This window comes from Amycolatopsis sp. NPDC033938 (assembly GCF_055575975.1).
Window position 1 is genome coordinate 169,337 of sequence record NZ_JBVIRO010000010.1, and the last position, 51,965, is coordinate 221,301.

Sequence of the window (51,965 nt, forward strand, 5' to 3'; positions counted from 1 at the left end):
CGCTCTGCATGACGTGCGGCACCAAGATGCGGCCCGCCGGCTCGTGCTATGCCTGTGAAGGGTGCGGAGCGACCTCCGGCTGCAGCTGACCTTTGATGCCTGCTTCGGCGGACGACCCACGTCGTTCGCCGAAGCAGGCGTCGGCGAATCCGGTTGTGCGGTGGCCCGTCCGCTGCTGAACTGGTCTCGTGTTCGATGTCCGCTGGGAACGGCCGCTGCACCAAGCCGGTTCGCCGTCCGCGATGGCGGTCACCGGGCAGCACCTCGTCGTGCACGAGCGGAGCACGAGACTGGTCGGTCTGGATCCTGTCGAAGGATCGGTGCGCTGGGACGTCCCGGTCGGGACATGGCCGCGTGCCGTCGTGATCGGCGAACCGTATTGTCTGGTGATCCCGCAGAACACCGGCGGGCTTCTCTGCCTGGACGTCGAAACGGGCGAAGAGGTTTGGCAAGCGGAGCCGGGCTCGTTCGCCGGTCATGTCGTGGTGGACGAAGAACTCGTGCTGGTCGGCGGTTGGCGCGGCTATACGCCAGTGTCCGCAGTGGACCTCCGCACCGGTGTTGCGCGTTGGCGCGCGGGAAGGCTCGGCAGCACAGTCTTGCCTGCCGTGACCGAGGCCGGTTTCCTGCTCGGTGAGCCGGGCGGCGACTCCGTATCGCTGATCGATCGAGGTGACGGCCGGGAGCTGGCCACGTGGTCCTTGCCCGAGCCCTTGGTCGGCCCCGACACCGGGCCCGCCTTTCGCGCGGAGGGCGGCGGCTTCCTCATGCGATGCGGCGAACGACTGGTCGTACGCATCGTCCCGGCCGAGGCGAAAGCCGAGACCGTGTTCCGTGCCGAACGCGATCTCGCGCCCAGAGCGGTGGACCTGTGCGGTGGCTTGCTCTGGTTGGCCGAGCGGCGTGGTGGCTACACGGTGGTCGACCCGTCGGACGGCGCCGAACGGTGGAGGATCCGGCACGACCGGCGGTTCGTCGCCTCGGTCGCGTCCGTGGAGGGAGGGTTCGCGATCGCCGACGAAGGCGGATCGTTGTTCCGGATCGACTTGGCCGGACTGGTGAGCGAGCGCGTCCGGATCACTCAGCGGATCGCAGCTCTTCGCGAGCAAGCGCCTTCGAGGCTTGTTCTGCTCGCGAAGGGGTCTTTGCTCGCTATCGGCGACAGGAGGCCCGGTGACCACTGACCGTGGAATCGCCGACCCGTTCGGCACGCTCAAGCAGGCGCTGTGGATTTGCGGCGGCCAGTGGGCGGGGAAGTCCACCGTCTCCCGGTCGCTGGCGCGTCGCCACGGCATCACGGTTTACCACTACGACTTCCACGACGCCCGAGCCCATCAAGATCGCCGCGTGGCTCACCGCGTCCGCGAGGGCCTGCCCGCGGCGGATCCCGATCCGGACACCATCTGGGTCGACCCCGCACCCGAACAGATGGCCGCCGACACGATCGCCGGTTTCCCGACGCGGTTCGAGTGGGCGCTGGACGATCTGCGCGCGCTGGTCTCCGGGCGCCCGATCCTCGCCGAGGGCTGGGGGCTGCGCCCGGAACTGGTCGCGCCCCTGCTGGATTCACCGCGGCGGATGCTCGTGATGGTGCCCACCGACGACTTCCGCGAGCATCAGCTTCGGGTCCTGCCCAGGGCCGGCGCGGTGACACACGGGGTCAGCGATCCCGAACGCGCTCAACGCAACCGGATCGCGCGAGACCGTCTCGTCGCCGAAGACGCCGTCCGTACCGCGCAGGGACTCGGCATCCGGGTGCTCTGGATCGACGGCTCGAAGGACGCCGAGGCGATCGCCGACGTCGTCGCCGACCACTTCGGTCCCTACCTGGTCTGAGCGAGATCGAGGACGAAGGTCGCCACCGCCAGCGCGAGGAAACCGGCGGGGAAGGCGATGTTGTAGAGCACCCGGGCACGCACGTGGGTGAGGACGGCGCCGAGGTAGAACAGCACGAGCCCGGCCGCGGCGGCGGTCCCGACGAAGGGCACGCCGAGGAGGCCCAGCAGCAGCCCCACGGCTCCCGCCGCCTTCAGCGAGGCCAGGGACGGGATCCAGGATCGAGGGACGTTCACCTCGGCGGAGTTCTTGAGGACGAAGGGAGCATGGGCGAAGTCGGCGGCGGCGATTCCGGCGTTGACCGCGATCGTCACGATGGCCACGGTGAGGTAGGCGGAGAACATGCTCTCTGGACGAGACCCGCGCCCGGGACGTGACAATGCCTTGACTGACCCACGGGCGGCAGGTATCCGACTTGACGAATGTGCGAAAATCGCACCACACTGGTCCGGTGGAATGGACCGAGGTGGGCGAGCGCGTCCGGGAGAGTCGGCTGGCGGCCGGCATGTCGCAGGCCGGTCTGGCGAGCGCTGTCGGTCTGGAGCGCACGAAGATCGCCAAGATCGAGTCCGGCGGGCGCCAGATCGACGCGCTCGAGCTGGCGAAGCTGGCCGCCGCGCTACAGGTGCCCATGGGACACTTTCTCCGCGAGCGCCCACCGGTTCTGTCGCGGCGAACCAGCCTGGTCGACGACACGGACAGCGCGGTCTCCCGGGATTCGTACCGGCTGGAGGCCAAGCTGGTGGCCTGGCTGGACGACGTCCGGCAGATGATCGCGCTCGATCTCCTCGAACCTGGCAAGGCTTCGTTGTACGACCGCACGGTCTCGGACCCGGCGGGGGCACGCGAGGCGGCCCTGTGGCTGAGGGAGCGGCACGGCTTGGGACAAGAGCCGATTCGAACGTTGATGGCGGTGTGCGAACGAGCAGGTCAGTACGTCCTGGTGTCGGATCTTCCCGGAGATGGTGCTTCGCTGATCGACGGAGACTTCGGCGTATCGGTTGTCAGCAGGCTCGCCGATCCGGGCAGGCGCCGGGCGACAGCGGCTCACGAACTGGGCCACTTCGTGTTGGGGGACGAGTATTCGACGGATCTCGGCGTATCGACCTCTCGTGAAGATCGAGAGCGGGTCATCGACGCGTTCGCCGCTGAATTCCTGCTTCCGTCCTCCGTGCTCGAACGGGTGGCGAGGGATGATCTGCGCGGTGAACTGATCAAGCTGTCGGCGGTGTTCCGCACTTCGTGGTCGCTTACCGTTCGCCAGGCGGGGCAGGTCGGTCTGCTCGACGGAGACCGGCTGACGAAATGGTTCTCCGACGCGCCGACGAGGGCGGAGCTCAGAGATGCCGTCGGCTGGGTCCCGCAGCCTGATCTGGAGGGGGTGCGGGTACCTCCCGGGTACGCCCACGCTGTGATGGAGGCCTTACGGCAGCACTTCGTCACGCCCACGCGAGCCGTCGAGCTCATGCATGGCGAAGTCGGGATCGAAGATCTTCCCGGGATCGAGACGGGCGCCGGCTCGTGACCGGTCAACGTTCTCTGGTCCTCGACGCGATGTGCCTGAATCATTTCGCACGCGCGGACCGGTTGGATGTTCTGCGCGATCTGCTCATCGCTGACGAATGCCGTACCACCTACGTGGTCATCGAGGAGCTGCGTCTCGGCGCCTCGACGCACCCGGCTCTGCGGGACGCGTTGGAGCTCGAATGGGTCAAAGTGCGTCGACTGGACACGATCCGGGAACTCGAATATTTCGTGAAGTGGTCCGAAAGGATCGGCGCGGGAGAACGGGACCGGGGCGAGGCCAGTGTTTTCGCCGTCGCGGAGCTGGAGTGTGGCACGGCGATAACCGATGACCAGGCCGCGATCCGGGTGGCCAGGCGGTATGGCCTGGAGGTGCACGGGACGGTCTGGCTCCTTGCCAGGGCCTGTCGGAACGGGAAACTGACCGAGGTGGCCGCCGGTAATCTCATCGACTCCGTCCGCGACACGGGTATGCGTTTGCCCTGTACCGGCGCCGAGTTCGGTGAATGGGCTCGTGCTCGCGGCCTGCTGTGATCCCGGGGTTCAACCGTGACGGGCCTCAGGAACGCCAGCGCTCGAGCACCGTGTCGATGGTCGAGCGGATGCGGTCACGGGCGGCCTGCCGTTCCACGCCCGCCATGAGGAGGTCGTCGTAGTCGGTGTCGAGGTGCCGGATCGAGGCGACGACGGCGAGGAACACCGCCCGCTCGGCCAGTTCGCGTCCGGCGGCGGACCGGCCGACCCGGCCACTGCCGCGCTGACCGGCGTGTTCGGCGATGGCACGCGCCCGCTCCGGCGGGCAGCCGGGGAACATCTCGGTGATCGCGGTGAAGAACCGGGCGGTGAACTCGACGTCCTCCTGGGCGCGCCGCTCGCGATCACGCACGCGACGTCGTTCCCGGACGTCCTCGTCGGCGAAGCACTGTTCTTCGGCGCTGCGAAGTGCCTCTTCTTCGACCAGGATTCCTTGCCGCTCCTGGCGTTTCCGTGACCGGTTGAAGCGCGTGACCACGGCGGAAAGGCGGCTCGCCTTCTTGGCCCGACGGGTCAGGGTCGCGTCACCGGAAGGCAGGAAGACCAGGTGGCCGAAATCGGCGCAGTCGAGGCAATGCGGCACCTCTTTCTCCAGGTACAGCAGATCGCCGGTACCGCCGCATTCGGCACAGGTCCAGTCCTTGATCGCGACCCAGACGAAGAGGTCGGGGGCTTTCTGTTGCCGCGCGACGACTTGCGCCCGTTTGGCGTCGGACAGTCCCGGCATGATCCAGTGCGTCCGGAACAGCGGTTCGAGGTCGGCCAGATCACCCGAAGTCGCGCTCAGGGTGGCCCGGTCACGCGTCGCCGCGACGTGCTCGATCTCGGAGCCTTCGAGGCCCTTGGCCGCGGCCCAGCTCTGGAGCGCTCCGAGGGCGAAGCTCAGCTTTTCCTTGTTCACCGGCAGCGCCGTCGACAGGTCGGGGATCCTGCTCTGCTGCCAGGCCCTGATGACGTTGTCCGACAGCCAGCCGATCCCGGCCAGGACGTCGAGCGCGGTCACCGATTTCCGCGTGGACAACAGCTTCTCCGCCGTCTCCACGACGCGCTGTTCCAGCTTCGCCGCACCTTGCATCGCCGGGAATCCTAGCGATCACGACGGTTCGGCCCGCGCCCGGTAGGCCCGGATCTTGGCCCGGTTGCCGCACCGCTCCATCGAGCACCAGCGGCGGTTGCCTGAGCGTGAGGTGTCGAAAAAGAGCAGGTAGCAGTCGTCCGCGGCACACTCGCGGACGCGGCCGGACCGCCGGCCCGAGACGAGTTCGACGGCGTCGCGGGCGACGGCGCCGAGGAGTTGCTCGCCGGTGATGGGCGGTGCCCAGGCGAGCCGCCGGGTTTCCGGATCGATCACCGGCCGCGGGCTCGCCCCGGTCGCGTCATTCAGCGAAGCCAGCGCCTCGGCTGACGGCGGCGCGCCGTGTGCGAGAGCGGGAACGACCTGGTAGAGCGCGTCTCGAAGCTCCTTGAGCGCGGTGAGTTCGGCGGGCCGGATCCGGACGTCGGTCAGGGGCGCGGTCAGCGCGAGCCGGGAGCCGGTGAACCACTCGGCGAGGTCGGCGGGCGTGTGCGCGATCTCGTACCGCTGGTACGGGCCGGGGCCGCCGGTCAGCATGAGTTCGAGGCTGAGGCTGCCCGGATCGAACCGGTACCGCTCACCCTGTGCGCTCACGAGCAGTCTTGTACCCGGGGTCATGTAACCACTATAGTCGGTTTCGGAAACCAGTTAAGACGGTTACAGGCGGAGGCGGCGTGGTCGGGAAGACGAAGGACGCGGGCTGGGAGATCGGCGTGTCCAAGACGGTGGCGTATCCGCTGGAGCACGTCTGGGACTACCTCTCGGGTCCGGGGCTCGCGGACTGGCTGGGTGAAGTGCGGCTGGAACCGGAGAAGGGCGCGCCGTACGAGACGGCCGAGGGCACTGTCGGCGAGGTTCGCGGCTACCGCGAACGCGAGAAGATCCGTCTCACCTGGCGGCCGAAGGATTGGGACCACGAGAGCACGGTCCAGGTCGGGCTCCGTCCGGCCGGTCCTGGCAAGACCGTCGTGGTCTTCCATCAGGAGCGGCTCGCCGGGCCGGAGGAGCGTGTGGCGCAACGTGAGCATTGGCAGGCCGTGATGAAGGTCGTCGTCGACGGCCTCGGCGGCTGATCAGGACAACGCCCGCCGCGCCTGCTCCTTCAGTGCCTCGGTGATCCGTTCGGGGCTCAGGCCGAGTTCGCCGGTCTGATAGAGGAACACCTCGGGGGCGAGCGGCGCCAGCAGGATGTCGGCGAGCGCGTCCGGATCCTTCGTGCCCGCCTGCTCGGCGAGGAAACGGACGTGGGTGCGCCACAGCCGGTACGGGCCGGTGGTGAACCGTGAATGCCCGACCTCGGTGCCGAGCACGAGATGGGCGTGCCGGTCGAGCAAACCGGTCATCGCCGCGTAGAACGCGGCCAGCCGTTCGGCGGGTGGCGCGCCGGGTCCCAGCGGGGGAGGGCCGGTGAGCAGTCGCTCCTGTAGCTCCCGCTCGTGTTCGTCCAGTAGGGCGACGGCGATCGCCGAGCGGTCGGGGTAGCGGCGGTACAGCGTGGCGCGGCCGACGCCGGCCGCCTTGGCGATGTCTTCCATGGTGACGTCCGCGGCCGGACGCGCGGCGAAGAGTTCCTCGGCGGCCTTCAGGATCTTCGCGCGGTTGCGGGCGGCATCGGCTCGTTCCCGTCCTGGACCGTTCGCGAGCAGATCTTCTGTCGGCATGTCCGCAGCCTAGGGAATATCCGGACGCGTCGTCCACTTGTACCCGTCGAAGCAAGTGGACGCCGTGTCCACTTCCTGGTCCGGGAGGCCCGATGAGCCACCTTCTCCACCTCGACTCCAGCGCCCGCCGTACGTCCTTCTCCCGCGAGCTGAGCGCTCGCTTCGCCGAGGTCTGGCGCGCCGCGCACCCTGGCGCGGGCTACACCTACCGCGATCTGGCGGCCGAACCGGTGCCACCGATCGGACAGGCGTGGACCGAGATCTGTGACGCCCTCCTCGCCGGCGAGATCACCGATCCGGCCGGTTACGCGTCGGTGGTGAAGACGGCCGGGCAGCGTGAGGCCTGGGCGATCATCGAGCCGCTGCTGGCCGAACTGCTCGCCGCCGACGTCGTGCTGATCGGGGCGCCGATGTACAACTTCTCGATCCCGGCGACGCTCAAGCTGTGGATCGACCAGGTGACGTTCCCGAAGATGTCCTTGGCGGGCAAGGCTTTCGTGGTCGCGGGCGCGCGTGGGGGCACTTACCTGCCGGGAACGCCGCGCGAGCCGGTCGACCATCACGAACGCTATCTGCGTGACTTCTTCGCCGGGCACTACGACGTCCACGACGTCACGTTCCTGCATTCCGAGCTGACGAACGCCCTTGTCGACCCGCGGTTGAGCCCGCGTGATCCTGACCGGATCGCGTCGCGGGAACAGGCGCTGCTGGGCGCCGAAAAGCTGGCCTCGGCCGGAAGGGAAGCCTGATGGGCTGGGGAATCCTGCTGCTGGCCGGAGTCGTCGAGGTCGCCTGGTCGCAGAGCATCAAGCCGACGGAGAACTTCACCCGTCTGTGGCCGACCGTGCTGTGTTTCGTGCTCGGTGTCGCCGCGGTCTACCTGCTGTCGAAGGCGATGGATTCGGTCCCGGTGGGGACCGCGTACGCCGTGTTCACCGGGATCGGCGCGGTGGGCGCGATCGTGTTCGGCGTCGTGGTCCACAAGGACCCGCTCAGCTTCGGGCGGTTCGCCGCGATGGGGCTGATCGTGGGCGGGGTCGTGCTGGCGAGGGTGACGGCGTGACCCCGGGAAGGGGACTTCCGCCGCGGAAGTCCCCTTCCCGGCGGGTCAGGAGGCGAGTTTCTCCCACAGGAATTCGAGCACCAGCGCCCATTTGAACGCCAGTTGCTCGTTGTCGGCCGCCGCGCCGTGCCCGCCTTCGATGTTCTCGTGGTAGCGCACGTCGTGCCCCTGCTCCAGCATCCGAGCGACCATCTTGCGCGCGTGCGCGGGATGTACCCGGTCGTCCCTGGTTGAGGTGACGAACAGGACCGGCGGATACACGCGTCCACTGTGGACGTTCTGGTACGGCGAGTACTTCCCGATGTAGTCCCATTCGGCGGGGTCGTCGGGGTCGCCGTACTCGGCCATCCAGGACGCGCCCGCGAGGAGCTTGTGGTACCGCTTCATGTCCAGCAGCGGTACCTGGCTCACGATCGCGCCGAACAGGTGCGGGTACCGCGTCAGCATGACACCCATCAGCAACCCGCCGTTGCTGCCGCCCTGGATCCCGAGACGGCCAGGTTCGCTGATGCCGCGCTCCACGAGGTCGGCGGCGACGGCCGAGAAGTCCTCGTAGACCTTGTAGCGCTTGGCCTTGGTGACCGAGGTGTGCCAGGTGGGCCCGTATTCGCCGCCGCCGCGGATGTTCGCGACGACGTAGGTCCCGCCGCGCGAGAGCCAGCCGCGGCCGATCACGCCGCTGTAGCCGGGCGTCAGTGAGACCTCGAAGCCGCCGTAGCCGGTCAGCAGCGTCGGCCCGCCTTCCGCGCCGGAGGGACGTACGACGAAGTACGGGATCTTCGTGCCGTCCTCCGACGTCGCGAAGTACTGCGAGACCGTCATGCCTTCGCTGTCGAAGAACGCGGGAGCGCGTTTGAGGACTTCGACGTCGCCGCCGACGTGCCCGTAGCTCAGCGTCGACGGCTGGGTGTAGCCGCTGGAGTCGAGCAGGTACTCGTCGCTGACGTCGGGGTCGGTGCCGATGATCTGGGCCGTGCCCAGCTCCGGCGCGCCGGCGAGCGGCTGGGAGCTCCAGTTCTCCGAGGGCGTGAGTACGCGCAGTTCCGTCCGGACGTCGGACAGCGTCGAGAGCAACAGGTGGTTGTGTGTCCACACCCAGTACTCCAGTGACGTATGCGCGTCGGGGGTGAAGAGCGTCGTGAAGTCGCGCTCGCCGGCCATGAAGGCATCGAACCCGGAGGCGAGCAAGGTCCCGGACGGGTACGTGGTGCCGTCGACGGTCCAGTCCGAGCGAAGCCGGATCAGCAGCCATTCGCGGTGTGAGGACGTCTGAGCGTCTTCGGGGACCTCGATCCGTTCGAGACCGCCGGGCGTCCGGAGATACCTTTCGGTGCGGTAGAAGTCGATCGACCGGTAGACGAAGTCGCGTTCGTATCCCTCGGTCGGGTCGTGGTGGGCGGAGACCGAGACGTCGTCCGGCTTGCCCTCGAAGACCACTGTCGCCTCTTCGAGCGGGGTGCCGCGCCGCCATTCCTTCGCCAGCCTCGGATAGCCCGAGCTGGTCAGCGTCCCCGCGCCGAAATCGGTGCCGATGTAGACCCGGTCGCGGTCGATCCAGCCGATCCGGGTCTTGGCTTCGGGTACGAAGAACCCGTCTTCGACGAACCGGCGTTCGTCGAGGTCGAACTCGCGGACCACGGTCGCGTCGGCGCCGCCGCGTGACAGTTCGACCAGCGCGCGCTGATAACCCGGCCGGAGGACGGCCGCGCCCTGCCACACCCAGTTCTCGCCGTCGGCCTCGGCCAGCGCGTCGACGTCGAGCAGGAGCTCCCACTCAGGCGCGTCGAGCCGGTACTGCTCGAGGGTGGTGCGGCGCCACAGCCCGCGGGGGTTGGCCGAGTCCTGCCAGAAGTTGTAGAGATACTCGCCGCGACGCCGGACGTACGGGATCCGGTCGTCGGCGTCGAGGACCTGGCGGACCTCGTCACGGATCCCGGCGAACCGCTCGCCGCCCGCCAGTTCCGCCAGAGCTTCGGCGTTGCGGGCTCGCACCCAGTCCAGCGCTTCTCCGCCGGTCACGTCTTCCAGCCACAGGTACGGGTCCTCGTCACTCATGCTGACAGTCTCGCCGGGCTCTCCGTCCTGGCGCCACCAGGTGTGGCATTCCGTATGCTGATGGCTCGCACGCTTGGGGGAGACCATGACCGGCACCGACGAGGTACCCAGACCGTTCGCGCCGTCCCCGCCTCGCCCCGAAAGCCCCCGCAAAACGGGTTCCGCCGTGGTCGGGCTGCTCATCGTCGCCGTCCTGACCGCGGCGGGGATGGCGATGGCGAGCGGACCGCGGAAGATCGACGGCCAGGCCCTCCCGGCCGCCGACGGGCTCACCTCGGAAGTGGCCAAGGCGCCCGCCGGGAAGGCGAAACCCGCGCCCAAGGAGGTGCGGGAACTGGAGACGAACCCGCTGCTGGCCGAAGGGGTCACGCTCGGCGCGGTCACCTGCCGCCTCCCGGCGATCAGTCGTGACCCCGCCAAACTGGAGATGTACTACAAGACTTTCGCCTCCTGTCTCGCCGAAGCCTGGAAACCGGCTTTGGACCAGGCGAACGAGCCGACGCTGACGGCGACCGTCCAGGTGACGCTGCCCAAGACCAGCGCCTGCGGGAAGGCGCCGAGCGAGACCGAGGCCGTCGCCTACTACTGCGGCGGCGACACCACGATCTACGCGCCGACCGAATGGATGCTCGGCGACGCCGGTCTCGAACGGTCGCGTCACCTCGCGACGATGGCCCACGAGTACGGGCACCACGTCCAGCGGTCGAGCGGGATCCTGACGGCGGCCGCGGAGAAGATGTCCTCCCCGGAGGAGGACAGTCCGGCGGACAAGGAACTGGTCCGACGCATCGAACTGCAGGCCAACTGCTTCGGCGCGCTCGCCCTCGCGGCCGCCTCCGGGCGCGGGTCGATCGGCACCTCACTGGCCAACGCGGCGCTCGCTGACTACGGCCGCACCGACGACAGCGACACCCACGGCAGCCGCCGCAACCAGCTGAAGTGGGCGAAGGCCGGGTTCTCCGCGAAGGCGACCTCGGCGTGCAACACCTGGGCGGCGCCGGCGGCCGACGTCAAATGACCGATGACGTGATGGCCGAGATCCACACCGGCCTCCAGCTGCACATCTCCGGGGACCGGGCCGGTGCGCGCGAGAGGTTCGCCGCGTTGTGGGAGCGGATCGGCGAGGACGGCGACCCGCTGCACCGCTGCGCGCTCGCGCACTACATGGCCGACGTCTGCGACGACCCGGCCGACGAGCTCGCCTGGGATCTCCGCGCGCTCGCGGCCGCGGATTCGCTGACCGACGAACGCGCACAGGAGTACCACGCGACCCTGGCCGTGCGCGGGTTCTATCCGTCGCTGCACCTGAACCTCGCCGAGGACTACCGCAAACTCGGTGATCACGAGGCCGCGAAGGCCCAGTGGGAGCTGGGCCGGGGCACCCTCGGCGCGCTCGGCGACGACCCCTACGGCACCGGGATCATCCAGGCGTACGACGCGCTCGCGACCAGGCTGGGCATCGAACCGGACTCTCCGGACTTTCGCCCATGGCTGCCAGGCCATAACCTGGAGTGACTCAGGTCACCCAGCCGGGAGGAGCGCGTATGCGGATTTCCGATCTGTTGCGGAACAAGGGGGCGGCCGTCGCGACCGTCTCGCCGGAGACGAACGTCACCGAGCTGCTCGAGAGACTCGCGGAGCACAACGTCGGGGCCCTGGTGGTCGTCGACGCCGAAGGCGGGATCGTCGGGATCGTCTCCGAACGGGACGTGGTGCGACGGCTCAACGAACGCGGGCCCCAGCTGCTCGACGGATCGGTGGCCGCGATCATGACCAAGATGGTCGCCAGCTGCACCCCCGAGGACTCGGTGGACCAGCTGTCGGTGCTGATGACCGAACGCCGCATCCGGCACGTCCCGGTCCTGGTCGACGGCAGGCTCGCGGGGATCGTGAGCATCGGCGACGTCGTGAAGACGCGGATGGAACAGCTGGAGAAGAGCCAGGAACAGCTCGAGGCCTACATCTCGCAGGGCTGATTCCGCTCCGGCGAGTGCCATGAAAGGTCCTTTCCTTGCAAATTTTGCAAGGAAAGGACCTTTCATGGCATCGCGAGGGCCTACTCCCGCCACCCCGACAGCTCGACTCCCTTCGCGACGTCCACCCGGTACCCGAGCGTCACGACGGCGTCCGCGCCCGGAGCGAGCGTCAGCCGCCAGGTGAACTCGCCCAGCTCGGACCGCTCCACCGGCTCCGGCACCGCGCGGACTTCCCGGACCGTGATCGCCTCGTCGCGGGAGACCGGCGCCTGATCCAGCACGGTCACGACCGCTTCGCGCGGGCTGTGGTTGGTGATCGTCGTGGTGTAGGAAGCCTCGCGCTTACGCACGCCGGAGAGCGTCGCCTTGCTCGCCGAGCGGTGCGTGAGCTCCCGGTCGACCCGGATCCGGTCGTCCACGCCGAGGGCGAGTTCGAGTTCCTCGCCCGGCGCCCAGACCTCCAGCCGCGTGGTGCCGACGAACTCCGTCTCGTGGAAGACCGACGCCTTCCCCGGCCGCAGCGTGTGCTCGGAGGTGTTGACCACGGTCGCCCGCAGGTAAGCCTCCGGCGAGATCGAGGGGGCGGTGACGTAGCCCAGTTTCGCCGTCAGGTCCAGCTGCGCCAGCGTCGTCCGGTGGCCCTGCGCGCCCGAAGGCACCGCCACCGGGCGGCCGGGACGGTAGGTGACCGCGGTGGTGCCTTCTTCGGCGGTGGCGGTCCGCATCGCCATCGGGGGCCCGGCGGGCGCGGCCAGGGCCACCGACTCCGGGATCCCGCCGCCCGCGGGCGACGCGCTGCCGTACGCGGCACGCGCCATCGGCGGCTGGACCGGGCGTACGCGGTCGAGGAACCACGGCGCGAGTTCCGGCACCTCCACCGTGTTCGCCGGGCGCGCAGTGGAGAGGGCGAGCTCGCATTCCGGCCAGTCTTCGCCGGTGTGCTGGGTGATCCGCCCGTACCAGGTCACCGTGACGTCCTCGCCGCGGACACGGACGTCGTATCCCGGTTCCCAGCTCGCGTTCGCGACCACATAGGACAGTTCGAGCCCGATCTCCGCGCCGTCCTCCCCGCTCTCCAGTTCGACCGTGACCGTCGCGCTGTCCACTTCGGACACGCCCTGCTTCGCCTGGATCTCGCGGTCCAGCGCGCCGAGGTCGTCGCGGAGCCGGGCGAGCCGGACGCCGAGTTCGCGCCGTTTCCCGAGCGCGTCGGCAAGTTGCGTGCCGAGCGCGTCGGTGACTTCGGCGACCCGGGGCGGTTCCGCCGTGCCCGCCGCGAGCGCCTTCGCGAAACTCTTGCCGCTGCGCGTCGCCACCCCGGTCAGCAGATCGACCTTCGCGGTCTCCGCGGCGACGGCGTCCGCGACCGCGTCGACCTCGGCTTGGGCGGTCTCCCGGCGCTCGGTCAGCGCGCGCAGGGAGGCGTCCGCGGGCGCGGGATGGCGTTCGACGGCGACGTCGACCCCGGCGATGACCGCCGGACCGGAACCGGTGACCCGGACCGAATCGGCGTCGAGGTTCCACGGCAGGCCCGCGAAGGCGAAACGCGTTTCCCCGTCGAGGCGCGCCGACGCCCGCCTGGTGATCCGGGCGTGGTGCGGGTAGACGGTGACGGCGACGATCGGGGCTTCCACGGTGCTCGGCATGCCCCCGACGTTAGTCTCTTGACACCTGTTCGGGTGGCCGGAAACCTCAGCTGGGTCCTGCCCGCCATGCCCGTTTTGGGGGTCACGTGAGAGTCGCCAGGCTCGCTGCCTTGTTCACCGCCGTCCTGGTCCTTCCAGCGACGGCTTTGCCGGCCCAGGCCGATACGCCACCGGCGCCGGTCTTCAAGGACGGTCAGGCGCAGCCGGTCTTCGACCCGGCCGATGTCATCCGGGAGAACGTCTGGGTCACCGCGCCCGTCGACAGCGACGGCGACGGCAAGGACGACCTCGTGCACGCGGAGGTGGTGCGGCCGCGCGCGACGCAGCAGGGGATGAAGGTCCCGGTCGTCTACCAGGCCAGCCCGTACTACGCGGGCGGCAACGACGTCGCGAACCACGACGTCGACGTCGAGCTGTACGTGCCCGGCGCGAAGCGTGCCCCCGCGGGGCCGCGGATCGCGACCAAGACCGTCGGCCCGAACGCGGTGCCGATCAGCTGGCGCTACCAGGACTACTTCACCGCCCGCGGGTTCGCGGTGGTGTACGGCGAATCGCTCGGCAGCGGCCAGTCCACCGGCTGCCCGAGCACCGGCGACGTCAACGAGACCATCGGCGCGAAGTCCATTGTGGACTGGCTGAACGGCAGGACGACGGCGCGGGACGCGGCGGGCAAGGCCGCGGTCGCGGACTGGAGCACCGGCAAGACCGGCATGATGGGCGTCTCCTACAACGGGACGCTGCCGAACGCGGTGGCCAGCACCGGCGTCGAAGGGCTGGAGACGATCGTCCCGATCGCGGCGATCTCCAGCTGGTACGACTACTACCGCAACGACGGCGCCGTCGTCGCGGCTGGCGGTTTCCAGGGTGAGGACGCGGACGTGCTCGCCGACTACGTCTACACGCGACAGGATCGTGCCGTCTGCCGCCCGCTGATCGACAGCATCGCCGTCGACCAGGACCGGGTGACCGGCGACTACAGCCGCTTCTGGGACGTGCGCAACTACCGCAACGACGTGAACAAGGTGCGCGCTTCGGTGCTCGTGGTGCACGGTCTCGGCGACTGGAACGTCAAGACCGACCAGGGCACGCGGTGGTACGAAATGCTCAAGGCGCGCGGCGTCGAGCACAAGATCTGGCTGCACCAGTCCGGGCACGCCGACCCGTACAGCCTCCGCCGCGACGTCTGGCTCGCCACGCTGAACAAGTGGATGTCGCACTACCTCTACGACGTGGACAACGGCATCGAGCGCGAGCCGAAGGCCACCATCCAGCGCGAGGACAAGTCGTGGGTGGACGAGCCAGAGTGGCCGCTGCCCGGCACCCAGGACGTGAAGCTCTACCCGTGGCCAGGTGGTTCCTCGAAGGGCTCGCTCGACACGCGTAATCCCGTTCCTGGCAAGCCCGCCGTCGAAAAGCTGGCCGACGACGCGAGCAAGACCATCGAACAGCTCGCCGACGCGACGTCGTCGGGCAACCGGCTGCTGTACTCGACCTCCGCGGCGAAGCAGCCCGTACGCCTCGCCGGTACCGCGAAGGCCGGCTTGTCGGTGTCCTTCGACAAGCCCGCCGCGAACGTGACGGCGGTGCTCGTCGACCGTGCCCCGGACGGTACGGCCAAGGTGATCAGCCGCGGCTGGACCGATCCGCAGAACCGCCGCGACCCCGCCCGTACCGATCCGATCACCCCCGGCGAGAGCTACCGCGTCGAGGTCGAACTGGTCGCGAAGGACTATCTGCTCGCGGCCGGGCACAAGATCGAGTTCCTGCTGGCCTCCAGTGATCACGACTACACGCTCCGGCCGAAGCCCGGGGCGGGGATCGCGCTCGAACTGAACCGGACCACCGTGGTGCTGCCGGTGGCGGGCGGGAAGCCCGCGCTGCGCGCCGCCTTCGGCTGAGCCCCGGGGCTGGTACCGATTTGGCGCGTGAAGGCCCCCTTCCCTCTGCTCAGCCGAGGGAAGGGGGCCTTCACGCGCAGAGTGTGGCGCGGCAAAACTCGCCCCAGTACCTGTACCTGGGCGCAAGGAAGGGGGGCATCGAGTACTTCGCCGCGAGCCAGGCCCAGGCCACCGTGGCCGATCGGATCCCGAGAGCGGAAAACACCCACCCGGCCGCGGTCTTGTATGGAAAATGTATTTCCTCCGTCTTTGCTTCGACGTGTCCGGCTTCCCCAGCTGATGGAGGTCTCCATGTCCAGGTTGCGCCGCCTCGCGGTACTCGCCGCGGCCACCGTCATCCCCGCGCTCGGCCTGACCATGGCCGGGACGACGCAGGCGTCGGCCGCCCCGAATTTCCAGGTCCCGTTCAAATGCGGTGTGACGGTCACCGCCGCGACGTTCAGCGGGCACAGCCCGGCGAACTCGGTCGACTTCCAGAAGTCGGGGATCACCGGGATGCCGGTGCTGGCGTCGGCGGGCGGCACCGTCACCCGGGTCGCCGACGAAGGCAGCACGAGCTACGGGCGCTGGGTCGAGGTCGACCACGGCGGCGGCTGGCGTACCCGTTACGCCCACCTGTCGACCCAGTCCGTCTCGGTCGGCCAGGCCGTCAGCCTCGGCAAGCAGCTCGGCACGGCAGGCGCGACCGGCGGGGTGACCGGGCCGCACCTGCACTTCGAAGAGCGGCTCAACGGGGTGGCGCAGAAGGCGACGCTGAACGGGGTCGCGGTGCCGTACTACGGCCACACCGACTTCACCAGCAAGAACTCGTGCGGCGGCAACCCGTACGAGGCCACGGAGGTGTGCGGCAGCGGTTTCTCGGTGGTCGACTCGCAGGGGCTCGCGAACAATTCGGGCACGGCGTACCTGCTCTACAACGCCTCGACCAAGGCCAACTGCGTGACCACGCTGAAGGCGGTTTCGCTCGGCACCGCCTCGCCGGTGTCGGCGTTCCTCGAAGTCCAGGGTTCGGCCCGCGTGACCGACTCCGGCAGCTTCACCTACTACGCCGGGCCGGTGAAGAAGACGGCAGACTCGACCTGCGTGAAGTGGGGCGGCTCGGTCGGGTCGAACGCCTACGAGAGCCCGTTCGAGCACTGCGGCTGACCCCGCGGGGCCGGGCACTGTAGACCACCCCACCGACAGGATCGGCGTTCCGGCGCCCGGCCCCGGGGGCGGTTGTCCACAACGGTCCCGGTTGTCCACAGATCTGCCATGCCCCCACCCGGCGGCCCCATTCCCGCCGCAAGGTGGGGGCATGACCACAACCACCCCGACCGGCAGGACCAAGGTCGATCTGAAGGATCCGGCGGACCTGCTCGCCGCGATCCCGTACATCCTCGGATTCCATCCCGAGGACTCCGTCGTCGTCTTCGGGCAGCGAGGGCCGGACCGCAAGCGGCAGGGCCTCACCCTGCGCGTGGACCTCCCACCGCCCGGCCTGGAGAAAGACCAGGCGCTCGATCTCGCGGCCCGGCTGGCCGCGACCGCGCATACCGGCGCCACCGTGGCCGTCATCGGCGGTGGCACCCTGAACCCGGCCGGACGGCCTCCGCGCCGCCGCTTCGTCCGGCGCCTGGAATCCTCGCTCGCCGAGTTCGGCATCCCCTTGCTGCACCCGCTGTGGGTGCCGCGGATCGCCGCGGGCGTGCCATGGGGGTGCTACCGCGATACGACCTGCGGTGGCGTCCTGCCCGACCCTCGCGAGTCGGTGATCGCCGCGGTCGTCACCAGCGACGGCCACATCACCCGCGAGAGCCGGGAAGAACTGGAGCACCTTTTCGACGCCGGACCGCCGGAAACACTCGCCCGGCGCGCCGACCTCCTGAACAGGCTGGCCGATCCGCCCTGGGCGGGCGAGCCCGTCGTCGAGGCGGGGCTCGCCGAGGTGAACGCCGCGCTCGCCCGCGTCGCACGCGGCGACGGGACGATCACCGACGATCAGGCCGTCCGGCTGGCTTGGGCGCTTTCGCTCGTCGAGGTGCGGAGTGCCTGCCTGCTCACCGCCGCTCCCGCGGATTCGCCACTGGCGAGGGCCGCGGAAGATCTCTGGCTCCGCCTGGCCAGGGAGTTACCCGAACCGGAATCCGCCGAGGCACTCTGCCTGAAGGCGCACGCCGCCTACGCCCGCGGTGACCTGACCGTCGCCGGGATGGCGCTGGCCAGGGCCTGCGAAGTCGATCCGGAACACCGGCTGGCCAGGCTGCTGACAGTCGCTTTGGACTCGATGCTGGCCCCGTCCGAAGTGGCCGGGATCGTTCTGCGGCAGCGGGAGGAAGGGCCGCGGTGCGTGCTCAGTCTCGAGCCGTCCGGCGGGACCGGGTGAACTCCCAGGCGTCGGCCACGATGCCGTCGAGGTCGGTGCGCTCGGGCTTCCAGCCGAGTTCGTCACCCGCCCGCACGCTGGAGGCCACCAGCACCGACGGGTCACCCGCCCGGCGCGGCGCGACCGCGGCGGGGATCTCGTGACCGGTGACGCGGCGGCATGCCTCGATCACCTCGAGCACGGAAAAACCGGTACCGCTGCCGAGGTTGTAGATGCGGTGCTCGCCGTCGACCACGTGACGCAGGGCCAGCAGGTGCGCGTCGGCGAGGTCGACCACGTGGATGTAGTCGCGAATGGCGGTGCCGTCCGCGGTGGGGTAGTCGTCACCGAAGATCTGGATCCGCTCGCGGTCCCCGGTGGCGACCTGGAGAACGAGGGGGATCAGATGGGTTTCAGTGGCGTGACGTTCGCCGAAGGAGCCGTAGGCGCCGGCGACGTTGAAGTAGCGCAAGCTTGCCGCGGCGATTCCGTGGGCGCGCGAGAACGACGTGATCGCGTGGTCGATGGCCAGCTTCGTCGCGCCGTAGGTGTTCGTCGGCTGGGTCGGCGCCGACTCGGGAATGGGGGAGGACTCGGGCTCGCCGTAGGTGGCCGCGGTCGAGGAGAACACCAGCCGCTTCGTGCCGTGGTCGCGCATGGCCTCGAGCAGGCGAAGCGAGGTCAGGACGTTGCCCTCCCAGTACTTCGCCGGATCCGTCATCGACTCGCCGACCAGCGACTTGGCGGCGAAGTGGAGGACACCGTCGAAGCCGTCACCGAGGACGCGCCGCGCGACCTCGGCGGCGTCGCCCTCGACGAAGGTGGCGTCCGGGTGCACCGCGTCGGCGTGCCCGGTGGAGAGATCGTCGACCACGGTGATGTCGTGCCCGGCCTCGATGAGGCGAGCCGCGCAGACGCTGCCCACATAACCGGCTCCGCCCGTCACCATCAGCTTCAGGGTCTTGGTCGGTTCGTCGGTCACGTTCGCGCCTTTCTGCTGCGGATGCGGTCGCTCCACAGTGTCCTCGCCCCCGGGGCACCCCACGCGCCCGGGGGTGTCGCGGCTAAAGCTCGTCGCGACCGGCACCGCGCGACGGCACCGCGGTGAACAGCCTGGGGTGGCGCAGATCCGCCGCCTCGTACGCGGCCTTCACCGCTCGGCCCACAGTGTCCACATCGGACTCGCGGACCAGTGCGATCGCCGAACCGCCGAAGCCGCCGCCGGTCATCCGCGCACCGAGCGCCCCGGCTTCACGGGCCGAAGCGACGGCGAGGTCGAGTTCACGGGTGGAGATCCGGTAGTCGTCGCGCATGCTGACGTGCGAGGCGTCCAGCTGCGGACCGATCTCGGTGATCCGGCCGTCGCGCAGCAGGTCCACGGTGTCGAGGACCCGCTGGTTCTCCGTCACCACGTGCCGCACCAGCGGCACCAGGTCGTCCGGCAGCTTGGCGAGCGCGGCGTCCAGCCCGTCGACGCCGATGTCCCGCAGCGCCTTCACCTCGAGCAGTTCCGCCGCGCGCTCACAGCCCCGGCGGCGTTCGCCGTAACCGCCCTCGGCGTGCGAGTGCTTCGTGCGGGTGTCCATGATCAGGATCCGGACGCCGGATTCCTCCAGCGGGAACGGCACTTGCTCCAGCTCGCCGGAGCGGACGTCGAGGAACAGCACGTTCGATTCGGTGCAGCACAAGGAAGCCGTCTGGTCGAGCAGACCGGTCGGTGCCCCGACGAAGTCGTTCTCCGAACGCTGGACCCACCGGGCGACCTCGTGCAGGGTCGGCGAACCCGCACCGGCTCCCGGGGTGATCCCCGCCAGCCCCAGGAGGGCGAGCGCGACGGCGCATTCGAGCGCGTGGGACGAGGACAGACCGGCGCCGGAGGGCACGTCCCCCGCGATCACCAGGTCCGCGCCACTGCCGAGACCCTGGTCCCGCAGGACCCAGGTGACTCCGGCCGGATACGCGGCCCACCCCTCGATCGTGCCGGGGCGCAGATCGGCGATGGTGAGCGGCCCGGATTCCTGGACGCGGCCGTCCGAACCGAGGGTGGCCACGGTCAGCACGCCGTCCTCGCGCGGGCTCGCCGCGGCGGCGAGCCGGTGCGGGAGGGCGAACGGCAGCACGAAACCGTCGTTGTAGTCGGTGTGTTCACCGATCAGGTTCACTCGGCCGGGCGCGGACCAGACCCCGGCCGGAGCCCGGTCGTGGAGGGTCCGGAAGGTCGCCGCGGCTTCGGACGCGGCGCTCACCGTGCCTGCGCCAGCACGGCGTGCAACGCCGAAACGGGGACCTGGGCGGTGTTGTCGCCGCCGGTGACCTCGATGGTGCCGCCGGGAGCCGCCTTGCCGACCTTGACCCGGCCACCGGGCACGATGCCGACCGACTTGAGCTCGGTCATCAGCAGCTCGTCGAGCTGCACGTGTTCGGCGATGCGCCGGATCTCGACCTCGCCGCCACCGGTGCGGGCGAACTCGTCGAGCCGCACCAGGTCGGCCTCGGCCGGTGGGGCGGGATCGCCGTCACCGAGCTTGTCCAGTCCCGGGATCGGGTTGCCGTAGGGGGACGTGGTGGGGTGGTCGAGCAGCTTGACCAGCTTGCGCTCGACGGCCTCGCTCATCACGTGTTCCCAGCGGCAGGCCTCGTTGTGGACGTGCTCCCACTCGAGGCCGATCACATCGACCAGGAGGCGCTCGGCCAGCCGGTGCTTGCGCATGACCGCGATGGCGAGCTCGCGACCGTGTTCGGTCAGCTGCAGATGCCTGTCGTCCGCGACGACGACCAGCCCGTCACGTTCCATCCTGGCGACGGTCTGGCTCACGGTGGGGCCGCTCTGCTGCAGCCGCTCCGCGATCCGGGCCCGCAGCGGGACGACACCCTCTTCTTCGAGCTCGTAGATCGTACGCAAGTACATCTCTGTGGTGTCGATGAGATCGTTCACGCTGTCCCCTTCGTCCGCGTTGCTCATCGTAGTCGCTGGCACCGACAGCGACGCAGGCGTGGGGACAACAAGCCCCGAGGCGGGAAAAGTCCCCCAAGCTGGTCTTGGCGTCGGCAGGCGCGGGAAGATGGGCGTATGCGCCCCATGATCACCACCAGCGAACTCGCCGCGCAGCTCTCAGGGCCGGAATCGGCACGCTCCGTAGTCCTCGACGTCCGCTGGCGGCTCGCCGGCCCGCCCGGCGCCGATTCCTACCGTGAGGCACATCTCCCGGGCGCGGTGTATGTGGATCTCGACACCGCCCTCGCCGGGGAACCGGGTGACGGCGGCCGTCATCCGCTGCCGGAGCCGGAGACGCTGCAGCGGCATCTGCGGGCGGCCGGGGTCCGCGCCGGTCACCCGGTCGTGGTCTACGACGACGCCGACGGTTCGGTCGCCGCCCGGGCGTGGTGGCTGCTGCGCTGGGCCGGGCACACCGAGGTCGCCGTGCTCGACGGCGGGTTCGCCGCCTGGACCGAGGAGGAACGGCCGGTCACGGACGAGGTCCCGGTGCCGGAGGAGGGCGACATCGTCGTGAAGCCCGGCGGCATGCCGGTGCTGGACGCCGCCGAGGCCGCCGCGCTCGCCAGGGAGGGGCTGCTCTTCGACGCCAGGGCCAAGCAGAGGTACACGGGGGAGACCGAGCCGATCGATCCGCGCGCCGGGCACATCCCGGGCGCGCTCAACGCGCCCTTCTCCGGGCATGTCGCGGAGGATGGCCGCTGGCGCGACGCCTCGGAACTGGCCGAGCGGTTCGAAGGATTCGGCGTGACGCCGGAGACCCCGGTCGGTGTCTACTGTGGATCGGGCGTCACCGCCTCGTCCGTCGTCCTCGCGCTCGAGGTCGCGGGCCACCCGGAGCCCGCGGCGCTGTACGCGGGTTCGTGGTCGCACTGGTCCCGTGATCCGGAGCGCCCGGTCGCCACCGGAGATCTGCCGGGCTGACCCGCCGGTGGTCCGGCACGGGGCACGAGCCGCTTCCGGGCACTAGAGTTCGCACCATGCGAGCACCGGCCGTCGTATGGGACTCCTCGCTGCTGGGTTACGACCTCGGTGGCGAGCATCCGTTCAATCCGGTGCGGCTCGAGCTGACCATCCGGCTCGCCACCGAACTCGGGGTGCTCGACGGCGTCGAACTGCTCGTCCCCGGTCCCGCCGGGGACGACGAACTCCGCCGCGTCCACATCGGTGAGTACATCGAGGCGGTCCGGCAGGCACCGATGACCGGCGCGGATTTCGCGCACGGGCTCGGCACCGAGGACAACCCGGTGTTCACCGGCATGCACGAGGCCTCGGCACTGGTCGTCGGCTCGACGCTGCTGGCCGCACGCAAGATCGCCGACGGCGAGGCGACCCGGGCGGTGAACATCGCGGGCGGGCTGCACCACGCGATGCGCGACAAGGCGTCGGGCTTCTGCGTCTACAACGACTGTTCGGTGGCCATCTCGTGGCTGCTGGACCACGGTTTCGACCGCATCGCCTACGTCGACACCGACGTCCACCACGGCGACGGTGTGCAGGCGGCGTTCTACGACGACCCCCGGGTGCTGACCGTTTCCCTGCACCAGCACCCGTTCACGCTGTGGCCGGGCACGGGTTACTCGGGGGAGACCGGCAAGGACGGCGCCGAGGGCACCGCGGTCAACCTGCCGCTGCCGCCCGGTACCCGCGACGGTGGCTGGCTGCGGGCGTTCGACGCGGTGGTGCCGTCGCTGCTGGAGCAGTTCCGCCCGCAGATCCTCGTCACCCAGTGCGGCGTCGATTCCCACGAAGAAGACCCGCTGGCGGATCTCTCGCTCTCGGTGGACGGCCATCGCGCCATCTACCGTCGGCTTCGTGAGCTGTCCGAGGCGCACGCCGGTGGCCGCTGGCTCGCCGTGGGCGGCGGTGGCTACCAGTTGATCCGGGTAGTGCCGCGGTCCTGGACCCATCTGCTCGCCACCGTGCTCGATCGCGACGTCGACCCGGCGACGGCGCTGCCGCCGAACTGGGTCGCGTCGATCTCCAGGGCGGCGCCGCACGCCGAGATCCCGCCCCGGATGTCCGACGACCGGGAAACCGGGTTCGTCCCGTGGGGAGACGGGGCGGACGAGCCGGTCGACATCGCCATCCGTGACACCCGCCGCGCGATCTTCCCGCTGCACGGCCTCGATCCGGACGATCCGAGGGATTGACCATGACCACTGAGGACGCCAGGCTCGCCGCCTTCGACTACCCGCGTGAGTGGGAGGCCGACGTCCTGCTCTCCGACGGGGGCACGGTCCATCTGCGACCGGTGATCCCCAGCGACGCCGACGGGCTCGTCGCCTTCCACGGCCGGTTGTCCGAACGCACCCGCTATTTCCGGTACTTCGGCGCCTATCCGCGGATCCCGCAGCGGGACCTGGAACGGTTCTCCGTCGTCGACCACCATGACAGGGTCGCCTTCGTCGCGTTGCTGGGCGACGACATCGTGGCAGTCGGCCGTTACGAACGGCTCGACCAAGGGCCGTCGGCCGAGGTCGCGTTCGTCGTCGACGACGCCCACCAGGGCCGCGGCCTCGGGTCGATCCTGCTGGAGCATCTGGCGGCCGCCGCTTCGGAATGCGGTTTGCGCCGCTTCGTCGCCGAAGTGCTCGCCGAGAACGCGGGGATGGTCCGGGTGTTCCGCGACGCCGGGTATCAGGTCAGCCGCGAGATCGAGGAAGGCGTACTGCACCTCGAGTTCGACATCGACCCGACGGAGGAGTCACTCGCGGTGGCCCGCGCCAGGGAGCAGGCCGCCGAGGCGCGCAGCGTGCACAACCTGCTGCACCCGAAGTCGGTCGCGGTGATCGGCGCTTCCACCGATCCGACGAAGATCGGGTACGTCGCCCTCACGAATCTGCTGAGCGCCGACTTCGCCGGCACCGTCTACCCGGTGAACCCGGAACACAAGTCCGTCCGCGGCGTGCGCGCCTATCCGTCCGTTGTGGACATTCCCGAGGACGTCGACCTGGCGCTGGTCGCTGTGCCCGCCGAAGCCGTCGAGTCCGTTTTGGACGGTGCGCTGGCCAAGGGGGTCAAGACCCTCCTGATCGTCTCCGGCGGCTTCGCCGAGGCGGGCCCGCACGGGCTGCACGCCGAACTGCGGCTGGTCGGGGAGGCCAGGGCGCACGGTATGCGCGTGGTCGGCCCGAACGCGCTTGGCGTGCTCAACACCGACGTCTCGGTCCGGCTCAACGCCACCCTCGCGCCGCGGCTGCCCGCCCGTGGCCGCACCGGGTTCTTCTGCCAGTCCGGCGCGCTCGGCACCGCGATCCTCGCCGACGCCGAAGCACGCGGGCTCGGGCTCTCGACCTTCGTCTCGGCGGGCAACCGGGCCGACGTCTCCGGCAACGACCTGCTGCAGTACTGGGAGACCGATCCGGCGACCGACCTCGTCCTGCTCTACCTGGAATCGTTCGGCAACCCGCGCAAGTTCGCGCGGCTGGCGCGGCGGCTGGCGCGGACGAAACCGGTGGTGGCGGTGAAATCCGGCAGGCATGCCGTCCGCCCGCAACTCGCCGCGACCTCGGCGGAGGTCGACGAATCCAGCGTGCAGGCCCTGTTCGAACAGGCGGGTGTGGTCCGCGTCGACACCCTCGCGCAACTCTTCGACACCGCGCTGGTCTTCGCCCACCAGCCGCTGCCGGCCGGGCCGCGGGTCGGCATCGTGGGCAACTCCAGCGCGATCGGGCTGCTGGCCGCCGACACCGCGCGGGCACAGGGCCTGCGGCTGGCCTCGGACCCGGTCGACGTCGGACCGCAGGCGAGCCCGGAGGAGTTCGCCTCGGCCGTGCGTGAAGCCCTCAACTCCCCGGAGACCGACGCGCTCGTCGTGGTCTTCGTGCCACCGCTGGCCATCCCCGGCACCGCCTACGCCCGCGCCCTGCGGGAGGTCGTCGTGGAGATGCACGAGAACAAGCCGATCGTGTCGACCTTCCTCGCCGTCGAAGGCGTGCCGGACGAACTGGCCGTACTGTCCGAGGACGGCGTGCCGACGCGGGGTTCGGTCCCGTCCTATCCCAGCCCCGAACGCGCGGTGAACGCCCTCGCCCGCGTCGTGCGTTACGCCGCTTGGCGTCAGCGGCCGCAGGGGAACCTGGTGCGACCGGCGGGGCTGCACGCCGAGCAGGCTCAGGTGATCGTCGCCGAGCTGCTGAAGGGCGAGGACGGCAAGACGACACTGCTCTCCGACGAAGACGTGGTCCGGCTTCTGGGCTGTTACGGCATCGACGTCGTCCCCTTCCGTGTCGTGACGTCGGCGGACGAAGCGGTGAAAGCGGCCGAAGAGCTGGGTTTCCCGGTCACCCTCAAGGCCGTCGACGAACGGTTCCGCGGCAGGCCCGACCTCGCCGGGGTGCGGCTCGATCTGTCCTCTGTGGACGGAGTACGCCGGGCGTACCTCGATCTGCGGGAGACCTCCGGCGACGATGACGTCTACGTCCAGCGGATGGCGCCCAAGGGCCTGTCCTGCGTGATCGGCCTGCAGGACGACCCGTCGTTCGGCACGCTCGTGTCGTTCGGCCTCTCCGGGCTGGTCAGCACGCTGCTGGGGGACCGGGCCTACCGCGCCGTCCCGCTCACCGACGTCGACGCCGCCACCCTGCTGCGCGAACCGCGGACCTCGCCGCTGCTCACCGGGTACCGCGGTGACGAACCGGCGGATCTGGCCGCGTTGCAGGACATCGTGCTGCGCGTCGCCGCCCTCGCCGAGGACAATCCCGAGGTCCGCTCGATGACGCTCGACCCGATCCTGGCCTCCCCGGACGGCGCGTTCGTCGCCAACGCCCGGATCGTGCTCGGCCCGCCACCGACCCGCCCCGACACCGGGCCGCGGCGGCTGCGGCCGATCAACGCCCCTACTTGAGCCCGGGGAGAGCCACGCTGAGCACACTCGTCGCGAGCGGCGCGAGGATCCCGAACGCCGCCGTGACGGTCTTGCCCACCGTGGCGTCGATGCCCAGCAGCCGGGTCAGGCGAGCACGGCCGGCCGGCCAGTCCTCGCCGGGCCGCGCGTCGGGCGGCAACGGGTAGAGCTCGTCGGCCAGTCGCACGCACCGGCTCTTCCACGCGAGGAACACCGGCACGTAGAGCAGCAGCGAGATCGCGGTGAACAGCGCGCCGTAGAGCAGCACCCCTTCCGGCGGAAAGGCCTCCTTCGGGGTGCCAGTCGCGAGGAAGGCCCGGCGCTGGGCCCCGGCGTCGATGACCGCGGCCGACACGATGAGCGCCAGCACGGTCAGACAGATCCCGTTGGCACGCTTGCAATCGAGGAGTTCGCCGAGTACCCCGTCCGCCTGCTCGCGCTCCTCGCCGTCGAGCACCCGGGAAATCCGGCGGAGCCGGGTGTGGTTGAGCCACAACCCCAGCACCGCGGGCGCCGCCGCGATCAGGCCGAGGGCGAGCAGGGTCCGGGAGACCCCGATCGCCGTCGTGGGCCTGAGGTTCCCGATCGGCGAACCGGTCTTCCACTGGAAGGCGAACAGAATCGCCGCGAAGATCCCGTACGCCAGCGCTGGCTTCCACGCCGCGACACCGGCCAGACGACGCCAGGCCGTCAGGTGGAGCGAGTGCGCGAACAGGAAGGCGAACAGCACCGCCGACGCCCCGATCAGCATCGACCACACCCCGAACTCGCCGGAGTCCGCCAAGGCCCGGTCGCCTCGTGAACCGAGCACCGCCCGCGTCAGCAGGCTGAGCCCGGCGAAGGCGCCGAGCGCGAGCACACTGACCACGAGCGGCCAGAGCCAATGCTTTCTCAGCCGCGTCACGCCGTCAGTCTGCCGGGAACGGCGGCGATCAGGAATTCCACTCCTGGGGCGACCGGGCGGCGAGTTCCGCGTCGTGGTCGGTGAACTCCGCGATATCGCCCCGGATCGTGTTGTGGAACGCGACGATCTCGCCGTCGCGGACGAGCTTCGTCTGCACCGCCCGTGCTTCCCCGGCCAGGGGACCTGCGGGGATGGACAGCCTGGTCGCGGTGTGCACGAGGTCGAATCCGCCCCCGAGCGGACGGCTCGACACCTGGCGGATCTCCAGCCTGCTGCCCCGGTAGATGGTGTCGAAGATGTTCTGGCTTTCCCGTGCGATCGTCGCGCGGCCGCGCTGGATCCGGCCGAGGACGTCGACGAAGTCCGCGTCCTCGGCGAAACACGCGGCCCACGCCGGCCCGTCGCCCGCGTTCCAGGCGCGTTCCAGTTCGGTGATGATCTCCTCGGTGGTCATCGCTATCCTCTCCTTGTAACGGCGATCCATTACTTAGAACAACGTTCCAACTTTCGAGGAGCATACATGTCCGCGGACCTTCCCGGCATCGTCCGGTTGCGCGATCGGCGCGAGGCGCTGACGCTGCGCACGATCCTGACCGCGGCCCGCGGACTCTTCGCCGAGCGCGGATACGCGCGGACCCCGATCCGCCTCATCGCGCAGGAAGCGGGGGTGTCGCCGCAAACCATCTACGCCCACTTCGGCTCGAAGGCCGGTGTCCTCGGCGGGCTCGTCGACCTCCTCGACGACGAGTCCGGGATCCCCGACCTCGTCGCCGAGGCCCAGCGGACCGAAGACCCGGTCGCGCTGCTCGGCCTGCTGGCCCAGGTCGCCCGCCAGGTCCGGGAACGCTGCGGCGACATCGTCACGATGCTGAGCTCCGGTGCCGCCGTCGATCCGGACATCGCCGCGACCCAGGCCGAGGGCGCGCGGCGCAACCGGCTCGGCGTCGAGCTGGTGATCGCTCGCGTCGAGGCGAGCGGACGCGAGGTGGTGTCCAGGGCCGCCGACATCGCCGTGGCCCTGATGAGCGCCGACGTCCACGCCAGCCTCGTCACCGAGGCCGGGTGGAGTCACGACGACTACGAAGCCTGGCTCAAGGACACCTTGGTCACGTCGCTGCTTCGGTGACGCACGGGCTTGCCGAAGAACGCCGAGAGCTGAGCGCGTCGCCCCAGTGCGGCAGCAGCGCGCAGCTCGAGTGCCGCTTGTGGCAATTGCCGGTTCCGGAAGCTTCGTTCGCTGTAGAACCCGCGAACCCCTTGTTACGTTCGGTGATGGCGCGTGCACGCCCGAAGCGAAGGAAACCGACGAAAGGTGAGTGCCATGAAGGAATACGAGACCCCCATGCTGATCGAGGCCGGCGAGTTCGACGAGGTCACCGGCCTGCTCGCCAGGCACGGCAACGACCGGCTGATCTTCAGCAAGAACTGAACGCGCTGACCGTCTGCGTCGATGCGTCGAATCGTTGACACGCTGGGTCACGGCGAGGAGTACTTCGCGGTCTTTCCCGACCACGAAGCCACCCTCGCCGTGGCCCCGCGGTTGCACGCACCTGGGTCCCGGACGCTCGCCCACGCGTCGGGGCGGCCGTGGCTGACCGGCCGGTGGCCGGATGACGGGATCGTCGTGGCCTCGGCGGGGCGGACCAGGCTGGCGGTGATCGGCTGGTGCCCGGTCACCGAGAAGGAGCTGACCCTCGCGGCCGCGCGGCTGCGTGATCCCGGCGGGCTCGACGCGCTGGCGGCGAAACTGCCGGGCAGCTTCCACCTGGTGGCCTCGATCGACGGGCACTGCCGGGTGCAGGGCACGGCGTCCGGGCTGCGGCTGGTCCACCACACCAGGATCGGCGGGGTGGTGGTCGCGGCCGACCGCGCGGACATCCTCGCCCACGCGGCGGGAGCGGACGTCGACGAGCGGATGCTCGCGGTCCGGCTGCTGTTCCCGGTGCCGCATCCGTTGCTGCACAAGCCGATGTGGCGCGGGGTGCACGGGGTGGAGCCGGGCAGCGCGCTGGTGTTCGCGCCGGACGGTCTCGCCGCCCGCACGGTGCGGTGGTGGGATCCGCCGCGCCCGGAACGCTCGCTCGCGGAAGGCGCGCCGCTGGTGCGGGAAGCGCTCACCGCCGCGGTGGACACGCGCACGGCCGCCGGTGGCGTGGTCGCCTGCGACCTTTCCGGTGGCCTGGATTCGACCTCGGTGACCTTCCTCGCCGCCCGCGGCGACGCGAAGATCGTGGCGAGCACCTGGCCGGGACTCGACCCGGCCGACGACGACCTCGCCTGGGCGAAGCGCGCGGCGGCGCATCTGCCCGAGGTCGAGCACGCGGTGTGGGACGTCGCCGCGTCTCCGCTGGTCTACGCGGGCCTGCTCGAAATCGACGATCCGCTCGACGAGCCGACCATCGGGATGATGGACCGGGCCAGGCTGCTCAGCGATCTGGCGCCGCTGGCGGCCAAGGGCAGCAGGGTCCGCCTGACCGGCATCGGCGGCGATCACGTCGCTTGGTGTTCCGAAGCGCACTATCACGCGATTCTGCGGCGCCGTCCGTTGTTCGCGCTGGGCGCGCTCCGGGGTTTCCGCGCGCTGTTCACCTGGCCGCTCGGTGGCATGGTCCGCGCGCTCGCCGATTCCCGTTCGTACCGCCGGTGGCTCTCGGACGCCGCGGCCGACGTCCGCGCGGTGAAGACCGCGCCGGTGACCGCGGCGCTGGGCTGGAGTACTCCGCCCCGGTTGTTCGACTGGGCGACGCGGGAGGCGGAAGAGCTGGCGAGCGCGGCGATCCGGGAGGCGGCGCTCACCGCGGAGCCGCTCGGTGAGACCAGGGGCGAGCACGCGGATCTGGAGCAGATCCTGTCCTGCACGCGGATCATCCGGCAATGGGAGCAGATGAGCGCGCGGGCCGGGCTGCCGATCCAGTCGCCGTTCCTCGACGACCGGGTGATCGAGGCCTGCCTGTCGATCAGGCCGGACGACCGGGTGACGCCGTGGGCGTACAAACCGGTGCTCACCGAAGCCATGCGTGGCGTGGTACCCGGCGAATGCCTGGCCCGCACCAGTAAGGCGCAGGCGTCGATGGACGCCGCGGCGGGGCTGCGGGCCAGCCGCGGCGACCTGCGCGAGCTGTGGGCCGACTCGAGGCTCGCCGAACTCGGCCTCGTCGACCGGAATCGCTTGAGCGCCTTGGCATCGCGGCCCGAAACGCCGGAGCTTCGCGACGGCATCCTGTATCCGACCATCGGCTGCGAGGTCTGGCTGCGCACGTTCTCGAAGCCCTTGCTCTCTCTGGAGGAGAAATGAGCCTCGCCTTCCGCCCCAATGTGTCCATTGTGGACACCGACTATGGGTCCGTGCTGCTCGACGAGCGCAAGGGCCGGTATTTCCAGCTCAACCCGAGTGGCCGGATCGTCGTGCGGACACTGCTCGAAGGCGGTGACAGCGACCAGGCGGCCGGCGCGCTCATCGAGGAGTACGACGTCTCGCGTGAGCGTGCCGAGCAGGACGTGACCGCGCTGGTGGAGGGGCTGCGCGCGGCGGGCCTGGTGACGTCGTGACCACCCCGAGCGCGCTCAGCAGGTCGCGGTCACTGCCGTTCACGCGGCGGCTCGCCGCGCGGCTCGCGGTCGCCGCGGCCAGGCTGGTCGCGATGCTGCCACCTCAGCGGATCCGGCTGGTCTTCGGCGTACTCCGCCGCGGTGCCCGCCCCGCCACCCTCGAGCAGGTGGAGGCCGCGAGGGAGGCGGTGCTGGCGGTCAGCCTGGCCTGCCTCGGCCCGAAAGGTTGTCTGCCCAGGTCGCTGGCGGTCACGCTGCTGTGCAGGTTCCGCGGTACTTGGCCGACGTGGTGCGTCGGGGTCCGGTCGCGGCCGCCGTTCGGCGCGCACGCCTGGGTCGAGGTGGACGGGCAGCCCGTCGGCGAAGGGGTCTCCGCCGGGTATTTCGCGAAGCTCGTCGCGGTCGGGCCGCCGGATCAAGACCGATGAGCGATCGGGCGGGCTTCCGGGATCTGCTGCGGCTGACCGTGGGCCACCGCGGGGTGCTGACGCTGGCGATCGTGCTCACCGTCGCGGCGTCCGGGCTGGGGATGCTGCAGCCGTTGCTGGTCCGGCACGGGATCGACTCGGTGGGCACGCGGCCGCTCTCCTGGTGGTTCATCGCGGGCATCGCCGGGCTCTTCCTCGTCCAGGCCGCCGTGGACGGGCTCGGCTTGTTCATGCTGGAGCGGTCGGGCGAACGCGTGGTGCTCAGCGTGCGCAGACGGCTGATCGCGCGCCTGCTGCGGCTGCGGATGCCCGCCTACGAAGACCACCGGCTCGGCGACCTGATCTCCCGGCTCAGCGTCGACACCACCGTGCTGCGCGACGTGGTGTCGACAGCGTCGGTCCAGCTCGTCGCCGGCGGGTTGACCGGACTGGGCACGGCGGTGCTGATGCTGGTGCTCGACCCGGTGCTGTTCGGCCTGGTGGCGGCGACCGTGTCGGTGGCCGCCGTCGTGGTGGCCGCGTTGCTCGGCAGGCTCCGCGCGGCGGGCGAGCGGACGCAACGCGGCGTCGGTGAGATGACCGCGGACCTCGAACGCGCGCTGGGCGCGATCCGGATGGTGCGCGCGAACCGGGCGGAGCCGCGAGAGGAGCGGCGGATCGGCGAGCGGGCGGAGTCGGCTTTCGCCGCGGGGGTGCAGGCGGCCAAGCTGACCTCGGTGATGACCCCGGCCGTCGAACTGGCCATCCGCGGCTCGCTGCTGCTGGTACTGCTCATCGGCGGGGCGCGGGTGGCCGCGAACGCGACCTCGCTGGGCGAGCTGGTGGCGTTCCTCTTGTACGCGACCTATCTGGTGGTGCCGCTCATCTCGCTGCTCCAGGGGATCGGCCTCGTGCAGCGCGGCATGGGCGCGCTGCAGCGGGTGCACGAGGCCTCCCTCTTGCCCGTCGAAAGCGACACGGTGACCAGCTCGCCGATACTCCCCGCGCGGTCCGCGCCGGTGCTGGAATTCCGCGACGTCCGATTCTCCTATGGGAAAAGGACGGTGCTGGACGGCGTTTCGTTCCGGGTCGAACCGCGGACGAGCGTGGCGCTGGTCGGAAAGTCGGGCGCGGGAAAGTCGACAGTTTTCTCGCTGGCCGAGCGTTTTTATCAGCCCTTTTCCGGAACGATCCTGCTGAATGGCGTCGATCTGAACGGAATGTCACTTTCCGACTGCCGTTCCCGGCTGGCGCTGGTCGACCAGAACGTGCCCATCCTGCATGGCACGCTGCGGGAGAACCTCGTGTACGCGGCACCGGACGCCGACGAGGAAGAGCTCACGCGGGTGCTGGAAATGGTCAACCTGGCCGGGCTCGTCGCCACCCTGCCCGACGGGCTCGACACCCAGGTCGGGGAACGCGGGAACATGCTCTCCGGCGGTGAGCGGCAGCGGGTCGCCATCGCCCGTGCCCTGCTCGCCCGGCCTGACCTGCTGCTTCTCGACGAGCCGAGTGCGCATCTCGACCAGATCAACGAGTTCGCGCTGACCAGGGCGCTGGAGCGGGCCGGAGGTGAATGCGCGCTGCTGATCATCGCGCACCGGCTGGCCACCGTCCGCCGGGCCGACCGGATACTGGTGCTCGACGAGGGCAGGGTCGCCGGCGACGGCACGCACGACGAGCTCACCTTGTCCTGCCCGCTGTACCGGCGGCTCGTCGAGAATCAGTTGTCCGATGATCGGCCTACCGAGAGTCGTCCTGCCGAAGCGGCTTCCACCGGATAATCCCCGATTGTGGTCATCTCATCCCCCGGATGGCCCTGTCGCATCCTCCGAGCGCTCTTGAGAATGGATCGCTGGGATGTCGGATGGGTTATTCGGATGGGCCGGTGATGATGCTCAGATGATCTACAACCGACTGGCCGATGGCCAATTGACTCGGCAAATGGAATTCGTGGAGGTGTTGTCGGGAAGGTGCGATACGCTCAGGCGTATCGACCGGTTTTGTGAAACCACGAAACTCGTGTCCGGAATTCTTTCCGACGGCAGCCGGACGGGCGTCTGCGACCCGGGGCTGCTGGAATCGATGCTCTTCAGCCCGGGGCGCAGCCGGCTGGTGGTCGACCCGCGGCTGGCGGGCGGTGAGCTGGTGCGGCACCACGAAAAGGCCAGGCAGACCGAAATCAGGGTGTACGGCGGAGTGCTGCGGCACCTGCTCGTCTTCGACGCCCGGTACGCGATCGTGCCGCTCGACGAGGTGAGCCTGCACGCGGGCGCGCTGGTACTGCGCCCACCGCTCGTCGGTCCCTGCGGTCAGTTCTTCGGAGTCCTCTGGTCGGAGTCGCGACCGCTCGGCGGCGGGCCGGGGCGGGGCGCCAGTCTCAAAGGACGGCAGCTGCAGGTCGCCGACCTGCTGGTGGAAGGAGCCACGGACCATCAGGTCGCGAACCGCTTGGGCATGAGCAGCAGGACCGTGCGCACGATCGTGTCCGAGCTGCACGACCGGTTCGGCACCACCTCGCGGATGGCCTTGGGCTTCCGGCTCGGCCGGGTGGCCAAACGCGCCTAGCCCGGCATCGTGTCCACGAGGAGCGTTCTCGGATTCCCGTTCTGGTGAGAAGTAAGGCAAATATGGCGTGCTGAAGTCGAGGTGGTCGCGGACTCGTCAAAGACGACCCAGCGTCCCCGCAACCGTCCACAAGGGACGCCTTTCGGGGGATCGGTGTCCGATTGATGGAACTATGTGCGGTTCCGCGTGGGGGTCGTGAGTGGCGAATAGGGTTAGAACCCTCATTGCCACTCACGACGTCCGGTACCGCAGTTCCCAGGCGCCCGAGGTTCCCTCCGCCGCCAGCTCCCGCTTGAGCACCTTGTGCGTCGCCGTCCGCGGCAGTTCCTCGACGATCCGCACGAACCGCGGCCGCTGCTTCGGCCCGAGATCGCCTTGTGCCAGCACGAAAGCGGCGAACTCGTCCGCGTCCACCGGTGCGCGGCAGACCAGTGCGGCCATCACCTGGTCGCCCACCCGCGGGTCCGGCACCCCGTACACCGCGGCCTCGTCGACGGCCGGATGCCGGACGAGCGCGCGTTCGATCGGGGCGGTGCCGAGATTCTCGCCGTCGACGCGGAGCCAGTCACCGAGCCGCCCGGCGAAATAGCAGTAGCCGTCCGCGTCGAGGTAGGCCAGGTCGCCGGTGTGGTACATCCCGTCGCGCATCCGTTCGGCCTCGGCCGCCGGATCGCCGTAGTACCCCGCGAAGAAGCCCGCGCCACCGGTGTTGACCAGTTCACCGACCGCCTCGGCGGCGTTGAGCAGCTTCCCGTTCGCGTCGAATTCCGCCGGAGGGCAAGGCTTTCCCGTCTCCGGATCGAGGACCGCGACACCGTCGAGAAGGCGGCCGAGCGAACCCGGCGGCGTGGTGGCGTCCCGGCCGAAGTTGACCCCGCCCTCGGTCGAACCGAACGCGTCGACGACGTGGCAGCCGAAGCGCGAGCCGAACGCGGCGAGATCGGCCTCCGCGCCTTCGTTGCCGTAGACGAGTTTCAGCGGGTTGTCGGCGTCGTCTTCCCGCTCGCGAGTGGCGAGCACGTAGGACAGCGGCTTGCCGACGTAATTGGCGTACGTCGCGCCGAACCTCCGGACGTCCGGCAGGAAGCCGGAGGCGGAGAACCGCCGCCGCAGCGCGATCCCCGCGCCCGCGGCGAGCCCGACCGACCAGCCCGCCATGATGGCGTTGGAGTGGAACATCGGCATCGACACGTACACGGTGTCGTGTGTGGACAGTCCGAACCGGGACGCCAGCATATCGCCGGGGTAGGCGATCTTGCCGTGCGTGCACCGGACGGCTTTCGGATCGCCACTGGTGCCGGAGGTGAAGATCAGCATGAGCAGGTCTTCGGGTTTCGCGGCCACGGGGGCGACCGTTTCCCGGGAGGGGTCGAGAGCGCTCAGCGGCAGCACCGGGACACTCGCCTCGGAAAGGAGCGGAAGGTATTTCTCCTCGGCGAACACCAGCTCGCAGTCGGCCAGCGCGATGTCGCGCGCCAGTGCCGCGCCCCGGCGCGTCGGATTCAGCCCGACCAGGACATGCCCCGACAGTGCCGCGCCACCGAGCAGGAACGAGAACTCGGGGACGTTGTCGGCCAGCAGCCCGAAATGCCCGCCCGGACGCAGCATCCCGGTGAGCGCGGCGGCGTGGGCGGCGCATGCCTCGACGTGCTCGGCCCAGGACCAGCGCCGGTCCTCGAACAGCAGCCCGGTCGAGCGGTCCTCCGCCCGCGCGAGCAGGAGTTCCGTGACCGTGGGGGTCATGCCGGGTCCGCGGCCAGGAGATCGCCGAGCCCCCGCAGTTGCGCGGTCGCCCCGCCCAGCGTGAATTCGAGCCGTTTCGCCGCGACGAAGTAGCGGTGCAGGGTGTGGTCGACGTCGATGCCGACCCCGCCGTGGACGTGCACGGCGGTATGCGCGACGCGGTGCCCGGCCTCGGCCGCCCAGAACTTCGCCGTCGCGACCTCCTCGGCCGCGGGAAGGCCTTCGCTCAGCCGCCAGGCCGCCTGCCACAACGTCAGCCGGACGGCTTCGACGTCGACGTAGGCGTCGGCGAGCCGCTGCCGTACCGCCTGGAAACTGCCGATGGGGTGGTCGAACTGCTCCCGTTCCCGCGCGTACGCCGCGGTCAGCTCCAGCGCTCGTTCCACGACGCCGAGTTGCTGTGCGCAGACGCCGATCGTGGCGCGCAGCCGCAGCCATTCGCCGATGTCGCCCAGTGAGGCCGTGGCCTTCGCGCGGGACAGCTCGACGAGCGCCGCGTCGGCGTGGTCGACGGTCCGCTGGGGTGACACGGTCACCGAGTCCCCGTCGAGCAGGAACACCTGATGCCCGCCGTCGACGGCCGCCTCGACGAGGAATCCGTGCGCGAACGCGCCGAACGGGACCGCGGTCTGCGCGCCGGTCAGCCGCCAGCCATCGCCGTCGGCCTCGGCGGTGAAGCCGCACGGCACGCCGTAGTCCGGCAGCGCCACGGCGAGGACGTGGTCGCCACGCTGCACCGGGACCACCCAGCGCTCGGCCAGCCTCGCCTCGCCGAATTCGGCGATCGCTGCCGCACCCATCACGACGGACGTCAGATAGGGCACGGGCGCGACCGCGCGCCCGATCTCGGCGAGTACGGAACACTGCTCCAGCAGCCCGAACCCGCCACCGCCGACCGATTGCGGCAGCGCGGCGTCGACCACCCCCGCCTGCGCCAGAGCTGTCCACAGTGGAGCGGAGAACCCGCCGGAACCGTGTGCGCCCAGCATGTCCGGGGTCACCTTGTCCGTCAGGATCCGGCGAGTGAGGGACGCGAGGTCCGTCTGCGCTTCGGTGAGCGTGAAGTCCATCAATGCCTCCTGGAGGAGCTGAAGGGAACCTTCCCCGCATGCGATGCGGCGAAGGGAGCTTTCACCGCGTCGCATGCGGGGAAAGCGTCCTTCGGCTAGCGGGTGACGGGCAGGCCGAGGGCGGTCGCGGCGATCATGTCCCGCTGGATCTCGTTGGTGCCGCCGCCGAAGGTGAGGATCAGCGACGACCGGTGCAGCCGTTCGATCCGGCCGCGCAGCAGCGCGCCGGGGGAGCCCTCACGGACCACCGCGCCCGCGCCGAGGATCTCCATCATCAGCCGGTACGCCTCGGTCGCGAACTCCGTGCCGAACACCTTGGTCGCCGACGCCTCCGCGGGACCCAGTTCGCTGCTCGCCGCCGCCCACGCGATGCGCCAGTTCCGGAGTTTCAGGTACTCCGCGTGCGCGTGGATCCGCGCCAGATGCAGCCGCACCCAGGGCGCGTCGATGACGCGGGAGCCGTCGGGCAGCTTCGTCGTCTGCGCCCAGGTCCGCACGTCGCGCACCGATGTCTGGATCGGCGCGGCCGAGGTCAGCGCGACCCGCTCGTGGTTGAGCTGGTTCGTGATGAGCGGCCAGCCCTCGTTCTCCCCGGCGACCCGGGAGGTCACGGGTACGCGGACGTCGTCGTAGTAGGTGGCGCTGGTGCCGGGCCCGGCGACCGTGCGCACCTTCGTCCAGGAGAACCCCGGTGCCGACGTCGGCACGATCAGCATGCTGAGGCCCTTGTGCTTACGGGCCTCGGGGTCGGTGCGGGCGGCGAGCCAGACGTAGTCGGCGTACTCGATCAGGCTCGTCCACATCTTCTGGCCGTTGATCACGTAGTCGTCGCCGTCGCGGACCGCGCGGGTGCGCAGCGACGCCAGATCGGTGCCCGCGCCCGGCTCGGAGTAGCCGATCGCGAAGTGCAGCTCGCCGGCGGCGATCTTCGGCAGGTAGAACGCCTTCTGTTCTTCGGTGCCGTAGCGCATGATGGTCGGCCCGACGGTGTTCACCGTGAGGAACGGGACGGGCACCCCGGCCGCGGCCGCCTCGTCGGTGAAGACGAGCTGGTCGAGCATCGGCCGGTCCTGTCCGCCGTATTCGCGCGGCCAGCCGATCGCGAGCCAGCCCGAGCGGCCGAGGTCGCGCACGATTTCCTTGTACACCAGGCCGTCGCCGTACTCGCCGCCGTCTCCGGCCAGCGCTTCACGGCGCTCGGGGGTCATCAGCCCGGCGAAGTACTCCCGGAGTTCCCCGGCCAGTGCGCGCTGCTCCGGCGTGTAGTCGATCCGCATCCGTCACCTCTGCCGTCGGTGCTCGTTACTGGTGCCATGGCCGCTCGCGGCGCTAAGGTAGAACCTGTTCTAGTTGTACCAGGTATGGCGGCGAGGAGGGAATATGGAGATCGACGTCGATCGCTCGCTGTGCGAGGCGAACGCGATCTGTGTCGGCTTCGCGCCCGAGGTCTTCGATCTCGACGACGACGAGGAGCTGGTCCTCGCGTCGGCCGAAGTTCCGGAAAATCAAGTAGAACGTGTTACTCAAGCTGTCGCGAGTTGTCCGAAAAACGCGCTGCTCATCCGTGGTTAGCACCGTTTATCTAGACCTTGCATGTGGCGAGAACAGATTCTAGTGTGTGCGGTGAGACTGGGTGTGGAAAGGCAGGAGGCCCGGAGTGAGCTTGGACGGCAGGACGGCCATCGTGACCGGAGCCGGCGCGGGACTCGGCCGGGCCGAGGCGCTGGCGCTGGCCGCGGCGGGGGCGCGGGTGGTGGTCAACGACGTGTCGGCCGCGGCGCAGGTGGTGGCCGACGAGATCGAGGCCGAAGGCGGCAAAGCGGTCGCGGTCACCGGCGACATCTCGGAGTCCTCGACCGCGGACGCGCTGCTCACCGCCGCCGTCGACCACTTCGGCGGCCTCCACATCGTGGTCAACAACGCCGGCGTGCTGCGTGACCGGATGCTCTTCTCGATGTCCGACGACGACTGGGACACCGTACTCGGCGTCCACCTGCGCGGGCACTTCCTGCTTTCCCGCAACGCCGGGGCGTACTGGCGGGACAAGTCCAAAGTGGACGGCGCGCCGGTGTACGGCCGGGTGGTCAACACCGCGTCGGAGTCGTTCCTGCTCGGCGCCCCCGGCCAGCCGAACTACGGCGCGGCCAAGGCGGGGATCGCCGCGCTCACCGTCTCCACCGCGCGCGGTCTTTCGCGGTACGGCGTCCGCGCCAACGCGATCTGCCCACGCGCTCGCACGGCGATGACCGAAGCCGTCTTCGGGGCCGAAGCACCCGAAGGTGTCGACCCGCTCTCGGTCGACCACGTCGCGCCGTTCGTGACGTTCCTCTGCTCGCCCGAGTCCGACCGCGTCAACGGTCAGGTGTTCCTCGTCTACGGCGGGATGGTCGCGCTGATGCGGCCGCCGTCGGTGGAACAGCGGTTCGACACCGTCAACGGCACCTGGACCGCCGAAGAACTCGTCACATCCGTGGGCGGCTACTTCGCCGACCGCGACCCGGAACGCATGTTCGCCGCTTCCGAGATCATGTCGCTGCCGTAGACCGTGGGAGATGATGTAGTGGGCAGGCTCGATGGCAAGGTAGCGCTGATCACCGGCGGGGCCAGGGGACAGGGCGAGGCGGCCGCGCGGCTGTTCGTCGCCGAGGGCGCGCGGGTGGTGATCGCGGACATCAACGACCTCGACGGCAAGAAACTCGCCGCCGATCTCGGCGAAGCCGCCGTCTACCAGCATCTCGACGTCGGTGACGAGGCCGAATGGGAGACGGCGATCCAGCGCACCCAGACCGAGTTCGGCCCGCCGACGGTGCTGGTCAACAACGCGGGCATCCTGCATTTCTCCGAGCTGGGCAAGACCACGCTCGCCGATTACGAACGCGTCATCCGGGTCAATCAGATCGGGGCGTTTCTCGGGATGCGTTCGGTCGTTGAACCGATGACCGGGGCCGGTGGCGGCTCCATCGTCAACGTGTCCTCCGTGGAAGGCCTCGCCGGGATGCCGTTCCTAGTCGCCTACACCGCCAGCAAGTTCGCGATCCGCGGGATGACCAAGGTCGCGGCGCTCGAACTCGGCGCGAAGAACATCCGCGTCAACTCCGTGCACCCCGGCGCGATCGACACGCCGATGGTCGCCGCGGCGGCGGGCGGGCAGAAAGTCGACATGTCGTGGGTGGGCAAAAAGGTCGCTCTGGGCCGGGTCGGGCAGCCGGAGGACATCGCGAAACTGGTGTTGTTCCTGGCCAGTGACGAAAGTTCGTACAGCACGGGCGCCGAGTTCGTCGCCGATGGCGGCGCGACGGCCACGCATGCTCTCAAGTTCTGACGCGGAGGTGCCGAGAGCAAAGTGAACACCGCTAACGCAATGAGGCGTTGACAGGTGGAGTAAGACTCGGGGCAGGCTACTGGGAGGTTCTGTGAACGCGTCGGTGTCCGTCCCGGGTACGGGTGCGCTCACACAGGTCGGCAGGCTCGCGACCCTGTCGTGGGAGGTCTTCCGCGCGATCTTCAAGCGCCCGTTCCAGTTCCGCGAATGGATCCAGCAGTGCTGGTTCTTCGCCAGCGTCACCATCCTGCCGACGGCGCTGGTGGCGATCCCGTTCGGCGCGGTCATCGCGCTGCAACTGGGCTCGCTGACCCAGCAGATCGGCGCGCAGTCGTTCACCGGCGCCGCCAGCGCGCTCGCCATCGTCCAGCAGGCGAGTCCGCTCATCACCGCGTTGCTGGTGGCGGGTGCCGGCGGGAGCGCGGTCTGCGCCGACATCGGCGCCCGCAAGATCCGCGAAGAGATCGACGCGATGGAAGTACTCGGGGTCAACCCGATCCAGCGCCTGATCGTGCCCCGTGTCCTCGCCGCGATCGTGGTTTCGGTGCTGCTGAACGGTTTGGTCAGTGTCGTCGGCGTACTCGGCGGCTACTTCTTCAACGTCGTCATGCAGGGCGGGACCCCCGGCGCCTATCTCGCCAGCTTCAACGCGCTGGCCCAGGTGCCGGATCTGTGGGTCAGCGAGATCAAGGCGCTGCTCTACGGCTTCGTCGCCGGGGTGGTCGCGGCCTTCCGGGGGCTCAACCCGGCGGGCGGGCCGAAGGGCGTCGGCGACGCGGTGAACCAGGCCGTGGTGATCACCTTCCTGCTGCTTTTCCTCATCAACGTCGTGCTGACGGCGATCTACCTGCGGATCGTGCCGCCGAAGGCGATGTGACGTGGCCACCACCCGCCCAGAACCCGCCGTTTCGGATCGGACGCTCGAGATCATCGCGCGCCCGGGTGCGATGCTGGAAGGCTTCGGCGGCCAGCTGTCGTTCTACTTCCGGGCGCTCGCCTGGACCCCGCGCACGCTCCGGCGCTACCGCCGCGAGGTCTTCCGCCTGCTGACCGAAGTCAGCTTCGGCACCGGCGCGCTCGCGGTGATCGGCGGGACGCTCGGCGTGATGATCGGGATGACGCTGTTCACCGGGCTCATCGTCGGCATGCAAGGCTACTCGGCGCTGAACCAGCTCGGGACCGCCGCGCTGACCGGGTTCATCTCGGCCTACTTCAACACCCGCGAGGTCGCGCCGCTTTCCGCGGGGCTCGCGCTCTCCGCCACCGTCGGCTGCGGGTTCACCGCGCAACTGGGCGCGATGAAGATCTCCGAGGAGATCGACGCGCTCGAAGTGATGGGCGTGCCGAGCCTGCCGTACCTGGTGACGACGCGGGTGATCGCCGGTGTCACCGCGGTCATCCCGCTCTACGCCGTCGGCCTGCTCTCGTCCTATCTCGCCTCGCGGCAGATCACCATCTGGCTCTACGGCCAGTCCGCAGGCACCTACGACCACTACTTCACGCTGTTCCTGCCACCCGAAGACGTGCTGTGGTCGTTCCTCAAGGTGATCGTCTTCAGCGTGCTCATCATCCTTTCCCACTGCTACTACGGCTATACCGCCAGCGGCGGGCCAGCCGGGGTCGGGATCGCGGTCGGCCGCGCGGTGCGGACGTCGATCGTGCTGATCTCGGTGCTCGATTTCTTCCTGAGCCTCGCGATCTGGGGCGCCACGACGACGGTGAGGATTTCCGGGTGAACAGGGGGATATTGCTGCGACGGCTCCGGCACCAGGTGCTGGGCCTGATCTTCCTCGTGGTGGTCGTGCTGTTCTTCGTCACCACCATCGCCTTCTACCAGAAGGCCTTCACCACGGTGACCCTGGTGAAACTGGAGACCGACCGCATCGGCAACCAGATGCGCGAAGGCGCGGACGTCAAGGTGCGCGGGATGGTCGTCGGCGAGGTCCGGTCGATCCAGGCCCACGGGGATCGCGCGACGATGGAACTGGCGCTGCAACCGGACAAGACCTCGGTCATCCCGGCCAACGTGTCCGCGCGGCTGCTGCCGAAGACGTTGTTCGGTGAGCGGTATGTGGCCCTGCAGATCCCGGAGAAACCGGAACGGCACATCGCCGAGGGCGACGTCATCCCGCAGGACCGCAGCAGCAGCGCGATCGAGCTGGAGACCGTGCTCGGCGACGTGATGCCGTTGCTGCAGGCCGTGCAGCCGGAGAAGATGGCGAGCACGCTCAACGCCGTCGCGTCCGCTTTGGACGGTCAGGGCAAGCGGCTCGGCACGACACTGGCGGGACTTTCGGACTATCTCGGGAAAGTGAACCCGTCGCTGCCCGACCTCAAGGCCGACATCACCGGACTGGCCAACGCCGCCGCGATCTACGACAAGGCGGCGCCGGATCTGCTGGCCGCGCTGTCGGATCTGACCACCACCAGCAAGACCCTGGTCGAGAGCCAGCGCGGGCTCGCCGACGTCTATTCGACGGTGACCGCGGCTTCGCTCGACCTGACGAGTTTCCTGAAGGTCAATCAGGACAACCTGATCCGCCTCACCACCAATCTGCAGCCCACTTTGGACGTTCTCGCGAAGTACGCGCCGGAGTACCCCTGCCTGCTCAAGCAACTGGCCGAATCGGTGCCGCGCGCGGAACTCGCGTTCGGCAAGGGCACCGCGCATCCCGAGGTCAGCCGGGTGACCATCGAGTTCACGCCGAGCCGCGGCAAGTACCTGCCCGGGGTCGACGAGCCGAAGTACGACGACAAACGCGGCCCGCGGTGCTATCCGCAGGTGCCGCCACCAGGACGCTGGCCGCAGTACCCGCCGGACGGCGCGATCGCCGACGGTTCGTCCAAACCGGCGCCACCGCGTGACCCGGACGGCAGGCTGCCTTCAGGCGGGAGCGCGGGCGGTTCGGTGGTGAACACGCCGGACGAGCAGCGGCTGATCGACCTGCTCGTGTCACCGGCGATGGGCACGACACCGGACCAGGTGCCGAACTGGGGCAGCCTGCTGGTCGGGCCGCTGTACCGGGGCGCGGAGGTGGAGCTGCGATGAGGACTCAGCCGAGCGCGGGCCTGGCCGGGCTGAAAGCGTCCTTCACCGCATGTGACGCGGTGAAGGGAGCTTTCACCGCGTCACATGCGGCGAAAGCGTCCTTCAGCCCCCGTGACGGGAGGGCGGTCCGATGAGGTCCTTCGTGCCGGATCTGGTCAAGATCCTGATCTTCGCGGCGGTGACCGTGCTGCTCACCGCGATCCTCGGCGCCACCATCGCGAACACCAACTTCGGCGAGACGTCGGGCTACGTCGCCAAGTTCACCGACGCGTCCGGGCTCAAGGAAGGCGACGACGTCCGCATCGTCGGCGTGAAGGTCGGGCAGGTCGGCAGGATCGAGATCGAAGCGGGGGAACGGAACCTCGCCCGGGTCCACTTCGACGTCCAGTCCGCGCACCGCCTGCCGGCGTCGGTGACCGCGACCATCAAGTACCGCAACCTGGTCGGGCAGCGGTACCTCTCGCTCGGCACGGACATCGGCGACAAGGAATCATTGCCGCGCGGCGGGATCATCCCGCCCGAGCGCACCAAACCGGCGCTGAACCTGACCGTGCTGTTCAACGGGTTCAAACCGCTCTTCCGCGCGCTGAACCCCGAGGACGTCAACAAGCTCTCCTACGAGATCATCCAGGTGTTCCAGGGCGAGGGCGGCACGATCACCAGCCTGCTCGCGCACACCGCGTCGGTCACTTCGGCCATCGCGGGCAAGGACAAGATCATCGGTGACGTCATCGCGAACCTCAACACCGTGCTCGGCACGGTCGAAAGGCGCTCGCCGCAGCTGGGCGAACTGATCGACCAGACCCAGCGGCTGGTCACCGGGCTCGCCGAGCAGCGGCAGCCGATCGGGGAGGCGGTCAAGGCGCTCGGCGATCTCACCGTCGCCACCACGGGTCTGCTCGCGGACGCGCGGCCCGCGCTCAAGGACGACGTCGCGCAGCTCGGCGCGCTGTCGCAGAACCTCGGCGATTCGGAACAGCTGATCGATCATCTCCTGCAGGTGCTGCCGGGCAACCTGCAGAAGTTCACCAGGACGCTGAGCTACGGCAGCTGGTTCAACTACTACCTGTGCGGGATCTCCGGCAGCATCGGCATCAAATCGCTCAACATCGAACTGCCGATCACGCCGCTGCCCGGCACGCAGCGACCGGAGAGGTGCGGGCCGTGAAGCCGCTCAAGGAACGCAACCAGGCCATGGTCGGCGGAGCCGCCTTGGTCCTGATCGTCTTGATCACCATGACGACGTACTTCTCCGACCGGATCCCGTTATTCGGCAGCGGGACGACGTATTCGGCGTATTTCGGCGAATCGGCCGGATTGGCGCCGGACAACGAGGTCCAGGTCGCCGGGGTCAAGGTCGGCCAGGTCACCTCGGTCGAGCTGGCGGGCAAGAAGGTGCTGGTGAAGTTCCGGGTGAAGGACGTCCGCGTCGGCGACGCCACCGCCGCGTCGATCGAGATCAAGACGCTGCTGGGGGAGAAGTTCCTGGCGCTGACGCCGAAAGGCACCGGCGACCAGGATCCGAACGCCACCATCGGGCTCGACCGCACGCGGACGCCGTTCGAACTGCAGGACGCGTTCCAGCAGCTGTCCGGCACGGTCGGCGAGATCGACACCGCGCAGCTGGCGACCAGTTTCACCGTGCTCTCCGACGCGCTCAAGGACAGCCCGCAGTACCTCAAGGACGCACTGGGCGGCCTTTCTTCGTTGTCCAAGACGGTTTCCTCGCGCGATGGTGACCTGAAGACCTTGCTGGCCAATACGAGCAAGGTGTCCAAGACGCTGTCCGACCGCAACGCGCAGCTGAAGCGGATCCTCGACGACGGCAATCTCCTGCTCGCCGAACTGCAGAACCGGAAGGACGCGATCAGCACCTTGCTCAAGGGCACGCAACAGGTTTCGGCGCAGCTGTCCGGGCTCGTCGCCGACAACCGGCAGCAGCTGAAGCCGACACTGGAGAAACTCGGCAAGGTCACCGACATCCTGCAACGCAACCAGGACAACCTCAGCCGCAGTCTCGCGCTCATGGCCCCGTTCGCCCGCGTCGGCGCCAACGCGACCGGCAACGGGCGCTGGTTCGAGGGCTATCTGTGCGGGCTGTTGCCGCCGACGATCATCGCCGGGGCGTTCCAGGTCAACCCGGAGGGCTGCACCCCGCCGATCGCGGCGCCGAACCAGGGGGTGGGCGGTCGATGACCATCACCACGCGCATCGGGCGCACGCTCTACACGTGGGTCGCCTTCGCCTGCGTTGTCGTGCTGATCCTGACCGCCGGACTCTGGCTGGTGTTCAGGGACACGGGCGGGACGCGGATCAGCGCGTACTTCGGCAAGACCGTGGGCCTCTACGCGGGCTCTTCGGTGCGGGTCCTCGGGGTGAAGGTCGGCGAGATCACCGGCGTGACGCCGCAGGGCGAGGCGGTCCGGGTCGACATGCGGATCGACGGCGACACCCCGATCCCGGCGGACGCGGGAGCCGTCGTCGTCGCGCCGAGCCTGGTGAGCGACCGGTACGTCCAGCTGACCCCGGCGTACGAGAGCGGCCCCGAAATGGCCGCGGGCACGGTGATCGCCAAGGAGAAGACGGCGACCCCGGCCGAACTCGACGACCTTTACACGAGTCTCGACAAACTCTCGACGAGCCTGGGACCCAACGGCGCCAACAAGAACGGCGCGCTGTCGGATGTGCTCGACACCGCCGCGGCGAATCTCGGCGGCAACGGGAAGAACCTCAACACCACGGTGACCCGGCTGTCCGAACTGGCCAAGACCCTCGACGGCGCCAAGGGCGACCTGTTCGGCACGGTGCAGAACCTGAACTCGTTCACCAGCGCGCTGGCCGAAAGCGATCAGCAGCTCAACGAGTTCTACCGCCGCGCCGCCGACGTCGGCGGTTTCCTGGCCGCGGACTCCGCCGACGTGGGTGCCGCGCTGAACTCCCTGGCGACGGCGATGGGCGACGTCGAGAAGTTCGTCGCGGAGAACAAGGACCTGCTCTCGTCCAATGTGGACAAGCTCGCGGGGCTGACGAAGGTGCTCGTGGACCAGCGGGCCTCGCTCGCCGAGGTGATCGACATCGCGCCGACCGGGGCGACCAACTTCATCAACTCCTACGACGCGGCGTCCGGCACGATCGCCGTACGGGACAACCTGAACGAGCTGACGCATCCGCCGATCCTCACCGTCTGCCGTCTGATCAGCGCGGGTACGCCCAAACCGATCCCGGACACGCTGGGGAACATCTGCAAGCAGCTCGCGCCGGTCCTCGACGGCACGCTGAAGCTCCCGTCGGTCCCGCAGGTGCTGGCGTCGCTGCAGAGCGGCGAACTGCCGCCGCTGCCGCTGCCGCTGGTCGACGTCCTCACCAAGGGGGTCCCGAAATGAGGCGCCAACGGCAGAAGATCGCGGGGGTGATGGCGGGTGTCCTGGTGCTGGCCGGTTGCAGTGACGGCGGCTTTTCGGGGCTGTACAACACCCCGCTGCCGGGAGGCGCGGATCTCGGCGAGCACCCGTACCGGCTGTCCGCGCAGTTTTCCGACGTGCTCGACCTCGTTCCCCAAGCGAGTGTGAAGGTCAACGACGTCCCGGTCGGCCGGGTCGAGAACATCGAACTCGCCCCGGACACCCGGTCGGCGTGGGTGAACATGGTCGTCAACGGCGACATCGCGCTGCCCGCGAACGCGCGCGCCGAACTGCGCCAGTCGAGTCTGCTCGGTGAGAAGTTCGTCGATCTGCACGCCCCCGAAAAGCCCGAAGGATCTCTCGCCGAGGGCGCGAAGATCCCGCTGGACCGCACCAACCGCAACCCCGAGGTGGAGGAGGTCCTCGGCGCGCTTTCCCTGCTGCTCAACGGCGGCGGCGTCGAGCAGATCCAGAAGATCAGCCACGAACTCAACGACGCGCTCACCGGGAACGAGGCCGAGGTCCGCGCGCTACTGTCCCAAGTGGACAAACTGGCCACCGAACTCGACGGGCACAAGGGCGAGATCCTGCGGGCCATCGACGGCCTCGACAGGCTGTCCAAAACCCTGGTGGGGCAGACGCAGAACCTGACCAACGCGCTCGACAACCTCTCGCCGGGGCTCAAGATCGTGACCGAACAACGGGATCAGCTCGTCGGCATGCTGCAGTCGCTGAACACGCTGTCCGGGGTCACGACCGACACGATCAAGGCCAGCCGCGACCAGCTGGTGGCGAACCTCCGCGCGCTGCAGCCGACGCTCCACAAGCTGACCGAGGCGGGCCAGGACCTCCCGACCGCGCTGCGGATCCTGCTCACCTACCCGTTCCCCGACTACGCGGGCAACGTGATCAAGGGCGACTACGCCAACGTGGAAGCCAAGATCGACCTGAACCTGGACACCTTCCTGGAGAACATGAACAACTCGTCGCAGCCGATCATCCAGCTGCCAGGGAACAAGGGCACCGGCACGCCCGGCGCGATCCCGTTCTCTGGCGGGACGGCGCCACCGGTGCTGCCGCTGCCCACCGGCGATCTCCCGCAGGCTCCCCAGCCGCCTCAAGGGGATGTCTTGGGCGGCGTGCTCGGCGGGATACTGGGGCCGCTGCTGGGCGGTGGCCGGTGATTCTGCGCAAGACCAAGATCCAGCTGGCCGCGTTCCTCGTCATCGCGGTGGTTTCGGTCGTCTACGCGGGCGGTAAGTACGCCGGGCTGGACAGGCTCTTCGGCACTCGCGGGTACCTCGTCACCGCGCAACTCGTGGACTCCGGCGGGATCTTCGTCAACGCCGAGGTCTCCTATCGCGGTGTCGCGGTCGGCAAGGTCGCGTCGATGACGCTCACCGAACACGGCATCGACCTCGGCCTCGACATCGATTCGGACGCGCCGAAGATCCCGGCGGACACCAAGGCCGCGGTCGCGAACCGGTCGGCGGTGGGGGAGCAGTACGTCGATCTGCTGCCCATGCACGAAAACGGGCCGTATCTCGCCGAGGGTTCGGTCATCAAGCGGGACAAGACGTCGATCCCGCTGGCCCCGGACACCGTTCTGTCCAATTTGGACAAACTGGTGTCGAGTGTGAAGCCGGAGTCGCTGAAGACCGTCGTCGACGAGACCTACGAGGCGTTCGCCGACGCCGGCCCGGAGCTGCGGCAGCTGCTCGACAGCACCGGTTCGCTCACCGCGACGGCGACGCAGTACCTGCCCGACACCCAGGGGCTGCTCGCCAGTTCCCGGACGGTACTGGACACCCAGCAGCGGCAGGCGGACAACATCACGAAGTTCTCCAGCGGGCTCAAGACGATCGCCGCGCAGCTGAAGACGTCCGACCCGGATCTACGGCGGGTGATCGACGAGGCGCCGAAGCTGAGCCGTCAGATCAGCGACGTGCTCGCGGTGTCGGGGACCGACCTCGGCGTGCTGTTCGCGAACACGCTCACCACCGCCCAGATCACCTCCGCCCGGACAGACGCGATCGAGGAACTCCTCGTGGCGTACCCGATCATTTCGGCGTTCTCGCGCTCGACGTCGCCGGACGGCACCGGCCATCTCGGGGTGGTGTTCAACTTCTTCGACCCGGTCTCGTGCACCAAGGGCTACGAGGGCACGAAACAGCGTCCAGCCAACGATCTCACCGAGGCGCCGGTGAACACCCAGGCCTACTGCGCGGAGCCGCCGGGAAGTCCCACGGGCGTCCGAGGCTCGCAGAACGCCCCGTACGCCGGGAAACCGCCCGCGGTCCCGGAACGTCCGAAGCAGACCCCGCAGGCGGCGGAATCCGCGCAGCTGCCCGGGGTGCTGAGCCTGCTCACCGGATCCGGACCCGCCGGGCTGGGCGCGTTGCTGGGCGGTGAATAGTGCTCACCCGCGCCCTCACCGTCATCGCCGCCGTGGCGGTCGTCGCGGCAGCCTGGTTCGGCTGGTCGTGGTGGAGCGCCGCGCGGGACGACGGTCTCGCGCGCGGCCGGGAACGGGAGGCCGTCCTCACCGCCGCCTCCGGCCAGCTCGAGGTGCTCAACACGATCGACTACCGCACCGGCGCCCAGGACGTCGACCGCTGGCTCGGCGTCACCACCGGACGGCTCGGCAAGGACCTCGCCGGCGACCGGCAGCTCCAGATCGACCGGGCGAACACCGGCAAGACGGTGGCGACGGCCAAGCTGAAACAGGCCGCGGTCACCGAACTCGACGCCGCCGCCGGGACGGCGCGGCTGATGGCCGTGCTGGACGTGAAGGTCAGCACCGGCGGTGGCTCCGCCGTGTCCAAGGTCAGCAGGCTGACCGTGGACTACCAGCGGGCCGGGGACGGCTGGAAGGTCAGCGCGGTGCAGGCGGCGGGCTCGTGACCGGGCGGGCACCGCGGCTTTTGCTCGTAATCATCGTGCTGGCCACCGGCTGCGCGGTGTGGTTCGGGGTCCAGGCGTCGTCGCTGGGCTCGGACGGCAACACGGCGCTCGTGGACCAGGCCGCCACCGCCGAGGTCGCCGACCAGGTCGGCGCCGGTGTGAAGGCCGTGTTCTCCTACGACTACAGCAATCTCGCCCGGACCGAGCGGGCCGCGGCCGACGTGCTGACCGGTGAGGCGACCGGCCAGTACCGGGACCAGTTCGCGGCGGCGCGCAAACGGGCCGAGGAGCAGAAGCTGGTGCGCACGACGACGGTCCGTTCGCTCGGCGTCCGGTCGTTGCGCGGCGACCGCGCGGAAGTGCTGTTGTTCCTCGACCAGCAAACGCTCGTCGCCGGTGGCGGCGCCCCGCAGTCGTCGGTATCGCAGCTTTCAGTCACCGCCCAGCGTATCGACGGCCGCTGGAAGATCACCCAGCTGATCCCGCTCTGATCACGAGAGACGTTTCATGTTCGACCCGGTGATCGCGCCGCCGGAAACGGTGTAGGAACCGGAGAAAACCCGCATCGAACCGTCGGTCTGCCGAGCGGAAAGATCGACGTACACCATGTTCCCGCGCACGCTCGTCACGGTGACGGCCGCCCAGGAGGTCGTCGCGAATCCCTTGACGTAGGAGGCATAAGTACCGCCTTTGGCCAGCCTTTGCCCGCCGAGATTCCACGCGGTGGGGAAATCACGCCGGTTGAGCGCGTCGTAGTAGGCGATCACCGTCTGCGCCACGGGAACCGCGGGGGCGGGATAGACCGTCTGTGTCGCCGGTGGTGCGACATAAACCGTCTGCGGCGGGGCCGCGACCGCCGGTGGCTGGATCACGATGGTGTTCGGGGGAGCGGCCACCGCGACGGCCGGGGTCGCCGTTCCCTGATGGGGTACCGCGCACGCGGCCAGCGCACCCGCCGCCATCAGCGTCACCGTGGCCCACTTCTTCGCTTCCATTTTTCTCCCCTTTTCCTCGTGCTATCGAGAATGCGGGAAACAACGGAGCCGCGACTAGGGGATTTGGCCTCGTTACGAATGGTGAAAAACGCGGCGGAAGCGTTATGGGATCTTGCGCGCGGAAGGCATAGGCCACCCTCGTCTCACGCCGGATCCCCGCCGGGTTTAGCGTTAGGCATGACCACTGCACCTGTCGATGTCGAGAGCGCCCGCCGCGACTACGCGGCCCTCGTCGACCGTGGCCTCTCCCTGGACATCACCCGCGGCAAGCCGTCCCCCCGCCAGCTGGACCTCGCCGACGGGCTGCTCGCGCTGCCCGGCGACGTGCGCAAGGCCGAGGACGGCACGGACGTCCGCAACTACGGTGGCCTGAAGGGCCTGCCCGAGCTCCGCCGCATCTTCGCCGGGCCGCTGCAGGTCCCGGCCGAGCAGCTGCTGGCCGCGGGCAACTCCAGCCTGGAGCTCATGCACGACGTCATCGTGCAGGCCTTCCTGAGCAAGCTCCCGGGCGCCGAGCGCCGCTGGGCCGACGAGGCGAGCGTCAAGTTCCTGTGCCCGGTCCCCGGTTACGACCGCCACTTCGCGCTGGCCGAGCGCTTCGGCATCGAGCTGATCCAGGTGCCGCTCACCGAGACCGGCCCGGACATGGACGCCGTCGAGCGGCTCGTCGCCGAGGACGCCGCCGTCAAGGGCATCTGGTGCGTGCCGAAGTACAGCAACCCGACCGGTGTCACTTACAGTGACGACACTGTGCGCCGGCTGGCCACGATGACCACCGCCGCGCCGGACTTCCGGATCTTCTGGGACAACGCCTACGCCGTGCACCACCTCACCGAGGTCGAGGCCCCGCTGGCCGACCTGTTCGCGCTGTGCGCCGAGGCGGGCAACGCCGACCGCGCGTTCGTCTTCGGTTCCACCTCGAAGGTGACCTACGCCGGTGGCGGCGTCGGCTTCCTCGGTGCGTCCGAGGCCAACCTCGCCTGGTGGATCGCCCTCATCGGCAAGCGGACCATCGGCCCCGACAAGGTCAACCAGCTCCGGCACGCGCTGTTCCTGCGTGACGAGGACGGCGTCCGCGAGCACATGCGCAAGCACGCCGAGCTGATCGGGCCGAAGTTCGCGGCCGTCGACGAGATCCTCACCAAGGAGCTGGGCGAGAGCGGCCTCGCGTCCTGGACGAAGCCGACCGGCGGGTACTTCATCTCGCTGACCGTGCCCGCCGGGACCGCCAAGGAGGTCGTGCGGCTGGCCAAGGAGGCGGGTATCGCCCTGACCCCGGCCGGCGCGACGCACCCGTACGGCGACGACCCCGACGACGCCGTCATCCGCATCGCGCCGACCTACCCTGAGCTGGCCGAAGTCGAAGAGGCGATCCGCGGCCTCGCCGTCTGCGTTCGCCTTGCCGCGGCGACGAAGAAATAAATTCGAGATCTTTTCCAATCCGGGTCACGGGTGGTTCCGAACGTCCGAGTGGGTGGGTGTGCACCGCAAAGACGAGAGGAACCACTCGTGTTCGGAAAGCCGTTCGTTCGTACCCTGATTTCGCGCAGTGCCGAGAACCGCACGGATCGTCGCCGGTTCTTGAAGGCCGCCGGCGCGGCGGGGCTCGGTGTCGTCGGCGCGACCTATCTCGGCGTCCAGGCCACCTCGACCGCTTCGGCGACGGGTGAAGCGGCCGCCGAGGCCGCCGCGGAGGGCGCGCCCAGTGACGCGGCCGTGCTCAACTTCGCGCTCAACCTGGAGTACCTCGAAGCCGAGTTCTACTCCTTCGCCGTCTACGGGCACGGGCTGCCGGACGACATCACCGGCGGCGTCGGCGCCCAGGGCGGCGTGGTCGGCGGCAAGAAGGTGATGTTCCACGACAAGGCCCTGCACCAGTTCGCGAAGGAGATCGCGGGCGACGAGATCGCCCACGTCAAGTTCCTGCGCGGCGCACTGGGCGAGGCCGCGGTCTCCCGGCCCGAGATCGACCTCAAGGACAGCTTCACCGCCGCGGCGAGGGCGGCCGGGCTGATCAGCGAATACCAGCAGTTCGACCCGTTCGCCCACGAGAAGAACTTCCTGCTCGCGGCGTTCCTGTTCGAGGACGTCGGCGTGAGCGCCTACAAGGGCGCCGCGCCGCTGATCACCAACAAGACCTTCCTGGACGCGGCGGCCGGGATCCTCGCCGCCGAGGCCTACCACGCCGCCACCATCAGGACGTCGCTGTTCGACCGGGACCTCGGCGACGCCGCGGCCAAGATCTCCAACGCCCGTGACGCCCTCGACGGTCCCGGCGACGCCGACCAGGGCATCGTGCTCGGCAACCAGGCCAACATGGTGCCGGCCGACAACAACGGCATCTGCTTCGGCCGCAGCGCCGACCGGGTACTGAACGTCGTGTACCTGAACCCGGGACCGGTGAAAGAGGGCGGCTTCTTCCCCAAGGGGGTCAACGGCGACATCGTCGCCAGCGGCGGCGCGTGATCCCCGTCGTCGTGTCGCCGTTTCCCGGTACCGTCGGGTGGCGGCGTCCCGACGAGGGGGTTGGCGGGGAAGGCGGTGTTCATAGGCGGCGGTTTGTCGGGCCCGGGGTGCGCGCGGGGGGTGCGGGGGGC

The 51,965-nt window shown here is 69.4% G+C and carries 54 protein-coding genes (1 of these 54 cut by a window edge); 39 read left to right on the forward strand and 15 right to left on the reverse strand.

The genetic code is table 11. The annotated features are described in order from the left end of the window. The 3 genes from ACZ5ZX_RS24625 to ACZ5ZX_RS24635 form a co-directional block, all read left to right on the forward strand. Window positions 1–89, forward strand: the end of a protein-coding gene (locus ACZ5ZX_RS24625) for a vitamin B12-dependent ribonucleotide reductase (protein ID WP_465504331.1). It extends 2,728 nt beyond the left edge of the window; 89 of the gene's 2,817 nt are visible here — the last part of the coding sequence; its start codon lies beyond the left edge, outside the window; the stop codon is at window positions 87–89. Between the two features lie 99 nt (window positions 90–188). Next, the gene (locus ACZ5ZX_RS24630; protein WP_465504332.1) at window positions 189–1,184 is read left to right on the forward strand and encodes an outer membrane protein assembly factor BamB family protein; all 996 of its coding nucleotides are present in this window, start codon (window positions 189–191) and stop codon (window positions 1,182–1,184) included. Then, the gene (locus tag ACZ5ZX_RS24635; RefSeq protein WP_465504333.1) at window positions 1,174–1,836 is read left to right on the forward strand and encodes a hypothetical protein; all 663 of its coding nucleotides are present in this window, start codon (window positions 1,174–1,176) and stop codon (window positions 1,834–1,836) included. Before ACZ5ZX_RS24630 ends, ACZ5ZX_RS24635 begins: the two co-directional genes overlap by 11 nt. On the opposite strand, the gene ACZ5ZX_RS24640 is transcribed toward ACZ5ZX_RS24635, so the two are convergent. Then, on the reverse strand, window positions 1,824–2,180 hold the full coding sequence (locus ACZ5ZX_RS24640; RefSeq protein WP_465504334.1) for a DoxX family protein: 357 nt from the start codon (window positions 2,178–2,180) through the stop codon (window positions 1,824–1,826). The genes ACZ5ZX_RS24635 and ACZ5ZX_RS24640 overlap by 13 nt on opposite strands. A 107-nt stretch (window positions 2,181–2,287) precedes the next feature. On the opposite strand from ACZ5ZX_RS24640, the gene ACZ5ZX_RS24645 reads away from it, so the two are divergent. Together ACZ5ZX_RS24645 and ACZ5ZX_RS24650 are read left to right on the forward strand one after the other, a co-directional pair. Beyond that, complete coding sequence (locus tag ACZ5ZX_RS24645; protein WP_465504335.1) at window positions 2,288–3,361, forward strand: ImmA/IrrE family metallo-endopeptidase; 1,074 nt, start codon at window positions 2,288–2,290, stop codon at window positions 3,359–3,361. Next, window positions 3,358–3,894, forward strand: coding sequence for a PIN domain-containing protein (locus tag ACZ5ZX_RS24650; RefSeq protein WP_465504336.1), 537 nt, complete (start codon window positions 3,358–3,360; stop codon window positions 3,892–3,894). Before ACZ5ZX_RS24645 ends, ACZ5ZX_RS24650 begins: the two co-directional genes overlap by 4 nt. Window positions 3,895–3,919: 25 nt before the next feature. Here ACZ5ZX_RS24650 and ACZ5ZX_RS24655 read toward each other — a convergent pair whose 3' ends face one another. Both ACZ5ZX_RS24655 and ACZ5ZX_RS24660 read right to left on the reverse strand, forming a co-directional pair. Beyond that, a complete protein-coding gene (locus ACZ5ZX_RS24655) occupies window positions 3,920–4,969 on the reverse strand; it encodes a DUF2293 domain-containing protein (protein ID WP_465504337.1) in 1,050 nt (349 codons plus the stop codon). An 18-nt stretch (window positions 4,970–4,987) separates the two neighbouring features. Next, a complete protein-coding gene (locus ACZ5ZX_RS24660) occupies window positions 4,988–5,587 on the reverse strand; it encodes a CGNR zinc finger domain-containing protein (RefSeq protein ID WP_465504338.1) in 600 nt (199 codons plus the stop codon). A gap of 56 nt (window positions 5,588–5,643) precedes the next feature. Between ACZ5ZX_RS24660 and ACZ5ZX_RS24665 the strand changes: the two genes are divergently transcribed. Next, window positions 5,644–6,042 (forward strand): SRPBCC domain-containing protein, encoded by a 399-nt coding sequence (locus ACZ5ZX_RS24665; RefSeq protein ID WP_465504339.1) that lies wholly within the window; start codon window positions 5,644–5,646, stop codon window positions 6,040–6,042. Here ACZ5ZX_RS24665 and ACZ5ZX_RS24670 read toward each other — a convergent pair whose 3' ends face one another. Further along, window positions 6,043–6,630, reverse strand: coding sequence for a TetR/AcrR family transcriptional regulator (locus ACZ5ZX_RS24670; RefSeq protein WP_465504340.1), 588 nt, complete (start codon window positions 6,628–6,630; stop codon window positions 6,043–6,045). Window positions 6,631–6,722: 92 nt separating this feature from the next. On the opposite strand from ACZ5ZX_RS24670, the gene ACZ5ZX_RS24675 reads away from it, so the two are divergent. Next, on the forward strand, window positions 6,723–7,379 hold the full coding sequence (locus ACZ5ZX_RS24675; RefSeq protein ID WP_465504341.1) for an FMN-dependent NADH-azoreductase: 657 nt from the start codon (window positions 6,723–6,725) through the stop codon (window positions 7,377–7,379). Next, window positions 7,379–7,693 (forward strand): DMT family transporter, encoded by a 315-nt coding sequence (locus ACZ5ZX_RS24680; protein ID WP_465504342.1) that lies wholly within the window; start codon window positions 7,379–7,381, stop codon window positions 7,691–7,693. The genes ACZ5ZX_RS24675 and ACZ5ZX_RS24680 overlap by 1 nt, the downstream gene beginning before the upstream one ends. Before the next feature lie 45 nt (window positions 7,694–7,738). On the opposite strand, the gene ACZ5ZX_RS24685 is transcribed toward ACZ5ZX_RS24680, so the two are convergent. Continuing rightward, complete coding sequence (locus ACZ5ZX_RS24685) at window positions 7,739–9,748, reverse strand: prolyl oligopeptidase family serine peptidase (protein WP_465504343.1); 2,010 nt, start codon at window positions 9,746–9,748, stop codon at window positions 7,739–7,741. Between the two features lie 85 nt (window positions 9,749–9,833). Between ACZ5ZX_RS24685 and ACZ5ZX_RS24690 the strand changes: the two genes are divergently transcribed. From ACZ5ZX_RS24690 to ACZ5ZX_RS24700, 3 genes are read left to right on the forward strand one after another with little or no spacing between them, the layout of a single operon-like run. Beyond that, complete coding sequence (locus ACZ5ZX_RS24690; protein WP_465504344.1) at window positions 9,834–10,766, forward strand: neutral zinc metallopeptidase; 933 nt, start codon at window positions 9,834–9,836, stop codon at window positions 10,764–10,766. After that, window positions 10,763–11,263 (forward strand): hypothetical protein, encoded by a 501-nt coding sequence (locus tag ACZ5ZX_RS24695; RefSeq protein WP_465504345.1) that lies wholly within the window; start codon window positions 10,763–10,765, stop codon window positions 11,261–11,263. Before ACZ5ZX_RS24690 ends, ACZ5ZX_RS24695 begins: the two co-directional genes overlap by 4 nt. Window positions 11,264–11,292: 29 nt before the next feature. Beyond that, window positions 11,293–11,724 carry a CBS domain-containing protein gene (locus ACZ5ZX_RS24700; protein WP_465504346.1) on the forward strand — a complete coding sequence of 144 codons (432 nt, stop codon included), beginning with the start codon at window positions 11,293–11,295 and terminating at the stop codon, window positions 11,722–11,724. A gap of 80 nt (window positions 11,725–11,804) precedes the next feature. Here the strand turns inward: ACZ5ZX_RS24700 and ACZ5ZX_RS24705 are convergent, their stop codons facing one another. Further along, on the reverse strand, window positions 11,805–13,370 hold the full coding sequence (locus ACZ5ZX_RS24705) for a DUF4139 domain-containing protein (protein WP_465504347.1): 1,566 nt from the start codon (window positions 13,368–13,370) through the stop codon (window positions 11,805–11,807). 86 nt (window positions 13,371–13,456) lie between these two features. Here ACZ5ZX_RS24705 and ACZ5ZX_RS24710 point away from each other — a divergent pair, with 86 nt between their 5' ends. The 3 genes from ACZ5ZX_RS24710 (at window position 13,457) to ACZ5ZX_RS24720 (ending at window position 17,633) form a co-directional block, all read left to right on the forward strand. Then, a complete protein-coding gene (locus ACZ5ZX_RS24710; protein WP_465504348.1) occupies window positions 13,457–15,268 on the forward strand; it encodes a Xaa-Pro dipeptidyl-peptidase in 1,812 nt (603 codons plus the stop codon). Window positions 15,269–15,559: 291 nt separating this feature from the next. Further along, window positions 15,560–16,414, forward strand: a complete 855-nt coding sequence (locus tag ACZ5ZX_RS24715; protein ID WP_465504349.1) for a M23 family metallopeptidase — start codon at window positions 15,560–15,562, stop codon at window positions 16,412–16,414. 151 nt (window positions 16,415–16,565) lie between these two features. Continuing rightward, window positions 16,566–17,633 (forward strand): DUF4192 domain-containing protein, encoded by a 1,068-nt coding sequence (locus ACZ5ZX_RS24720; RefSeq protein WP_465504350.1) that lies wholly within the window; start codon window positions 16,566–16,568, stop codon window positions 17,631–17,633. On the opposite strand, the gene galE is transcribed toward ACZ5ZX_RS24720, so the two are convergent. The 3 genes from galE to ACZ5ZX_RS24735 all read right to left on the reverse strand — a co-directional run bounded on the left by galE (window position 17,602) and on the right by ACZ5ZX_RS24735 (window position 20,574). Beyond that, the gene (gene galE, locus ACZ5ZX_RS24725; protein WP_465504458.1) at window positions 17,602–18,561 is read right to left on the reverse strand and encodes a UDP-glucose 4-epimerase GalE; all 960 of its coding nucleotides are present in this window, start codon (window positions 18,559–18,561) and stop codon (window positions 17,602–17,604) included. The two genes, ACZ5ZX_RS24720 and galE, sit on opposite strands and share 32 nt — an antisense overlap. Window positions 18,562–18,676: 115 nt before the next feature. After that, window positions 18,677–19,858, reverse strand: a complete 1,182-nt coding sequence (gene galK / locus ACZ5ZX_RS24730; protein WP_465504351.1) for a galactokinase — start codon at window positions 19,856–19,858, stop codon at window positions 18,677–18,679. Next, entirely contained in the window at window positions 19,855–20,574 is a 720-nt protein-coding gene (locus tag ACZ5ZX_RS24735) for a metal-dependent transcriptional regulator (protein ID WP_081736173.1), read from the reverse strand. Before ACZ5ZX_RS24735 ends, galK begins: the two co-directional genes overlap by 4 nt. A gap of 108 nt (window positions 20,575–20,682) precedes the next feature. Between ACZ5ZX_RS24735 and ACZ5ZX_RS24740 the strand changes: the two genes are divergently transcribed. Genes ACZ5ZX_RS24740 through ACZ5ZX_RS24750 form a run of 3 tightly spaced genes read left to right on the forward strand, consistent with a single transcriptional unit; the run spans window position 20,683 to window position 25,456 of the window. Beyond that, window positions 20,683–21,531, forward strand: coding sequence for a sulfurtransferase (locus ACZ5ZX_RS24740; protein ID WP_465504352.1), 849 nt, complete (start codon window positions 20,683–20,685; stop codon window positions 21,529–21,531). A 56-nt stretch (window positions 21,532–21,587) separates the two neighbouring features. After that, the gene (locus tag ACZ5ZX_RS24745; RefSeq protein WP_465504353.1) at window positions 21,588–22,760 is read left to right on the forward strand and encodes an acetoin utilization protein AcuC; all 1,173 of its coding nucleotides are present in this window, start codon (window positions 21,588–21,590) and stop codon (window positions 22,758–22,760) included. 2 nt (window positions 22,761–22,762) lie between these two features. Then, window positions 22,763–25,456, forward strand: a complete 2,694-nt coding sequence (locus ACZ5ZX_RS24750; protein ID WP_465504354.1) for a bifunctional acetate--CoA ligase family protein/GNAT family N-acetyltransferase — start codon at window positions 22,763–22,765, stop codon at window positions 25,454–25,456. On the opposite strand, the gene ACZ5ZX_RS24755 is transcribed toward ACZ5ZX_RS24750, so the two are convergent. Continuing rightward, window positions 25,449–26,360 (reverse strand): hypothetical protein, encoded by a 912-nt coding sequence (locus tag ACZ5ZX_RS24755; protein WP_465504355.1) that lies wholly within the window; start codon window positions 26,358–26,360, stop codon window positions 25,449–25,451. The two genes, ACZ5ZX_RS24750 and ACZ5ZX_RS24755, sit on opposite strands and share 8 nt — an antisense overlap. Window positions 26,361–26,388: 28 nt before the next feature. Then, on the reverse strand, window positions 26,389–26,814 hold the full coding sequence (locus ACZ5ZX_RS24760; protein WP_465504356.1) for an SgcJ/EcaC family oxidoreductase: 426 nt from the start codon (window positions 26,812–26,814) through the stop codon (window positions 26,389–26,391). A 66-nt stretch (window positions 26,815–26,880) separates the two neighbouring features. On the opposite strand from ACZ5ZX_RS24760, the gene ACZ5ZX_RS24765 reads away from it, so the two are divergent. From ACZ5ZX_RS24765 to ACZ5ZX_RS24795, 7 genes are all read left to right on the forward strand, one after another. Beyond that, entirely contained in the window at window positions 26,881–27,486 is a 606-nt protein-coding gene (locus ACZ5ZX_RS24765; protein ID WP_465504357.1) for a TetR/AcrR family transcriptional regulator, read from the forward strand. A 195-nt stretch (window positions 27,487–27,681) separates the two neighbouring features. Further along, the gene (locus ACZ5ZX_RS24770; RefSeq protein WP_465328116.1) at window positions 27,682–27,789 is read left to right on the forward strand and encodes a keywimysin-related RiPP; all 108 of its coding nucleotides are present in this window, start codon (window positions 27,682–27,684) and stop codon (window positions 27,787–27,789) included. 21 nt (window positions 27,790–27,810) lie between these two features. After that, complete coding sequence (locus ACZ5ZX_RS24775; RefSeq protein ID WP_465504358.1) at window positions 27,811–29,655, forward strand: lasso peptide isopeptide bond-forming cyclase; 1,845 nt, start codon at window positions 27,811–27,813, stop codon at window positions 29,653–29,655. Further along, window positions 29,652–29,909 (forward strand): lasso peptide biosynthesis PqqD family chaperone, encoded by a 258-nt coding sequence (locus tag ACZ5ZX_RS24780; RefSeq protein WP_465328112.1) that lies wholly within the window; start codon window positions 29,652–29,654, stop codon window positions 29,907–29,909. Before ACZ5ZX_RS24775 ends, ACZ5ZX_RS24780 begins: the two co-directional genes overlap by 4 nt. Next, window positions 29,906–30,337: a lasso peptide biosynthesis B2 protein gene (locus tag ACZ5ZX_RS24785; protein ID WP_465504359.1), complete on the forward strand. Its 432-nt coding sequence runs from the start codon at window positions 29,906–29,908 to the stop codon at window positions 30,335–30,337. The genes ACZ5ZX_RS24780 and ACZ5ZX_RS24785 overlap by 4 nt, the downstream gene beginning before the upstream one ends. After that, a complete protein-coding gene (locus ACZ5ZX_RS24790) occupies window positions 30,334–32,100 on the forward strand; it encodes an ABC transporter ATP-binding protein (RefSeq protein WP_465504360.1) in 1,767 nt (588 codons plus the stop codon). Before ACZ5ZX_RS24785 ends, ACZ5ZX_RS24790 begins: the two co-directional genes overlap by 4 nt. A 238-nt stretch (window positions 32,101–32,338) precedes the next feature. Next, entirely contained in the window at window positions 32,339–32,884 is a 546-nt protein-coding gene (locus tag ACZ5ZX_RS24795; RefSeq protein ID WP_465504361.1) for a helix-turn-helix transcriptional regulator, read from the forward strand. A gap of 231 nt (window positions 32,885–33,115) precedes the next feature. On the opposite strand, the gene ACZ5ZX_RS24800 is transcribed toward ACZ5ZX_RS24795, so the two are convergent. From ACZ5ZX_RS24800 to ACZ5ZX_RS24810, 3 genes are all read right to left on the reverse strand, one after another. Continuing rightward, complete coding sequence (locus tag ACZ5ZX_RS24800) at window positions 33,116–34,627, reverse strand: long-chain-fatty-acid--CoA ligase (protein ID WP_465504362.1); 1,512 nt, start codon at window positions 34,625–34,627, stop codon at window positions 33,116–33,118. Continuing rightward, window positions 34,624–35,697, reverse strand: a complete 1,074-nt coding sequence (locus ACZ5ZX_RS24805; RefSeq protein WP_465504363.1) for an acyl-CoA dehydrogenase family protein — start codon at window positions 35,695–35,697, stop codon at window positions 34,624–34,626. Before ACZ5ZX_RS24805 ends, ACZ5ZX_RS24800 begins: the two co-directional genes overlap by 4 nt. A 95-nt stretch (window positions 35,698–35,792) precedes the next feature. After that, the gene (locus tag ACZ5ZX_RS24810) at window positions 35,793–36,974 is read right to left on the reverse strand and encodes an acyl-CoA dehydrogenase family protein (protein WP_465504364.1); all 1,182 of its coding nucleotides are present in this window, start codon (window positions 36,972–36,974) and stop codon (window positions 35,793–35,795) included. A gap of 103 nt (window positions 36,975–37,077) precedes the next feature. On the opposite strand from ACZ5ZX_RS24810, the gene ACZ5ZX_RS24815 reads away from it, so the two are divergent. The 13 genes from ACZ5ZX_RS24815 (at window position 37,078) to ACZ5ZX_RS24875 (ending at window position 48,864) form a co-directional block, all read left to right on the forward strand. Beyond that, window positions 37,078–37,269 carry a ferredoxin gene (locus ACZ5ZX_RS24815; RefSeq protein WP_465504365.1) on the forward strand — a complete coding sequence of 64 codons (192 nt, stop codon included), beginning with the start codon at window positions 37,078–37,080 and terminating at the stop codon, window positions 37,267–37,269. 85 nt (window positions 37,270–37,354) lie between these two features. Further along, the gene (locus ACZ5ZX_RS24820) at window positions 37,355–38,239 is read left to right on the forward strand and encodes a 3-oxoacyl-ACP reductase (RefSeq protein WP_465504366.1); all 885 of its coding nucleotides are present in this window, start codon (window positions 37,355–37,357) and stop codon (window positions 38,237–38,239) included. Window positions 38,240–38,257: 18 nt separating this feature from the next. Further along, on the forward strand, window positions 38,258–39,019 hold the full coding sequence (locus ACZ5ZX_RS24825) for a glucose 1-dehydrogenase (protein WP_465504367.1): 762 nt from the start codon (window positions 38,258–38,260) through the stop codon (window positions 39,017–39,019). A 91-nt stretch (window positions 39,020–39,110) separates the two neighbouring features. Further along, window positions 39,111–39,896 carry an MlaE family ABC transporter permease gene (locus tag ACZ5ZX_RS24830; RefSeq protein ID WP_465504368.1) on the forward strand — a complete coding sequence of 262 codons (786 nt, stop codon included), beginning with the start codon at window positions 39,111–39,113 and terminating at the stop codon, window positions 39,894–39,896. 70 nt (window positions 39,897–39,966) lie between these two features. Then, on the forward strand, window positions 39,967–40,755 hold the full coding sequence (locus tag ACZ5ZX_RS24835; protein WP_465504459.1) for an MlaE family ABC transporter permease: 789 nt from the start codon (window positions 39,967–39,969) through the stop codon (window positions 40,753–40,755). Further along, the gene (locus ACZ5ZX_RS24840) at window positions 40,752–42,068 is read left to right on the forward strand and encodes an MCE family protein (RefSeq protein ID WP_465504369.1); all 1,317 of its coding nucleotides are present in this window, start codon (window positions 40,752–40,754) and stop codon (window positions 42,066–42,068) included. The genes ACZ5ZX_RS24835 and ACZ5ZX_RS24840 overlap by 4 nt, the downstream gene beginning before the upstream one ends. Before the next feature lie 130 nt (window positions 42,069–42,198). Further along, on the forward strand, window positions 42,199–43,236 hold the full coding sequence (locus tag ACZ5ZX_RS24845) for an MCE family protein (RefSeq protein WP_465504370.1): 1,038 nt from the start codon (window positions 42,199–42,201) through the stop codon (window positions 43,234–43,236). Continuing rightward, window positions 43,233–44,264: an MCE family protein gene (locus ACZ5ZX_RS24850; protein ID WP_465504371.1), complete on the forward strand. Its 1,032-nt coding sequence runs from the start codon at window positions 43,233–43,235 to the stop codon at window positions 44,262–44,264. Before ACZ5ZX_RS24845 ends, ACZ5ZX_RS24850 begins: the two co-directional genes overlap by 4 nt. Further along, the gene (locus ACZ5ZX_RS24855) at window positions 44,261–45,451 is read left to right on the forward strand and encodes an MCE family protein (protein WP_465504372.1); all 1,191 of its coding nucleotides are present in this window, start codon (window positions 44,261–44,263) and stop codon (window positions 45,449–45,451) included. The genes ACZ5ZX_RS24850 and ACZ5ZX_RS24855 overlap by 4 nt, the downstream gene beginning before the upstream one ends. After that, entirely contained in the window at window positions 45,448–46,653 is a 1,206-nt protein-coding gene (locus tag ACZ5ZX_RS24860) for an MCE family protein (protein WP_465504373.1), read from the forward strand. Before ACZ5ZX_RS24855 ends, ACZ5ZX_RS24860 begins: the two co-directional genes overlap by 4 nt. Beyond that, window positions 46,650–47,885, forward strand: a complete 1,236-nt coding sequence (locus ACZ5ZX_RS24865) for an MCE family protein (RefSeq protein ID WP_465504374.1) — start codon at window positions 46,650–46,652, stop codon at window positions 47,883–47,885. Before ACZ5ZX_RS24860 ends, ACZ5ZX_RS24865 begins: the two co-directional genes overlap by 4 nt. Then, window positions 47,885–48,373 (forward strand): hypothetical protein, encoded by a 489-nt coding sequence (locus ACZ5ZX_RS24870; protein ID WP_465504375.1) that lies wholly within the window; start codon window positions 47,885–47,887, stop codon window positions 48,371–48,373. Before ACZ5ZX_RS24865 ends, ACZ5ZX_RS24870 begins: the two co-directional genes overlap by 1 nt. Beyond that, window positions 48,370–48,864, forward strand: coding sequence for a hypothetical protein (locus ACZ5ZX_RS24875; protein ID WP_465504376.1), 495 nt, complete (start codon window positions 48,370–48,372; stop codon window positions 48,862–48,864). The genes ACZ5ZX_RS24870 and ACZ5ZX_RS24875 overlap by 4 nt, the downstream gene beginning before the upstream one ends. Here the strand turns inward: ACZ5ZX_RS24875 and ACZ5ZX_RS24880 are convergent, their stop codons facing one another. Beyond that, window positions 48,865–49,368 (reverse strand): hypothetical protein, encoded by a 504-nt coding sequence (locus ACZ5ZX_RS24880; protein ID WP_465504377.1) that lies wholly within the window; start codon window positions 49,366–49,368, stop codon window positions 48,865–48,867. It lies immediately after the preceding gene. A gap of 177 nt (window positions 49,369–49,545) precedes the next feature. On the opposite strand from ACZ5ZX_RS24880, the gene ACZ5ZX_RS24885 reads away from it, so the two are divergent. Continuing rightward, window positions 49,546–50,790 (forward strand): aspartate aminotransferase type Ic, encoded by a 1,245-nt coding sequence (locus ACZ5ZX_RS24885; RefSeq protein ID WP_465504378.1) that lies wholly within the window; start codon window positions 49,546–49,548, stop codon window positions 50,788–50,790. 87 nt (window positions 50,791–50,877) lie between these two features. After that, window positions 50,878–51,834: a ferritin-like domain-containing protein gene (locus ACZ5ZX_RS24890; protein ID WP_465504379.1), complete on the forward strand. Its 957-nt coding sequence runs from the start codon at window positions 50,878–50,880 to the stop codon at window positions 51,832–51,834. Window positions 51,835–51,965 lie beyond the last annotated feature (131 nt).

What these genes read in the sequence shown, in the direction of transcription:
- ACZ5ZX_RS24860 (WP_465504373.1), top strand. Translation starts at nt 45,448, where the DNA reads ATGAGGCGCCAACGGCAGAAGATCGCGGGGGTGATGGCGGGTGTCCTG.
- ACZ5ZX_RS24745 (WP_465504353.1), top strand. Translation starts at nt 21,588, where the DNA reads ATGCGAGCACCGGCCGTCGTATGGGACTCCTCGCTGCTGGGTTACGAC.
- ACZ5ZX_RS24835 (WP_465504459.1), top strand. Translation starts at nt 39,967, where the DNA reads ATGCTGGAAGGCTTCGGCGGCCAGCTGTCGTTCTACTTCCGGGCGCTC.
- ACZ5ZX_RS24805 (WP_465504363.1), bottom strand. Translation starts at nt 35,697, where the DNA reads ATGGACTTCACGCTCACCGAAGCGCAGACGGACCTCGCGTCCCTCACT.
- ACZ5ZX_RS24810 (WP_465504364.1), bottom strand. Translation starts at nt 36,974, where the DNA reads ATGCGGATCGACTACACGCCGGAGCAGCGCGCACTGGCCGGGGAACTC.
- ACZ5ZX_RS24705 (WP_465504347.1), bottom strand. Translation starts at nt 13,370, where the DNA reads ATGCCGAGCACCGTGGAAGCCCCGATCGTCGCCGTCACCGTCTACCCG.
- ACZ5ZX_RS24700 (WP_465504346.1), top strand. Translation starts at nt 11,293, where the DNA reads ATGCGGATTTCCGATCTGTTGCGGAACAAGGGGGCGGCCGTCGCGACC.
- ACZ5ZX_RS24760 (WP_465504356.1), bottom strand. Translation starts at nt 26,814, where the DNA reads ATGACCACCGAGGAGATCATCACCGAACTGGAACGCGCCTGGAACGCG.
- ACZ5ZX_RS24770 (WP_465328116.1), top strand. Translation starts at nt 27,682, where the DNA reads ATGAAGGAATACGAGACCCCCATGCTGATCGAGGCCGGCGAGTTCGAC.
- ACZ5ZX_RS24735 (WP_081736173.1), bottom strand. Translation starts at nt 20,574, where the DNA reads ATGAGCAACGCGGACGAAGGGGACAGCGTGAACGATCTCATCGACACC.
- ACZ5ZX_RS24780 (WP_465328112.1), top strand. Translation starts at nt 29,652, where the DNA reads ATGAGCCTCGCCTTCCGCCCCAATGTGTCCATTGTGGACACCGACTAT.
- ACZ5ZX_RS24695 (WP_465504345.1), top strand. Translation starts at nt 10,763, where the DNA reads ATGACCGATGACGTGATGGCCGAGATCCACACCGGCCTCCAGCTGCAC.
- ACZ5ZX_RS24800 (WP_465504362.1), bottom strand. Translation starts at nt 34,627, where the DNA reads ATGACCCCCACGGTCACGGAACTCCTGCTCGCGCGGGCGGAGGACCGC.
- galE (WP_465504458.1), bottom strand. Translation starts at nt 18,561, where the DNA reads ATGGTGACGGGCGGAGCCGGTTATGTGGGCAGCGTCTGCGCGGCTCGC.
- ACZ5ZX_RS24680 (WP_465504342.1), top strand. Translation starts at nt 7,379, where the DNA reads ATGGGCTGGGGAATCCTGCTGCTGGCCGGAGTCGTCGAGGTCGCCTGG.
- ACZ5ZX_RS24765 (WP_465504357.1), top strand. Translation starts at nt 26,881, where the DNA reads ATGTCCGCGGACCTTCCCGGCATCGTCCGGTTGCGCGATCGGCGCGAG.
- ACZ5ZX_RS24660 (WP_465504338.1), bottom strand. Translation starts at nt 5,587, where the DNA reads ATGACCCCGGGTACAAGACTGCTCGTGAGCGCACAGGGTGAGCGGTAC.
- ACZ5ZX_RS24670 (WP_465504340.1), bottom strand. Translation starts at nt 6,630, where the DNA reads ATGCCGACAGAAGATCTGCTCGCGAACGGTCCAGGACGGGAACGAGCC.
- ACZ5ZX_RS24845 (WP_465504370.1), top strand. Translation starts at nt 42,199, where the DNA reads ATGAGGTCCTTCGTGCCGGATCTGGTCAAGATCCTGATCTTCGCGGCG.
- ACZ5ZX_RS24740 (WP_465504352.1), top strand. Translation starts at nt 20,683, where the DNA reads ATGCGCCCCATGATCACCACCAGCGAACTCGCCGCGCAGCTCTCAGGG.
- ACZ5ZX_RS24790 (WP_465504360.1), top strand. Translation starts at nt 30,334, where the DNA reads ATGAGCGATCGGGCGGGCTTCCGGGATCTGCTGCGGCTGACCGTGGGC.
- ACZ5ZX_RS24885 (WP_465504378.1), top strand. Translation starts at nt 49,546, where the DNA reads ATGACCACTGCACCTGTCGATGTCGAGAGCGCCCGCCGCGACTACGCG.
- ACZ5ZX_RS24685 (WP_465504343.1), bottom strand. Translation starts at nt 9,748, where the DNA reads ATGAGTGACGAGGACCCGTACCTGTGGCTGGAAGACGTGACCGGCGGA.
- ACZ5ZX_RS24815 (WP_465504365.1), top strand. Translation starts at nt 37,078, where the DNA reads ATGGAGATCGACGTCGATCGCTCGCTGTGCGAGGCGAACGCGATCTGT.
- ACZ5ZX_RS24715 (WP_465504349.1), top strand. Translation starts at nt 15,560, where the DNA reads ATGTCCAGGTTGCGCCGCCTCGCGGTACTCGCCGCGGCCACCGTCATC.
- ACZ5ZX_RS24690 (WP_465504344.1), top strand. Translation starts at nt 9,834, where the DNA reads ATGACCGGCACCGACGAGGTACCCAGACCGTTCGCGCCGTCCCCGCCT.
- ACZ5ZX_RS24775 (WP_465504358.1), top strand. Translation starts at nt 27,811, where the DNA reads ATGCGTCGAATCGTTGACACGCTGGGTCACGGCGAGGAGTACTTCGCG.
- ACZ5ZX_RS24655 (WP_465504337.1), bottom strand. Translation starts at nt 4,969, where the DNA reads ATGCAAGGTGCGGCGAAGCTGGAACAGCGCGTCGTGGAGACGGCGGAG.
- ACZ5ZX_RS24640 (WP_465504334.1), bottom strand. Translation starts at nt 2,180, where the DNA reads ATGTTCTCCGCCTACCTCACCGTGGCCATCGTGACGATCGCGGTCAAC.
- ACZ5ZX_RS24855 (WP_465504372.1), top strand. Translation starts at nt 44,261, where the DNA reads ATGACCATCACCACGCGCATCGGGCGCACGCTCTACACGTGGGTCGCC.
- ACZ5ZX_RS24675 (WP_465504341.1), top strand. Translation starts at nt 6,723, where the DNA reads ATGAGCCACCTTCTCCACCTCGACTCCAGCGCCCGCCGTACGTCCTTC.
- ACZ5ZX_RS24750 (WP_465504354.1), top strand. Translation starts at nt 22,763, where the DNA reads ATGACCACTGAGGACGCCAGGCTCGCCGCCTTCGACTACCCGCGTGAG.
- ACZ5ZX_RS24720 (WP_465504350.1), top strand. Translation starts at nt 16,566, where the DNA reads ATGACCACAACCACCCCGACCGGCAGGACCAAGGTCGATCTGAAGGAT.
- ACZ5ZX_RS24880 (WP_465504377.1), bottom strand. Translation starts at nt 49,368, where the DNA reads ATGGAAGCGAAGAAGTGGGCCACGGTGACGCTGATGGCGGCGGGTGCG.